The following is a 48,085-nucleotide window of genomic DNA, read 5'->3' as shown; positions in this document are numbered from 1 at the left end:
TCGTTTCGCGTTTCGCCTGTCGCGAGAACCCGAATGACAGAACGGATTTCGGCGTTCCGCCACAGTAGGGCTGACGATTTGAGCGGGGATGGTGCCTGGGGGCGGATTCGAACCACCGACACGCGGATTTTCAATCCGCTGCTCTACCAACTGAGCTACCCAGGCGCGCGAGGTCTCGCGGGAGGCGGGTCTATAGGCGAGGCTCCGGACCCTGTCCAGCACCCGCCGCGGCCGATCGGTCAATCCTCCGAGGGCGTGTCCCGAACAGCCGATTCATCGTCCGCGGCCGGGATGGCGTAGCGTCCGCTCAGCCAGCCCTGCAGATCCACATCGGCGCACCGTCGCGAGCAGAACGGGCGGTAGTCCGGCTCGGCCGGATGCTTGCGACAGACGGGACAGAGGGGGGCCTTGGCCATCAGGCGTGATCCAGACGAAACGCGCCCGGCCGCATCGCCGGGTCGGCGACCAGATGGGCCCTCGGTCCCAGCCGCGCCACCCAGGCCCCGGCCGTTTCGGCCTCCTCGGGGTGCGCCGTCGCCGTCCAGCGCGGCGCGGCCGTGTCGGTCAGCAGGGCCCGCCGCAGCGCCCGCACGACGGCCAGCGCCCGCGTTTCCAGCGTCGGCCGCCCGGCGCCTTCACGCAGAATCTCCTCGATCGGCGTCCGGCTCCACGGGATCGACAGCTGCAACAGACCGAATCGGCTGATCGGCCCCAGCGCCGGATCCGCCTCGTCCCGGAACGCCTGCCGCGCGGCGTCCGCCAGCTTGGGCCCGTCGTGGCCCGACCCCACCAGATCGATCACGACCAGCCCGCCCCAGGCCTTCAGCCGGATCAGCCGCGCCGCCTCGATCAGCGCCCGCCGATTCGCTTCGGTTTTGGCGCGCGCGCCGCCGCCCTGATGATCCACGTCGACCGCGACCAGGGCCCGCGTCCGCTCGACTGCGATGTCCAGGCCAGGACCCGGCAGCACCACGCCCGCCCCCAGCGCCTCCTCCTCGGCCTGCATCCCGGCCTGGATGGCCTCGGCGCCCTCCCCGGGTCTCACGCCCGGCGCCCAGCGCGCCAGCCAGTCGCGCACCGACGGCCCTTCGGTCACGAGGCGCGGCGGCCCCTCGGCCGGACCGATCAGCTTCAGCGCCGCCCCCTTGCCCGCGCGCGCCTCGGCGGTCACCTCCACCTCGACCGCCTGGCCTTCGGTCAGCCGCGCCCCGCCCTTCAGCGCAAGGAAAGCCTCGGCCCCCGCCGCCTGCATCTCCACGAAGGCCCCGCCCAGACCCGGCTCGAGGCGCGCCACGCGCCCGACCGACCGCGCCCCAAGCCTGCGGCCCGGCGCATCGCTCTCCCTATGAATAATGAGCCGCTCATACCGGCCGTCGCGCGCGACGATCCCGCGCGTCTCGCCCGGCGTCTCGTCGAGCCAGGCCTCGAACTTCACGGCCGCCAGCCCAGGCCGGTCAGCAGGTTCTTCGTCTCGAACAGCGGTAGGCCCACCACCCCGGTGAACGAACCGGAGATGAAGGCCACGTCCCCCCCCGCCAGTCCCTGGATGCGATAGGCGCCGGCCGCATCCGTCCAGTCGCCCGAGGCGATGTGCGCGTCGATGTCCGCCTCCGACAGCCGCCGGAACTTGATCCGTGTCTCCGACAGCCGCGCGCCCTGGCGCCCGTCCGGCGCGATCAGGGCCACGCCGGTCAGCACCTTGTGCGCCCGCCCCGACAGCAGGCCCAGCATGCGCCGCGCATCCGCCTCGTCCGTCGGTTTGCCCAGGATTCGCGTCCCCACCGCAACGATGGTGTCGGCCGCCAGTACGAAGACGTTCGGGTTCTGGGCGGCAACGGCCGCCGCCTTCTCGTCAGCCAGCCTCGCGACCAGCCGCCTCGGCGTCTCGTCCTTCAGGGACGTCTCGTCGATATCGGCCGCGACGATGCGGGCCGGCTCGACGCCGATCTGCCTCAGCAGCTCGCGCCGGCGCGGACTGGCCGAGGCCAGGATGAGTTCGGGCCGCTCCATGGGTGGAGCCCGCCCTTACTTGAAGCGGTAGGTGATGCGACCCTTGGTCAGGTCGTAGGGGGTCATCTCCACCAGGACCTTGTCCCCGGCCAGCACGCGGATGCGGTTCTTGCGCATCTTGCCGGCGGTGTGGGCGATGATCTCGTGATCGTTCTCGAGCTTCACGCGGAAGGTCGCGTTCGGCAGCAGTTCGCTCACCGTGCCGGGAAACTCGAGCAGTTCTTCCTTCGCCATGCGGCCTTCCTCGCTCGCGGAATCAGAAACCCGTCCGCGCCGAGCGATACGCGGGGCCGGGTGAAATCGGGCGGCTTAATGCACCAAAAGCGTGGGCGCGTCACCCTTTGACGTGGGAATCACCCCCGCCGCGACAGCGCGCAGACCAGGGTGAACAGCCGGCGGCTCGTTTCATGGTCCATCTCGACCTTGCCTTCGAGCCGCTCGCGCAGGATGCGGGCGCCCTCGTCGTGCAGGCCGCGCCGGCCCATATCGACGGCCTCGATCTGGACGCTGGAGGCCCCGCGCACCGCCTGCAGATAGCTCTCGCAGATCAGGTGGTAGTCCTTGATCACGCCCCTCAGCGGCGACAGCGACAGCACGTGCCCGCGGCGATAGTCGGGCCCGACCACCTCCATCTGAAGGCGGTTGTCGCGCAGGCCCAGCGTCAGGTCATAGGGCCCGCCGTCGGCCCCGGCGGGACGGAAGGCGTTCTCCTCGATCAGATCGTAGATGGCCACGCGCCGCTCGTGCTCGACCTCGGCGCTGGCGCCGGACAGGCCGTCCGGATCCAGGGCCACGGCCTTCAGCCGATGCGCGGCCGCCTCGCTCACGGGGCCTGCTCGTCCGCCGGATGGACCGGGGCCTTCTTGGCCTTCCACGAACTCGTCAGGTCGGCCAGCACCGCATCGACGCACTCGACATCGGCCCTCAGGTCCATGCCGCCGGCGAACACGAAGGTCAGCGAGCCGCCGGGCGGCTCGGCCGGCTGGAAGTCCAGCGCCAGCAGCTCCAGCATGATGTCGCGCTGGCGCGGCATGCCCCTCGCCTGGACATTGACCACGTCGCCCAGCTGCACCGCCGCCAGCACCCGCGCGCACTCCGCGTCCGCCTCCCAGCGGAACCGCGTCAGGGTCACGGTCAGCCGCCGCGCCTGCTTCTCCCAGGAGATGTCCTCGGCCCGCACCACCGCGTCCTGCAGCGCCGCCGAGATGATCATCAGGTCATCGGCGTCCTGCGCCAGCAGCCTCAGCGGGGGAATGTTGGCGCAAGGGTTGTCAGAGCTCATCCGGCTCCCCCTTGATCCGCCTGACCCGCGCCCCGCAGGCGCCCAGCTTCTCCTCCAGCCGCTCGAAGCCGCGGTCCAGGTGATAGACGCGGCTGACCACCGTCTCGCCCTCGGCCGCCAGGCCGGCGATGACCAGGCTGACCGAGGCCCTCAGGTCCGTCGCCATCACCTGGGCGCCGTGCAGCGCGTCCACGCCCCGCACCACCGCCTCGCCGCCCTGCACCGTGATGTCGGCGCCCAGCCGCGCCAGTTCCGGCACGTGCATGAAGCGGTTCTCGAAGATCGTCTCGCGGATGTGGCTCTCGCCGTCGGCCAGCGTCATCAGCGCCATGAATTGCGCCTGCAGGTCGGTGGCGAAGCCTGGGAAGACCTCGGTCTCGACGTCCACGGCCTTCAGCCGCGCGCCGTTCCTGCGCACGATGACGCCGTCATTGGTGTCCTCGACCTCGACGCCGGCCTCACGCAGCTTGTCCGACAGGGCGTCGATCAGACCCGGCCGCGCGCGCGTCAGCCGCACCTCGCCGCCCGCCATGGCCGCGGCCACCGCATAGGTGCCCATCTCGATCCGGTCCGGGATCACCGACCAGGTCGTCCCGTTCAGCTTCTTGACGCCCTCGATGCGCAGGGTGTCGGTCCCGATGCCCGAGACCTTAGCCCCCATGGCGTTCAGGCATTCGGCCAGGTCGCCGATCTCCGGCTCGCGCGCAGCGTTCTTAATGACGGTCTCGCCCGAGGCCAGCACGGCCGCCAGCAGCGCATGCTCGGTCGCGCCGACCGACACCACCGGAAACTCGATCTCCGCTCCGGTCAGACCGCGCGGCGCGGTCGCATAGACATAGCCCTCATGCAGCTCGATCCGCGCGCCCAGCGCCTCCAGCGCCTTGAGGTGCAGGTCCACCGGCCGCGCCCCGATGGTGCACCCGCCCGGCAGGCTCACCTTGGCGTGGCCCGTCCGCGCCAGCAGCGGCCCGAGCACATTGAAGGAGGCCCGCATCTGCCGGACCAGGTCATAGGGGGCGAACGAGCTGGCGATGTCCGCGGCGCACAGCTCGGTGATCTGCTCACCGTCCTCGTCGCGCTCTTCGACGGTCACGCCCAGCCGCTTCAGCAGCTTGCCCAGGAACCGCGTGTCCGCCAGCCGCGGCATGTTGGTCAGGGTCAGGCATTCGTCGGTCAGCAGGGCCGCGGCCATCAGCTTGATGGCCGAGTTCTTGGCGCCGCTGATCGGGATTTCGCCCTCCAGCCGGGCGCCGCCGACGATGGCGATACGGTCCATACGATCCTGTCCTGCGCCGGACGAAGAAGGCGTCCGGGGGCAGGCAGCTTCTACATCAGCCGCCCCCGTGCGCAAGGCGACCCTCAGTCGTCCTTCGCCTCGACGCTCTTCGGCGCCTTGCGCCTGCGCAGATTCGCCCGCAACGCCCTGGCCAGCGCCTCCTGGCGCGCGGTCTTCACATCCTTCGGCGGCGGCGGACCGCCCGGTTTGTCGCTCATCCCCAAGAGATAGCGCTTTTCGCTTGGCCCTTCGAACGCTTCTCGCTATAGGGCCGCTTCCTCAGATTTCGCCGCCGTAGCTCAGTGGTAGAGCGCATCCTTGGTAAGGCTGAGGTCGGCAGTTCAATCCTGCCCGGCGGCACCATCTATCCTACTGTTTCTCCTTGATTATGTAGCACCCCCTGTTGGGGGCGGGATTGGCGTTGACGCACATTGGACACACCAAGTGGGCAATGCTTTATAATCATTCAGCTGGCGGCCGTCACCACCGCCGACTCTGCCGACATCGCCAGGTCAGAATCTTTGCGAAGACCCGAATGGCACGCTGAGTGCTCATATGTCGGTCGAGCTTGCTGAGGCTAGATCGCTGGCGAGAAGCGCGGGGCTGCTGCCTCCAGCGCACCGTCGAAGCATGCCGCAACGACACGTACCAGCCGCCGGGCGCCTTCAGGCACCACCACCCGTCTTGCGAACACTTTGCATAATCCATTCTCACTGAGTCGGCGGGCAGCAGCCAATCCTTCGTCGAGCGTGCTTGGCGCAAGCCCGAACTTCAGCGCAGTCGCCCCGACATCGACATTTAAGCTACACATCAGTTGCTCGATCACGGCCGCGCGCAGGCGGTCCTGCAGGCCGATCTCAAGCCAGCTCTGGACCGGGAGATTTCCTTTCGAGACTGCCTCTCGCCAACGCCGGAGCGCTGGCGCGTTCTGCACCATGCCGGTGACCACCTGACCAATAGCCGACGGCCCCAATGGCAGCAGAGTCGATGCGCCGTCGTCGGTGTATCCTTGAAAATTGCGCCGAAGCGCCCCGGTGCTTGCGGCCACAGCTAAAGGATCATTCGGCCAGGCGTAGTGGTCCATCCCGATACGGACATAGCCGGCCGCAAACAGCGTTTCGTCGATAACCTCTGCCTGCGTCCACCGCGCGGCGGTATCGGGCAGCTCGTTCGACGCGATCATTCTCTGGTGCTTCTTCAACCACGGCACATGCGCGTAGCCGAATACCGCTATCCGATCAGGCCTCAGCTCAGCCGCCTGGCGCGCAGACTGCTCGACGCTTTCCTCACGCTGTCCGGGCAACCCGTACATGAGGTCGATGTTGACTCGCAAGACACCGGCACCTCGCAGCGACGCTATCGCGTTTTGGACTACTTCATACGGCTGCGGGCGGTTGATGCGGGCCTGAACCTCTGGATCGAACGTCTGCGCGCCCAGACTGGCGCGGGATACACCGGCGACGCCACAGGCTTCGGCGAAGCTCTCGGTGCAGTAGGTCGGGTCCAGCTCGATGGCCACCTCGGCCCCCTGGCCGATTCCGAGCGAGCAGCGCACGTGCTGTAGGAGCTTGCGAAAGTCTCCAGCGCTCAGCGAATTGGGACTCCCGCCGCCGAAGTGCAGGTGGGATAAGCCCCCGTGCTCACCGAGGCGTCCTGCCCACAAGTCAACTTCGCGCCGGAGCCAGCCGAGATAGCTTTCCACGCGATCGTAGTCGTGGAAGACGCTGGTGCTGCACCCACAGTACCAGCAGAGGCGTCGGCAGAAGGGGACGTGCACGTAGGCCGAAAGTCGCTCGTCCGGTCGCGGACGCTCGAGTTCCGCTTCCAGCGCTGCCAGGGCGGTGGGCTCAATAGCGCGAAAGCCGGTCGCGGGCGGATAGCTGGTGTAGCGCGGCAGACGACGCTCGGCATGAGCCGCCCAAGCTGGCGGCAACGCGCGGCGGGGTCTGGACGAACTTGGCTCCGGCATGGCCGCAATAGATGATCCTTCCCGCCGCCGCTCACATTGACAGGGCTCTGCGTGAGACTTGATCCATGACAAGGGGGGCGCCGATCGCGTCGGTTAGGTAGGGCGCATGTCGCTCAACACTCCCCTCCCTTCACCCGTCGAGATGTCGCGGGAGCACTCCGCCGAGGCGCTGACAGGCGCCTTCTTCCCGGGAGCGGACTCCCAGAATGGCGTGCGTCTGCGCGAGCAGATGTCAGCGATGCTGGATCACTGGTTCCAATGGCGGGATCATCGGTTTTCAGCGCCCGCCAGCGAGAACCACGAGCGTCTCACCTCCCAGCACGACTTGCGGCTGGTCGAGCGGCTCAACGCTCTCCAGGAGGCGCTGACCGAGGAAACGCCCACGTTCACGCCCCGGTATCTGGCCCACATGAAAGCGGATCTTTCGCTGCCGGCGATCCTGGGCTGGTTCGCGGCCATGCTGCACAATCCGAACACCACCTCGCCGGAAGCCAGCCGGGTGGGCAGCCGGATCGAACGTGAGGCGATCCGGCATCTTGGCGAGATGATGGGCTTCGGCGCGCAGGTCGAAGGTCACTTCACCTCAGGCGGCACGATCGCCAACTTTGAGGCGGTCTGGCGAGCCCGCTATCGGATGGATCGATGGCTGGCGCTGGCCCTGTGCATCAGCCAGCAGACCGGCGCCTCACTCGACTTCTTCGACGCGGCCCACATGGGCTGGCCCCGCTTCAGGGACCTGAGCGACAGATACGATATCAATGAGGAAGCGATAGACGCCGCCAGCGCGCTGGCCTCGAACCCTTGCGACATCATACGGCGGCTTTCGATCGCATCCGGACAGCCGTACCGCGGCCCCGTGCTGCTGGTTCCTGGCAATCGGCACTACTCTTGGGAAAAGGCGGCCGATGTCTTCGGGCTCGGGCGCGAGGCCGTCTGGAGCGTCGAACTCGATGAGGGGGGCAGGATGGACATCGACAAGTTCATCCAAACCATCCAGCGCGCCCATCGCGAGCGCAGGCCCATCCTGGCGGCGGTCGCGGTCGCGGGAACCACCGAGACCGGAGCCCTTGATCCGATCGACGCCATCTTTGACCATCTCGATGCCCTGACGGAAACGCGAGGCTGGTCGATCTGGCGGCACGTGGACGCCGCCTACGGCGGATTCTTCCGCACGCTCGTGCATAGGCCTGGCGACGAGGGCATCGGAGCCCGGGCCAGGTCTTCGCTCGAGGCCATAAAGCGGGCCGACTCGATCACGATCGATCCCCACAAGCTCAGTTACGTCCCTTACGCCTGTGGTGCGTTCCTGACAGCGGACGCGCAGCGCTACGCCGTCTCGTCCTTCGACGCGCCCTATCTGGATCGGCCCGAGTTGGGGCCCGGCAAGTGGGCCTCGACCCTCGAGGGGTCGCGATCGGCCGCCGGCGCGGCGGCCACCTGGTTGACCGCCGAGACCCTGGGATTCGATGAAAACGGCCTGGGAAGCCTTCTGAAAGGCGCGCTGGACGCCACCGCCTTCCTCAGGGCCCTGATCCTAAGGGTCGCGCCAGCAGCCCGGTTCGTACCCGCCGACTCGAACATCCTGTGTTTCTCCATCGCGCGCGAGGGCGACGCCCTGAGCGAGTCGAACCGCCTGACGGAAGCCGTTTTCCGGCATTTCCAGTCTTCCCCGGGATTTTCGGTGTCGAAGACGACCTTCGCCGCGGGCTGGGAAGCGCTGCGCACGGAACATGTCAAAGGCTACAAAGGACATCTGGATGCCGACGAGATGCTCGTCATACGGTGCGTCGTGATGAACCCCTATTGGTGTCAGCCGAGTGTTCGTGATCGTGTCGGGGGGCTATTTGCGGACGAGTTGCGGGCTGCGGTCGAAGGCGCCCTGAATGATGGATCGGGCTCACCCCAATGCTGAAAATCACCTTCTACGGCGAAATCGGAAGCCGGCTCGGGTCGGAGCGCCTGATGGAGCTGGCGTCGCCCGTGACCACCGTCGGTGACCTTCGCCAGGCGCTTGCTAACGATGACGAGGCGGCGGCGAGCCTGTTACGGCCGACCATCCGGGCCGCCGTCGACAACTGCGTCGTGCGCGATGACGCCGAGGTCAGGGACGGGCAGGAAGTCTGCTTCTTCTCGATTGTCTCGGGGGGCTGACCATTGCCCGTTGAAGCCCGGCTGGAGCTCGATCAGTTCACGCCAGCCAAGGAACTCGAGCGCTTTATCGCAGGACGCGTCGATGACGGCGCCGTCGTGTCGTTCGTCGGCCTCGCCCGAAATACGGATTCCCGCGGAGCCCCCGTCGATATGCTCGAGCTTCAATGGCATCCCGTCATGACGCAGCGATCCCTGGACGTCATCGCGGCGGAGGCGCTTTCACGCTTTGGCGTCAGCGATGTGGCCGTGGTTCACAGAGGGGGCAGAGTGACGCCGGGCGAGCCCATTGTCTTCGTCGCCTGCGCCGCGCCACGCCGCAGGGAAGCGTTCCTGGCCGCCGATTGCCTGATGGACCGCCTCAAGACCGAAGCGATGTTCTGGAAGCGCGAGATCGGCCCGGGGGGCGAGCGGTGGATCGAGCCCTCGCCTCGCGACCTGGCCGACGCGGCGCGGTGGAGTGACTAGCATGGCCGGCATTCAACAAGACCTTCCGTTCTACCCCCTCAATATCGCCGTACTGACGGTGTCGGATACGCGCGACGAGCGCACGGACACGTCGGGGGCCTTGCTGGCGCAGCGGCTTCAGACGGCCGGCCATGTCCTGGCGGCGCGAGCCATCGTCAAGGACGAGGTAACCGACATCCGGTCCCAGGTTTCGGCATGGGTCGACGATCCCGGCGTGGATGTGGTCCTCACGACGGGCGGCACCGGCTTTTCGCCACGCGACGTCACCCCGGAAGCCCTTAAGCCCCTCTTCCGCCGAGAGCTCGACGGGTTCTCGGTCGTGTTCCACATGGCGAGCCTGAAGACCGTCGGCGTGGCGACCCTTCAGTCGAGAGCTTTCGCCGGCCAGGCTGACGACACCTTCGTGTTCTGCGTTCCCGGCTCGACCGGTGCCTGCAGGGACGCCTGGGACATGGTGCTGGCCGAGGAACTCGACAGCCGGTTCAGGCCGTGCTCGCTCGTCGGCCAGATCCCGCGCTACCGAGGCATCTGTCCATGACCCTGACCCACCTGGATGACAAAGGCCGCGCGCGAATGGTCGATGTCGGCGGCAAGGCTCACTCCCCGCGGCGCGCCGTCGCTCAGGGCTTCGTTGCGTGCGCGTCCGAAACGCTCGAGGCCGTGCTGGCGGGAACCACGCCGAAAGGCGCGGTCATCTCCACCGCCGAACTCGCGGGCGTGATGGCGGCCAAACGGACAGCCGATCTTATTCCGCTTTGCCATCCGCTTCTGCTCGAGAAGGTGGCCGTGCAGGTAACGCCCCAGGCAGACGGCCCGGGATTTTCGGTTCGAGCCGAAGTCTCCCTCACCGGCGCGACGGGGGTCGAGATGGAGGCCCTCACGTCCGTATCGGTGGCCTGCCTGACCCTCTACGACATGCTCAAGGCGATCGACCGGGGGATGGTCATTCGAGACGTTCGGCTCGTTTCCAAAGAGGGCGGCAAGTCAGGTTCCTGGGGCCCCGGCGCTTAGTACGCCACGGCTGTGCCAGATTGCGTCTCGACCCAAAACTCGCCAAAGCGAGCGGCGACGGCCAATGGGATCCGAAACCGTCGCCGCCTCACCTCGGCAAGCGCTTGTTGAAGCGAGAGCCGGCGGGAACGCCAACCCGCGGGGTCGTTGATGTCGGCGCCCGGAAAAACCGTAGCAGCTCCCAGATCGTCTCCCAGTGTCAGTGGCCATGTCCGGACTTGATGAATGACAATCAGGCCGACATGCGCTGCCTATAAGGTTTTCCCTATGCAGCACGCAGGATTGATCAGCCTGGGCGAGGCCGTCAGCCGGATCACCGCGCAGGCGCAGCCGCTGGGTATCGAGACCATAGACGTTCAGAGCGCCTTTGGGAGGGTGCTCGGCCTTCCCCTTACGGCGGCCATCGACTCGCCCAGAACGGCCGTTTCGGCCATGGACGGGTTCGCGGTTCATGACGCGGATATCCAGCGTCCGAACGCACGCCTGGCTGTGAGCCAGGAGATCTTCGCGGGGGTATCGGAGACGCCGGCCGCCTTGGAGCGCGGAACATGCGCGAGAATCTTTACCGGGGCGCCGACGCCCGACGGCGCTGATCGCGTCGTGATTCAGGAAGACGTCGAGCGCATTGGCGATGAGGCCGTCTTCTCCGGACCGGCCGGCGCCAGGCGCAACATCCGCCCGGCGGGCGCCGATTTCCGGGCCGGCGCCCAGTTGCTGGACGCCGGACGCCTCCTGGATCATCGCTCCATCGTGACCGCCGCCGCGGCGGACCGGGCTACGATCGCCGTCTATCGGCGCCCCACAATTCTCGTTGTGAGCACAGGAGATGAACTGGTCGCGCCGGGTCGAGCCGCGGACCAGCCCGGCAAAATCCCCGAAAGCCTGTCGCTGGGCGTGGAGGCGCTCGCCGCTCAATGGGGCGGCGATGTCCTGGGCCGCCTGCGGCTGGCGGATGATCCGGACGCGCTTCGCCTCGCGGCCATGCGCTGCCTGGAACGCGCGGATCTCACGGTCGTGACGGGCGGCGCCTCGGTCGGAGACCGGGACTTCGCCAAGCAGATGTTTGAAGGCGCCGATGTGGAGATGCAGTTCTCCAAGGTGGCGATCAAGCCCGGCAAGCCCGTCTGGTTCGCGCGGGTGAACAACCGCCTCGTTCTCGGCCTGCCCGGCAATCCGACCTCGGCGATGGTAACCGCACGGCTTTTCCTGGCGCCTCTTGTAGCGGGACTTGCCGGCCGGTCCCCGCAGTCGGCACTTGCCTGGCGCGACATGGTCCTCGCCGCCGATCTTGATGCCAGCGGAGACCGAGAGACTCTTGAGAGAGGCAAGGTGGAAGCCGAAGGCGTGCGTTCGCTCTCAGACCAGGACTCCGCGAGTCAGCGCGCCTTGGCAATGGCCGATGTGTTGATCCGGCGTCCGCCCGGCGATGACGCCAGGCAAGCAGGCGCCCAGGTCTCGGTCCTAGATTTCTAGGCCGCCCTCTCTTGGGCGAAACGAGGGAACAGAAGCTCGTTTTCTATCTTCATGTGCAGGCTCAGATCGGCGTGGAGCTTCGCGCAGGCTTTGTACAAATGACGCCATTTGGAGCAGGCATCCACCGGAGCCTGAAAGGCTTGGGTCAGGTGGATCATCTCCGCCAGTTGAAGCTCGAGGTCATGATGATCCATCAACATGCGCTGGATCGGACCTGAAATCATCGGGTGTCCGCCTGCGAGCATCAGGGGGAACAGCACAACTTCTTCCTTCTGCTGATGATGTTCAAGTTCGTCTGCGATGAGGGCGAGCAGATCGAGCAGGCCGATCGGGCACGCTTCATGGGTGGTGTGCTGACGCTCAACTGCCTCGGCCAGCCTCTGCGCCTCGGGAAACTCCTGCCGGTGGACAGCGTGAAAGCGTTCCAGGACAAGCTCGATCAGCGCTGGCGTCTCACGCCAGCGTGCGTCTTCGAAGAGTTCCGCAGCGCTCATTCAACGCTCCCTTTCTCAGGACAGTACGCGGGCCAACGCCCCGTCCGCTTGACGCCGATCAACCCGCACCTTGACCAACGCTGAACCCTGCGACAGTCGCCACACCCTTCGGAATGTCGCAGGGAATCAGGGAGTCGTGCCGCCCTTCAAGGAGCACACTTATGGCGTTCGACAGCCCTCTGGCCGGCGAAATCTGGAATGGAAAATACCGCTACAAGCCGGTCTCCGGCGCTGGAGACGCCAGCGTCGAGGAAACTTGGGACCGCATTGCAGTCGCCCTTGCCCATGCTGAAGCGCCAAAGGATCGCGCCCGCTGGAGCGCCAGATTCCGTAAGGCCCTCGATGGGCATCGATTTCTGCCGGCGGGGCGGATCATCGCCGGCGCTGGCACTGATCGTAACGTCACCCTCTTCAATTGCTTCGTCATGGGCACTGTTCCCGACGATCTGAACGGCATTTTCGAGCATCTTCGGGAAGCCGCCGTCACCATGCAGCGCGGGGGCGGGGTCGGCATGGACTTCTCGACGGTCCGCCCAAGCGGCGCCCCTGTCCAGGGCGTTGGTGCGGAAGCCTCGGGACCGCTCAGCTTCATGGATGTCTGGGACGCCATGTGTCGGACAATCATGTCGGCCGGTCAGCGGCGAGGCGCCATGATGGGCTGCCTGCGGATAGATCATCCGGACATCGAGGCGTTCATCGACGCCAAGCGCGACCCAGGGCGGCTTCGCAACTTCAACATCTCGGTTCTGGTCACCGACGCCTTCATGAAGGCGCTGGACGCCGATGATGACTGGCCGCTTCTGTACGTGGGAAAGATCTATCGCACAGTGCGCGCCAAGGATCTGTGGGAGCGCCTGATGCGCGCCACCTACGACGCGGCCGAGCCTGGCGTGATCTTTGTCGATCGGGTCAACGCCAACAACAATCTTGCGCACTGCGAGGTCATCGCCGCGTCAAACCCGTGTGGCGAGCAGATGCTGCCGCCGTACGGCGCCTGCCTGCTTGGCTCGCTAAATCTCGCCCGTCTTGTTGAGCGGCCTTTTGAACCGGGCGCATCGCTGGAGGAGGCCGCGCTCGCGGAACTGACCGCCACGGCCGTGAGGATGCTCGATAACGTCATCGACGTTTCACGTTTTCCGCTCCCCGTTCAGGAGGCCGAAGCCAGGTCCAAGCGGCGGATCGGCCTGGGCGTGACCGGCCTCGCCGACGCGCTGATCTTCTGCGGGGCCCGGTACGGTTCGGACGAGGCGGTGAAACTCACCCAGCGCTGGCTCGGCGTCATCAAGCGGGAAGCCTACCGGGCCTCGGCGCGGCTGGCCCAGGAGAAGGGCCCGTGCGCGAGCTACGATCCGTGCATGCTCGATCGTCCCAATCTGCTGGACCTCGATGGAGAAACGCGCGCCTTGATCGAGAAGCACGGCCTGCGGAATGGATGCCTGACTTCGATAGCTCCGACCGGAACGACATCGCTGCTGGCGGGAAATGTGTCCTCCGGCATCGAGCCCGTGTTCGCCTTCGAGTATACCCGCAAGGTCTTGCAGCCCGACGGGTCGCGCAAGGAAGAGCGGGTCGAGGACTACGCCCTGTCGGTGTGGAGACGCGTCCACGGCGATGACGCCTCGCTTCAGGACGCCGGCGAGGCTTTCGTCAGCGCGCAGACCCTGGAGCCCGCTGACCATCTGAAGATGCAAGCCGCCGCCCAGGCCCTGGTCGACAGTTCGATCTCCAAGACCATCAACTGCCCGGAGGATATCTCCTTCGAGGCGTTCGCCGACGTCTACCGTGAAGGCTACCGGCTGGGCTGCAAGGGACTGACCACCTACAGGCCGAATGCGATCACAGGCTCGGTGCTCAGCGTCGCCCCTGACTCGAATGGGCTTCAATCCGGCGACAACGCCGTCCCGGAGCTGGTCCTCGAGCCGCGACCAGAGCGCCTCGAAGGCGCCACCTACAAGATCAAATGGCCGCTCGACGCCCACGCGGTCTACGTGACCATCAACGATGTCGATGATGCAGGGGTTGGAAACCGACCGTTCGAGATTTTCGTCAACTCGAAGAACATGGCGCATTACGCCTGGACCGTCGCGCTCACGAGAATGATCTCGGCGGTGTTCAGGCGCGGCGGCGACGTGAGTTTCGTCGCCGATGAGCTGCGCGCCGTCTTTGACCCTGCGGGAGGCGCCTGGGTCGACGGCAAATACACGCCTTCCCTGCCGGCAGCCATCGGCGGGATCATCGCCCGACACCTTCACGAGCCGGCGGTCGTCAAGGACGCCCCATCGGACGTCGCGACACAGGGCGGACCGAGCACGCCGAGAGGGGCGGCATGCCCACAATGCGGCCGCGCCACCCTGCTCCCTCGCGAGGGCTGCGACAGCTGCTCGGAATGCGGCTATTCGCGATGCGGATAAGGCGCGGGCTGGCCGAGGCCCGCCGGAATGGACGGGCGAGTTCAACGCTCTCCGAAATGCTCTACCAGACCCGCGGACCGGCCGAAGCGGTGTTGACCGCGTCCCTGCGGCGGCTCGCCCGCGCGAAGCCCGACGCCTTCGATCGGCTGGGCCCCGTGCGCAAGGGCGCCGTCCGGGTCGCTCCCACCGATCTGCCGATCGCGTTCGAGATCCTTCCCAACGGGACTGCCGGCTCCGTCCGGGTTGTCCGGCCCGCCGCGCCGGTTCCCGCCGACACGGCGCGCATATCGGGGCCGCTCAAGACCCTGCTGGCGATCTTCGATGGCGGCGGCGATGCCGACAGCGCCTTCTTTCAGCGTCAGATTCAGGTGGAAGGCGACACCGCCGCGGTCCTGGCTCTCCATAACGCGCTGGAAGCCTGCGAGGTCACCCTCGCGGACCTGATCGGCGTCCCGACGAGGCTTCGGCCGCTTGCTGAACGATTGGGGAAAATCTTCCTGCGAGGCGATCGGCCATGAGGACGACCATTCCCGAGCTTGTCTGCCCCGCCGGCTCGCCGGCGATGCTGCGAGCCGCGATCCTGGCCGGAGCCGACAGCGTCTATTGCGGCTTCAGGGACGAGACCAACGCCCGCAACTTTCCCGGCCTCAACTTCTCCGTTTCCGAACTGAAGGAGGCGGTCGCCTGGGCGCATGATCGAAACGCCAAGGTGCTCCTCGCGCTGAATACCTTCGCGCGCGCGGACGCCACCGATCTCTGGCGGGCGTCCGCCGATGCGGCGGCGACGACCGGCGTCGACGCCGTGATCGCGGCGGACCTGGCGGTTCTGGCGCACATGAAGGCCGCCCATCCAGACCTCCGGCTGCACCTTTCCGTCCAGGCCGCGGCGGGTACGCCCGAGGCCATCGCGTTCTACGCCCGAGAATACGGAGTCCAGCGGGTCGTTCTGCCCCGGGTGCTGAGCGTTGAAGAAATCGCCGCGCTCGTGCGGGAAATCTCTGTCGAGGTCGAGGCCTTCGTCTACGGCGGCCTGTGCGTGATGGCCGAAGGACGGTGCGCGCTCTCCTCCTACGTTTCCGGGCGGTCGCCTAATCTGTCAGGCGTCTGTTCGCCGCCGGAAGCGGTGTCATTTTCCGAGGACGCCGGCGAGCGGACGGTTCGCCTCGCCAGCCTCGCCGTGGACCGGCTGTCGCCGGACTCTCCGGGAGGCTATCCCACCTTGTGCAAGGGTCGCTTCAAGGCCGCCGCCGGACCGGCGGGATATCTGTTCGAGGACCCCGTCAGCCTGAACGCGATGACGCTTCTGGACGGCCTGGCCCGCGCCGGCGTGACGGCGGTGAAGGTCGAGGGCCGCCAGAGAGGGCGGGCGTACGTCGCGCGCGTCGCCGCCGCGTTCCGGTCAGCCATAAACGCCTTGGCCAAGGGCGAGTCGCCCGCGGCTTTCGAGGCGCTACTGGGTGATCTGGCCGAGGGCGCGCGCGAGACGACCGGGGCGTACAGGAAACAGTGGCGATGACGCCTTCCCCCATCAGCCTGTCGCTGGGCCCCCTGCTGTTCAACTGGCCCGCCGATCGGATACGCGACTTCTATCGGCGTATCGCTGATGAAGCGCCGATCAACGACGTCTATCTGGGAGAGGTCGTTTGCGGGAAGCGCCAACCCCTGCTCCAGGGGGCTCTCGCGGACGCCGCGGAACGGCTGGAGTCAGCCGGCCTGCGCATAATCTGGTCGACCTACGCCTTGCCCGCCACGCCGCGGGAGCGGCGTCTCACGGCCGAGCTGGCTCAAGGCGATGGCTTGCTCGAAGCCAACGACATGTCGGCCATCCTGGATCGCTCGCCGGCGCCCTTTGTCGCGGGGCCGTTGCTCAACATCTACAGCGGCCCGGCGGCCGCGGAACTGGTGGGCCGCGGTTGCGTCAGGATCTGTCCCAACATCGAATTGTCCCTCGCGGCGATCTCGTCGATCTCGAGGGACTGCCCAGGCGTCGAAATCGAACTCTTCGGATTTGGACGCGCTCCACTCGCGATCTCGGGCCGCTGCGCTCAGGCGAGGTTCGCGGGCCTGCACAAGGACTCGTGTCGATACGTCTGCGACCAGCACCCCGACGGGATGACGGTTTCGACCCTCGAAGAAGCCCCCTTCCTCGCGGTCAACGGCGTGCAGACCTTGTCCCATGGCGTCCAGACGATCGATGTTCCTGTCACGGCGTTGCGCGCGGCGGGCGTCACGAACGTGAGGCTTTCCCCGCACGCCATGGACATGGTCGCAGTATCGCGGGCCTTTCGCGACTATCTGGACGGCGTGATCGGCCACGATGAGCTCCAGCACCGTCTCCGCGTCGCCGGCCCGCCCGGCCCCCTGGTGAGCGGCTACCTTCACGGAGCGCCTGGGATGATGGTCGCCCTCGCATGAGCCGCTCCGATACGCCGCCCGGTCTTGCGGAGCTCAGGAGAAGGATCGATCGGATCGACCGGTCGATGATCCGGCTGCTGGCGGCTCGGCAGAGAAGCGTGCGCCGTATCGCGGAAGCCAAGCGCCGGCTCGACCACATCGTGGACCCGGCACGCGAGGCCGAGGTCATGGCCAACGTCGTCCGCAGCGCCATGGCGTTCGGCGCGGATCCCTCGGTCGCGTCGGCCGTTTGGCGCGTCCTGCTGGAGTGTTCGGTGAAACAGCAGATCCAGTCATTACGACCCCCAATTGACGAGCGGCAAGAGCCGACCGGCCGGACATCAACCTGAAAGGCGAACGCGCCCTGTATCTTGCGGCGCATCACCCATTGGAGGATTTCCGTGAGCACCGCTTCGGCCATGCGGGCCTACAAGGGCCACCCGTTCTTCAGCATCGGTTTGAGGCCGTTCTTTCTCCTCAGCGCCATCTGGGCTGGCGTGTCTGTGCCAATATGGCTGGCCGCCTTCAGTCACGGCGGCGCGATCGATCTCTCGTGGCACGTCCATGAGATGCTGTTCGGCTACACCGGCGGCGTCATCGTCGGCTTCCTGATGACCGCCGTGCCCAACTGGACGGGACGCATGCCCGTCGTCGGGGCGCCACTGGCGGCCATGACCGTTTTGTGGACCGTAGGTCGCCTGGCGATGCTGGCCGGCGCGGTGTCGCCCGACTTTACTCCCAGGATCTGGCTGTCCTCGATCGACATCCTTTTTCTGATGGCGATGGCGGCGATGGTCTGGCGGGAAGTCGTCGTCGGGCGAAACTGGCGCAACGTCCCGGTCGCGGTGATGGTGTCGGTCCTGGCGTTGTCGAATGTCGGCTTTCATCTCGAGGTGGGCCTCACCGGCCTGGCGCCTGTATCGACCCGGATCGCCTTGAGCGTTGTCGCCATGATGATCGCGCTGATCGGCGGACGCACCACGCCGAGCTTCACGCGGAACTGGCAGCTGAAACGCGGCGGCCCCCTGCCCGCCCTGCCTGATCGTCTCGACCAAGCCGTACTCGTCCTCACCCTCGTGGCGCTTGTGAGTTGGAACGTGTCGCCGGAGAGTTCCTGGGCCGGCTCGCTCCTGGCCGCCGCCGGTTTGTTCAATCTGCTGAGGCTCGCGCGCTGGAAGGGTTATGCGACCCTCGCCGAACCGCTCGTCCTGATCCTGCACATGGGCTATTTCTGGCTGGCCTGCGGATTGGGGCTGATCGGGCTCGCCGTGCTCGCGCCGTCCGTCATCCCCCAGTCGGCCGGCATCCACGCCCTTACCGCGGGTGGGATCGGCGTCATGACGCTGGCCGTCATGACGCGGGCGAGCCGCGGGCATACGGGACGGCCCCTGACTGCCGGCGCTGCGGGCGTGATCATCTATCTGATGATCAATGTCGCCGCGCTCCTGCGGGTAACAGGCGGAATCTGGCTGGATGCCCACATGCCCTTCCTCATCGCGTCGGGCACATGCTGGAGCGCCGCCTTCCTGGCGTTCGCCCTGGCTTACGGCGGGATGCTGATCGGGCCGCGTCCCGCCAGTCAGAGGTGACGGGCGGCCGCGGCCGCCTTGATGAGGGCGACCACGGATCGGCCTACCGTCAACCCGAGGTCGCGGCAGGCGATGGCGCTGATCAGGGCTTTCAGCCTTAGGCCCGGCCCCTCAAGGTCCAAGAGAACCCCGTCGGATCGCCGCTCGATGGTCGCGATGGAGACGGGCAACCGGTTCTGAAAGCTGACGTGTTCTGGGTCAGTCAGCGCGATCGCCACGTCGCGGGCGTCTATGACCACGCGAACGCGCCCCCCAGCGGGCACATGCAGCGGCGGGGTCTGGAAATGCGTCCCCCCGAGATCGATCGAGGTCGGCGGTCCGCCGCCCTCCCCGGCCAGTGCCAGTCCTTCCAGGATCGAGATCGGAGCATTGATGCCGGCGGCGGCGGCGGCTTCGGGCCGGGCGAGCGCATCGCTGGGGGCCCCGGCCCCGAAGACCTTGCCATCCACCACGAGCACGACCTCGTCGGCCAGGCGGGCCACGTCTTCGACGTCGTGCGTGACGAAGAGCAGCGGCAGGCCCGAAGCCGCGAGTCGATCGAGATACGGAAGGATGTCCTCGCGAAGGGCGCCGTCCAGGCCCGACAGCGGTTCGTCGAGGATAAGGAGGCGAGGATCGCTGAGAAGCGCACGCCCGATGGCGACCCGACGGGCTTCCCCGCCCGAGAGGCCTCCCACGGGCCTTTCGAGGAGCGGCGCCAGCCCCAGCAGATCGACAACCTCCGGGAACGGCGTAGACGCAGCCCGCCTAAAGCGCGCACCGTAGAGCAGATTGGCCGTGACCCCCAGATGGGGAAACAGTCGGGAGTCCTGAAAGACGTATCCGATGCGCCGTTCCCACGCCGGAACATGGATCCCTCGCTCCGTGTCCAGCAGGACGGTCTCACCGACCGCGACAAGGCCGCTTGAGGGCCTGATGAGCCCGGCGACAAGGTCCGCGACGGTCGACTTCCCCGCGCCGGAGCGGCCGAAGAGGGCGACGGCCTTGCCCCGAGAGACGAAATCCATCTCAAGGGCGAAGCCGCCCCGCTGGATCCTGGCTCGGACCTCAAGCATGGCGTTGGATGGACGCCGTGGCGCGCCTGACCATGATTTCCGAGATCACCAGCGCGGTGATCGAGACCGTCGCGGCGATGACGATGAGCCGCAGGGCTTCCCCCTCTCCGCCCGGGACCTGAGTGAGGCCATAGATGGCCAAGGGCAGGGTCTGGGTTTCACCAGGTATGTTCGACACGAAGGTGATGGTGGCTCCAAACTCCCCGAACGCCTTGGCGAAGGCGAGAACGGCGCCGGCGGCCACGCCCGGTAGGGCGAGCGGGAGGGACACGGTCGCGAACGTCGCCAGCGGCCGTGCGCCCAAGGTGGTCGCGGCCTGCTCAAGGCGCGGATCTCCCAGATCGAACGCGAGCTTCATGGACCGGACCATCAGCGGAAAGCCCATGATGGCCGAGGCCAGAACCGCACCCGTCCAGTCAAACGCGAAGACAATGCCCAACGGCTCCAGAATCTCGCCGATCGGTCCCTTGCGACCGAAGATCACAAGCAGGCCGTAGCCGGTGACGACCGGGGGAAGCACGAGCGGAAGGTGAACCGCGCCTGCCAGGAGCGACCGTCCCGGGAAGCAAACGCGAGAGAGCAGCCACGAGATCGCCACGCCGAGAGGCAAGCTCGCGGCGACGGCGCAGCCGGCCACCTTGAGGGACAAGCCGACAATCTGGAGTTCCGGGGCGCTCAACACTTAGGGCGCGCCCACGAAACCCGCCCCGGCGAACCACGCCTGGCCGGCCGGTCCCGCCAGATAGTCCACGAAGGCTTGGGTCTCGGGATGGACCACTCCGCCTGCGGCCACCGCGACAGCCGAGTAGAGGATCGGATCGTGGGATGTCGCGGGGAACTCATAGAGCACCTTCACGCGCTCCTCGACGGCCGCGTCCGTGGCGTAGACGACGCCAAGCGCGGCCTCCTCGCGGGCGACATAGGCCAGCGCCACACGAACATTTTCGGCCGGCGCGATACGGTCTTCGACCTCGGCCATCAGCCCGTGCGCGCCCAGCGTCTGCCGCGCATAGGCGCCCGCGGGAACCTCGGGTAACGCGAGCGCGATTCGGCCCTCCCGGTCCCTAGTCAGCATCTCGCGCAATCCTCCTTCGTTCAGCGCTAGAGCGGCTTCCTCCGCACCGACTGGCGCTATCAGGACCAGGCGGTTCGACGCAACGATGCGCTGGGAGCCTCGCAGGATCAGCCCTCGCTCGGCCAGCCAGTCCGTCCATTGGTCGTCGGCGGCCACGAACACGTGGGCTGGCGCGCCCTGTCCGATCTGACGCGCGAGCTGTGCGGTACCGGCGAAGACGCAGTTCGTTTCCAGACGCCGCAGTTGCTCGAACTCCTCTGCGGCGGCCTGCATGACCCGGGCGAGACTGGCGGCCGCGAAGATCGTGAGCGGTTCGGTCGACCGGCGCGCGCAGGCGGCCCCGGCGAAAAGGCCGGCCGCCGTAGCGGCCAGAACGGAACGTCGGCTGAGGCGGCGCGGCGAGGAATCAGATTGGGGCATGACAGGTCGAGGAGCTCAGCTTCGCTTCCTTATGAACACCCCGCGAACGGCCGTATTTGACATTCGTCAAGCGCGCCTCTCCGGGCGGTCAATGACCTTGCAGGGCCAGCGGCTAGATTGGGCTTCAACTCGCTCCGAGCTCGTTCGACCTAAAGCCTAAAGCCACGGTCGCCGAGCCGGGTCCAGGATGGACCAAGGGCTGGCGCGGAAACGCTCCAACCTCCCGTGCTTGGAAAGGAGCTTCCATGGCCTTTGACGGCGCCCGGCTGGCCGATGGTTTCGGCCGTCGATTCCGATATCTCAGACTGTCGGTCACCGAGGTCTGCAACTTCCGTTGCACCTACTGCCTGCCCGACGGGTGGAAGCGCGATGGCCCGCTCTCGTTCCTCACGGTCGAGGAGATCGGCCGTCTCGTGCGGGCGTTTTCCGCCATGGGCGTCGCCAAGGTGCGCCTGACGGGGGGCGAACCGACGGTCCGCAGGGACTTCGCCGATATCGTCGAGACGGTGTCCGGCACGCCCGGCGTCGACAAGGTCGCCGTGACGACGAACGGCTGGAATCTCTCGCGCTTCGTCAGCGACTGGCATGCGGCCGGCCTGACCCACCTCAACATAAGCCTGGATGCTCTGGACGCCGAAACCTTCCATCGCATCACGGGCAAGGACAAAATCCGTGAGGTGATGGCGGGCCTCGACGCCGCGCTCGCGACGCCCTTTCAGGCCGTCAAGGTCAACGCCGTGCTCCTGCGCGAGAGCGCCGAGGCCGGATTCGCGGACTGGGCGGAGTTCGTCCGGCGCCGGCCCTTGTCAGTGCGCTTCATCGAACTCATGCGCACCGCCGATAATGCTGACTATTTCGCCGACCACCACGTCGGAGGAGACGTCCTGAGAGCCTGGCTCGCGCGCGAGGGCTGGGCGCCCGTCGCCAGAACCGCCGACGGCGGTCCGGCGCAGGAATACCGTCATCCGGATTTCCTCGGCTCCATCGGCCTGATCGCCCCGTACGCCCCGGGCTTTTGCGATAGCTGCAATCGGCTGAGGGTGACCGCGCGAGGCAAGCTGCGCCTCTGTCTTTTTGGGGAAGGAGGCGTCGAACTCCGTCCGCTGCTGGGCCTTGACGACAATGGCGAGGAACTCGCGCACTGTATCGCCGCGGCCTTGAGCGGAAAACCGAGGGCTCATCAACTCGCGTCAAGCGACCCCGGCGATCTTGGCAACCTGTCCCAGTTGGGCGGCTAGGCGCCTAGGCGTAGGCGTAGGTGCGCTCGGGGGCTGTCCAGCGTTCCGCTTCCGCCTTGCCGACCAGCGTATCAGCCGCCGGCATGTGATTGTCGATGAGGGGCGTTGGACGAGCCAATCTCTCCAGGGCCTCTGGACGCCCGATGGTGACCAGCGGTCCTTTCACAACCACGCCGTAGGTCGAGAGGCTCGAGAAGGCGCGCGAGAGATTTTCGGGCGTCATGCCCAAGAGCGACGCCAGAACCCGCTTCTCGTGCGGCAGCTGGATGGTTTCCGGCTGTCCCTGACGCACGCGCTGGGTGATCAGGTAGTTGGCGAGCCGTTCGATGCCGCCGCGCAGCTTCTGGTTCTTCACGCCGCGCACGAGCCCTCGGTAGCAGCCCGATAGTTCCTGAGCGACGGCGAAACAGAAGTCGGGATCCTGTTTCATAGTGCGGCGCAGGGCTTCGCCGGACAGCATCAGGATTTCAGATCGCTCTAGCGTATGCGCTGACATCAATGCGTCAGCGTCAAGCACGACGGCGGCGAGTATGAAGGTCGAAACGGGCCGCAACACGGCCAAAGTCGTTTCCTTCTGTTTCCAGGAACCCTGCAACTCCACCGTGCCGTCGAGCAGGACATACAGGAAGTCTACGGTATCTCCTTCCAGGAGCAGCGTGGTTCCGCTTGGGAACCTCTGGAGAAAGGCACCTCCCGTGACATCCCGAAACGTCTCGGGGGTCGTGTTGCGGAAAAGCGGCAGGGCCTTCACCCGGTCTAGGTCGGATGCACGCATTGTCATGGGTCGGATTCCTGAGGTCGGCTTGACTTAGCTTGACTGATGTCAAGCCAAGCTCAGTGACCACGTCGGACGACCAGCGGCCTTGATTTTGATCAAATCAGTCACCGCTAACCCGCAACCGCCCGCTTGATGACTTTAAAGCATTGATATTAAATCGCTTTCAACAAACTGAGATACGTTCGCAATTGATATCAATCAAGGGGGTCTGACCGCTCTCCAACTACGTCTGGGCCGTGGCCTCCAGAGGGCGACGACGAGCAAAGACGATGGCTAACGGGGAACTCAGACAACCGGCTGCGCCAGGGGCAACCTCGGCACTTTGGTTCAGCACTTTTGGCTTCACGGCGTGCTTTGCGGTCTGGACCATTTTTTCGATCATCGGCGTCCAAATAAAGAGCGAGCTGGATCTGTCGGAGACCCAGTTCGGGCTGCTGGTCGGCACGCCCATCCTGACGGGATCGCTGATAAGGGTCGTTCTCGGCGTGTGGGCGGACCAACTGGGCGGTCGTCGCGTCAATCTGATCGTGATGCTGCTCGCGTCAGGCGCGACCTTCCTCCTTTCGTACGCCGAGACCTACCCCCAGTTCCTTGCGGCGGCCTTGGGCGTAGGGATCGCGGGGGGCGCATTCGCGGTCGGCGTCTCATACGTATCAAAATTCTTTCCGCGTGAGCGCCAGGGCACGGCTCTGGGCATCTTCGGGGCGGGCAATGTCGGCTCGGCCGTCACCAAATTCGCGGCTCCCTTCGTGATGATCGCCTATGGCTGGGAAGCTGTGGCTCAAGGCTGGGCCGTCGCGCTGGGCGTGATCGCACTTGTTGTGTTTTTCCTCACCCGTGACGACCCGGCCGTCATCGAACGTAGAAGGACCGGCCAGAAAGCCGAAGCGGCCTGGATGCAGCTCGCGCCCCTGCGAGACATTCGCGTTTGGCGCTTCGCGCTCTACTACTTCTTCGTCTTCGGCGCCTTTGTCGCCCTCGCCCTCTGGCTGCCCCGCTATCTGACCGGTGTTTACGGTCTGGGCATTGCAGCTGCAGGGATGATGGCAGCCGCCTACTCGATACCCGGCTCTCTTTTCCGAGTGTTTGGCGGGTGGCTGTCGGACAGGATCGGCGCTCGAAGGGTCATGTACCTGACCTTCGTCCTCAGCCTCATCTGCACGTTCCTGCTGTCCTATCCGGCGACGTCATATGTGGTCGAAGGCGTGCGTGGTCCGATCGAGTTTCGGCTCGAGATCGGCGTCGTGGGTTTCACGATACTCGTCTTCCTGCTCGGTTTCGCCATGAGCCTCGGCAAGGCCGCGGTCTACAAACACATCCCTGTCTACTACCCGTCGCACGTGGGCTCAGTCGGCGGTCTGGTCGGAATGATCGGAGGCTTGGGCGGTTTCGTGCTCCCGATCGTTTTCGGGATGCTCAATGACCTGACCGGCGTGTGGACCAGCTGCTTCATGCTGCTCTTCCTGCTGGTCGGCATCGCCTTGATCTGGATGCACCTGGCCGTGCGCCGGATGGAACTCTCTCGTCAGCCCGGTCTGGCCCAGCTCCCTCAATTCCCTGAACTCGCTGGACTGGAGCCCGTAGGCGACCGTCGGCCTCACCCGCAAAGCTAGGACCCTCTGATGTCCAAAATCCTCCATGACTGGCGTCCCGAAGACCGAGCTTTCTGGAATTCAGGCGGCCGAGCTGTGGCCAATCGTAATCTGGCGATCTCGGTTCCGAACCTCTTGCTGGCATTCTCAGTCTGGATGCTGTGGTCGACGCTCGCCACCCGGCTCAACTCGGTGGGCTTTGAGTTTTCCACCGCGCAGCTGTTCTGGTTGACGGCCCTGCCAGCATTGTCCGGCGCGACCCTCCGGATCTTCTACAGCTTCATGGTGCCCATTTTCGGAGGGCGGCGCTGGACCGCATTGTCCACCCTCTCCCTGCTGGCGCCCTCCATCGGTGTTGGTCTAGCGGTCCAAAACCCGCAGACCCCCTATAGCGTCTTCGTGGTGCTGGCCCTTGCGTGTGGTCTAGGCGGCGGCGCCTTCGCTTCATCAATGGCGAATATCGGCTTCTTCTTTCCCAAAGCGGAGAAGGGAAACGCGCTAGCCATCAATGCCGGCTTCGGAAATCTCGGGGTCAGCGCCCTGCAGTTCCTCGCCCCGGTTGTTACTGGCATCGCTGTCTTTGCGCCAATCGTAGGGGCGCCTCAAACGATCGCAACAGAAGCGGGCCAGGAGCAGGTTTGGCTGCAGAACGCCGGCTTCTTCTGGGCGCCCTTGATTGTCGTCGCGGCCGGCATGGCGTGGTTCGGCATGAACGACATTGCCTCGGCCCGCGCGTCCTTTCGCGAGCAGGCCGTGGTCTTCAAGCGCAAACACAACTGGCTGATGTGCTTTCTCTATATCGGCACCTTCGGCTCATTCATTGGGTTTTCAGCCGCCTTTCCGTTGCTCGGCCGGACGCTTTTTCCCGAGGTAAATATCCTCCAGATCGCATTTCTGGGACCGCTAGTGGGCGCCGCATCACGCGCCTTGACGGGCTGGGCGTCGGATCGCTGGGGCGGCCATAACATCACCCAGGGTGTCTTCATCGCCCTGATGGTCGGCGTGGCCTTCGTCCTTCACAGCATCGGGGCATTCGGCTCCTCCCCTAACTTCCCTCTCTTCTTTGCGAGCTTCATCTGGCTGTTTTTCTGGACGGGCGTCGGGAACGCTTCGACCTTTCAGATGATCCCGGCCCTTGTGCGCGCCGACATCCCCCGGCTGATGCCGGACGCAACGTCGGAGGAGCGGCTCAAGGCTGCCGAACTGGAGTCGGCCGCAATCGTCGGATTCTCGTCCGCCATCGGCGCCTACGGCGGCTTCTTCATTCCGCTGGCGTTCGCGAGCTCAATGGCGGCGACCGGCGACCCGGCTATCGCGCTGTACGTCTTCCTCGGCTTCTACCTGACCTGCGCTGCAGTGAACTGGGCCTTTTACGCCCGCAAACACTCGCTTCTGAACTCCACTCCTACCCGGGCGGCCTGACCATGAGCCATACTCTCGACCGTCTCGCATTCTTCACACGCAAGACCGAACTGTTCTCGGGTCGGCACGGCGTCATGAACGATGACGACCGAACCTGGGAGGAGGCCTATCGGTCGCGCTGGCAGCACGACAAGATCGTGCGCTCGACACATGGAGTGAACTGCACGGGCTCCTGCTCGTGGAAGATCTACGTCAAGGGCGGGATCGTCACTTGGGAAACCCAGCAGACCGATTACCCCCGCACGCGGCCTGAGCTGCCTAACCACGAACCGCGCGGCTGCGCCCGGGGCGCGAGCTACAGCTGGTACCTGTATTCGGCCAACCGGGTGAAATATCCGCTCATCCGGTCGCGGCTCCTGAAGCACTGGCGCGCAGCCCGTGCCACCATGAATCCCGTTGCCGCCTGGGCCTCCATCCAAGAGGATTCGGCTGCACGAGCCGACTATGTACAGATGCGCGGCCGGGGCGGCTTCGTGCGCGCGACTTGGGATGAGGTCAATGAGCTCATCGCCGCGGCTAACGCTTACACGGTCAAGAAATGGGGCCCGGATCGCGTCTTCGGCTTTTCGCCCATCCCCGCCATGTCCATGCTCTCCTACGCAGCTGGCGCACGTTACCTGCAGCTCATGGGTGGCGTCTGCGGGTCCTTCTACGACTGGTACTGCGACCTGCCTCCTGCCTCTCCTCAGACATGGGGCGAGCAGACGGACGTCTCGGAGTCTGCGGACTGGTACAACTCGGGCTTCCTGCTGCTCTGGGGATCCAACGTCCCCCAGACACGGACCCCTGACGCCCATTTCTATACCGAGGCGCGCTATCGGGGCGCCAAGTCGGCCGTGATCTGCCCGGACTATTCGGAAGCGTCGAAGTTCTCGGACATTTGGCTGGCGGTCAAACAAGGCACCGATGCGGCTCTCGGCATGGCCTTCGGACACGTCATCCTGAAGGAGTTCCACGTCGATCGCGAGGTCCCCTACTTCCGGGACTATCTGCGCCAGTACTCGGATCTGCCAATGCTGGTGCGGCTGGTCCCGCAGGACGGAGCTCTCGTGCCGGAGCGGATGCTGCGCGCGGCCGACTTCCCCCGCGCCCTCGGCGAGAAGAACAATCCCGACTGGAAGACCGTCGCCCTCGACGAGCGGTCGGACAAGGTCGTGGCGCCAAACGGCTCGGCCGGTTTCCGCTGGGGCGAGGACGGGAAGTGGAATCTGGAGGAGAAGGCGTCGGGTGAGGACGTCACGCTACGCCTCGGCCTCAAGGGCGCCCACGACGACGTAAAGGGCGTCCGCTTCCCGTATTTCGCCAACACGGCGGCCAATGGCTTCGCCTCGACGGATCACCCGAACGTCCTGGTGCGGAACGTCCCGGTCAAGCGGATGAAGCTGAAGGACGGCGAGGCGTGGGTGACCACCGCCTACGACCTGTTCCTGGCCAACTACGGGGTCGACCAAGGTTTCGGCGGGGACCACATGCCCGTCGATTTCGATGATCCCGAGCCCTATTCGCCGGCTTGGGCCGAGGCGATCACCTCGGTGCCGCGCGACCAGATCATCGCGGTGGCCCGCGGCTTCGCCGGCAATGCCGAAAAGACCAATGGGCGTTCGATGGTGATCATCGGCGCGGCCATGAACCATTGGTTCCACATGGACATGAACTACCGCGCTGTCATCAACATGCTGGTGATGTGCGGTTGCGTGGGCCAGTCCGGAGGCGGGTGGGCGCACTACGTGGGCCAGGAGAAGCTCCGACCGCAATCCGGGTGGGCCCCGGTGGCCTTCGGGCTCGACTGGAACCGCCCCCCGCGCCAGCAGAACTCGACATCCTTCTTTTACGCGCACACCGACCAGTGGCGCTACGAAACCGTGGCCATCTCCGAGATCTTATCGCCCACGGCGCCGAGCGGCGACTGGGGAGGCTCGATGATCGACTTCAACGCTCGAGCCGAACGCATGGGCTGGCTGCCTTCGGCCCCCGCGCTCAGGACTAATCCGCTGGAAGTGGCCCGCGCCGCCGAGGCGGCTGGCGTCGATCCGCGGGACTACACGGTCCAGCGGCTGAAGGACCGGTCGCTACAGATGTCCTGCATGGATCCGGACGATCCGGCCAACTGGCCCCGCAACATGTTTGTGTGGCGCTCCAACCTTCTGGGGTCCTCAGGCAAGGGGCACGAGTATTTCCTGAAGCATCTACTGGGCGCTTCGCACGGGGTCCAGGGCAAGGATCTCGGCGAGACCGGAGGCGTCCAGCCCCAGGAGGTCGCCTGGCGCGAGGTTGCGCCGGAAGGCAAGCTCGACCTGCTTGTCACCCTCGACTTCCGGATGTCCACGACGGCCGTCTACTCCGACATCGTGCTGCCGACGGCCACCTGGTACGAGAAGAACGACCTCAATACGTCAGACATGCACCCCTTCATCCACCCGCTGACCGCTGCGGTGGACCCGGCCTGGGAGTCGCGTAGCGACTGGGACATCTTCAGAGGCCTCGCCAAGACCTTTTCCGACGTCTGTCCGGAAGTCCTGGGCGTGGAGAAGGATGTCGTGCTGACGCCAATCCAGCACGACAGTCCGGCCGAACTCGCGCAGGCCTATGACGTCAAGGACTGGTGGAAGGGAGAATGCGATCCCATCCCCAACCGGACGATGCCGCAGATCACCGTGGTCGAGCGCGACTATCCGAACCTCTACAAGAAGTTCACCTCGCTCGGTCCGCTCATGACCAAGGTCGGCAATGGCGGCAAGGGCCTGAGCTGGAACACCGAGCACGAGGTCAAGCTTCTCGGCGCCCTCAACGGCAAGGTGCTCGACGAGGGCGTCTCGGAGGGCCTGCCGCGGATGGAGACCGCCGTCCAGGCGGCCGAGGCGGTGCTGATGCTGGCGCCGGAAACCAACGGCGAGGTCTCGGTCAGATCGTGGGCCGCCCTGTCCAAACACACCGGCCGCGACCACGGCCATCTGGCGGAGCCCAAGGAAGAGGAGAAGATCCGGTTCGCCGACATCGTGGCCCAGCCGCGCAAGATCATCTCGTCGCCGATCTGGTCGGGCCTGGAATCCGAACACGTCTGCTATGCGGCCAACTACACCAACGTCCACGAGCGCATACCCTGGCGGACCCTGTCTGGCCGGCAGGAGCTGTATCAGGATCATCCCTGGATGCGCGCCTTTGGTGAGGCCCTGTGCGTTTACCGCCCGCCGCTCGACCTGAAGACCCTCAGCATCAGGGGCCGCAAGCCCAACGGCGAGACGGAGATCGAGCTCAACTTCATCACGCCGCACCAGAAATGGGGGATCCACTCCACCTATTCCGACAACCTGATGATGCTGACGCTGAATCGCGGCGGCCCCGTCATCTGGATCTCGGAAACGGACGCCCAGCGGGCCGGCATCGTCGATAACGACTGGGTCGAGCTCTTCAACCTGAACGGTGCGATCGCGGCGCGGGCGGTGGTGTCTCAGCGGATCCGTGAGGGAACCACCTTCATGTATCACGCCCAGGAGAAGATCGTGAACACGCCGGGATCCGAGATCACCGGCCAGCGCGGCGGCATCCACAACTCGGTGACCCGCATCGTCCTCAAGCCGACCCACATGATCGGCGGCTACGTGCAGCTCGCCTACGGCTTCAACTATTACGGAACAGTCGGCTCGAACCGCGACGAGTTCGTGGTCGTGCGCAAGATGCGCGAGATCGACTGGCTGGACCAACCCCTCGAAAGCTCGGAGGCAGCCCAATGAAGGTCCGCGCCCAGATCGGCATGGTGCTGAACCTCGACAAGTGCATCGGGTGTCACACCTGCTCGGTCACCTGCAAGCACGTCTGGACCAATCGCGAGGGCGTCGAATACGCCTGGTTCAACAACGTCGAGACCAAGCCCGGCGTCGGCTATCCCAAGGACTGGGAGAACCAGAAGCGCTGGAATGGCGGCTGGCGCCGCAAGAAGAACGGCTCCATCGAGCCGCGGATCGGCGCCAAGTGGCGGATCCTGGCGAAGATTTTCGCCAACCCCGATCTGCCCGAGATCGACGACTACTATGAGCCGTTCGACTTCGACTACGCGCACCTCCAGACCGCGCCAGAGATGAAGCATTTCCCGACGGCCCGGCCGCGCTCGGCGATCACCGGCCAGCGCCTGGAGAAAATCGAATGGGGGCCGAACTGGGAGGAAATCCTCGGGGGCGAGTTCTCCAGGCGGTCGCAGGACTATAATTTCGAGGGCGTCCAGAAGGAGATCTACGGGGCCTTCGAAAACACCTTCATGATGTACCTGCCCAGGCTGTGCGAGCACTGCCTGAACCCGACCTGCGTCGCGGCCTGTCCTTCGGGCGCGATCTACAAGCGCGAGGAGGACGGCATCGTCCTCATCGATCAGGACAAGTGCCGGGGCTGGCGCATGTGCGTCTCGGCCTGTCCCTACAAGAAAATCTACTACAACTGGGAAAGCGGGAAGTCCGAGAAGTGCACCTTCTGCTATCCGCGCGTCGAGGCCGGGATGCCGACGGTGTGCTCCGAGACCTGCGTCGGGCGCATCCGCTATCTCGGCGTGCTCCTGTATGACGCGGACCGGATCGAGGCCGCCGCCTCCACGCCCGATGAGGCGGATCTCTATCAGGCCCAGCTGGACGTCTTCCTCGACCCCAACGACCCGGCGGTGATCGCCCAGGCGCGGGCCGACGGCGTTCCGGAGGCGTGGATCGAGGGCGCGCGCCGCAGTCCGATATGGAAGATGGCGATGGAGTGGAAGGTCGCCTTCCCGCTTCATCCGGAATACCGAACCCTGCCGATGGTCTGGTACGTGCCGCCGCTGTCGCCGATCCAGAACGCGGCCGCCGCCGGCGCGCTGGAAATGGACGGCGAGATGCCCGACGTCCGCTCACTTCGCATCCCGGTCAAGTACCTCGCCAACCTGCTGACCGCAGGCGTCGAGGAGCCCGTCGTCGAGGCGCTCGAGCGGATGATGGCCATGCGCGCCTACATGCGCGCCCGGTCCGTCGAGGGCCGCATCGATCACAAGATCGCCGAGAAGGTCGGCCTCACGGCAGCTCAGATCGACGAGATGTATCAGATTATGGCGATCGCGAATTTCGAGGATCGCTTCGTCATCCCGACCACCCACCGGGAAGCGGCTGAAGACGCCTACGACCTGCGCTCCAGCTGCGGCTTCACCTTCGGCAACGGCTGCTCGGGCGGCCGGACCGAGCTTGGGCTTTTTGGAAAGAACGAGCGCTCGCGCGCCAAACCCGTCGCAAAGGTCTCCTGATATGGCCCTGATCTACCGCGCCCTGGGCCTGATGCTGGCCTATCCCGATGAGCGTCAGCGCGCCCTGATGCCGTCGATCCTCGATGCGGTGAACTCGGAGCCCCGGCTTCCCGGCCCGGTGTCACGCGCGCTCGTCAGCCTTACAGAGCGGCTGGCGAACACCGACACCTACCTGCTGCAGGAAGACTATGTGCAGCTCTTCGACCGGACCCGCACCCTGTGTCTGAACCTCTATGAGCACGTCCACGGGGAAAGCCGCGACAGAGGTCAGGCGATGGCCGCACTGGTCGAACTCTATGCGCAACACGGCCTGGAACTGTCGGCTCGCGAGCTTCCCGACCATCTTCCCGTCTTCCTGGATTTTCTCTCGGTGCTCCCGGATGAGCACGCCGCTTCGCTGCTTGGAGAGGCGTCCCATGTGCTCGAGGCGTTGGCCGAGAGACTGCACAAGCGCTCCAGCCCCTATCGGGCCGTCTTTGGCGCGCTGGTCGCCCTGTCCGACGCGACCCCTGATTCCCAGGCCGTTCAGACGCTCATCCAGGAGCCCGAGGACGATCCGGATGATCTGTCCGCGCTCGACAGGGCCTGGGAGGAAACCGCGGTCACCTTCGGCCCCTCCGAGGATGACGGCTGCCCGAAAGCCGAAGCCATGCTGCGCGCGATGAACGGAGAGCCGCGTCCGGGCCGGGCCGGCGGCCAGGCCGCATAGAGGAGCCGAACGATGAACATCAACTTCCTGGCCTTCGGCGTCTATCCGTATATCGCCCTGGCCGTACTCGTCATCGGCTCGATCCTGCGGTTTGACCGGGAGCAATACACCTGGCGGACTGGCTCGTCGCAGCTGCTGCGCCGCCGTCAGTTGGTGACGGGCTCGATCCTGTTCCACCTCGGCATCCTGGCCATCTTCGGCGGCCATCTGGTCGGTCTGCTGACGCCTGTGGTCGTCTGGGACACGCTGGGGGTCAGTCATGGCTTCAAGCAGATGCTGGCCATCGTGGCCGGCGGGGTGGCCGGGATCTTCTGCCTGACCGGCGGCCTGCTGCTCCTGCATAGGCGTCTGTTCGACGCCCGCATCCGCGCCACCTCGAGCTTCGGGGACACCGCCATCCTGGCGATCCTCCTGCTTCAGCTCTGCCTGGGGCTGGCCACCATTCCCCTGTCGCTCGGGCACCGGGACGGCGAGGAAATGATCAAGTTCATGAACTGGGCGCAGGGCATCTTCACCTTCAATCCCGCCGCCTCGACCTACGTCGCCGAGGTCCACTGGATCTTCAAGGCGCACCTGACGCTGGGTCTGACGATCCTGCTGGTCTTCCCGTTCACCCGTCTGGTCCACATGCTCTCGGCTCCGATCTGGTACCTCAACCGGCGGGGGTGGCAGCTGGTTCGCAGCAAGCGATCGCTCCCCATCGATCGCCGCATTACGGGGGCCCGTCGATGACGGTCGCTCGGTCCCAGGTGATCAACGGCGTCCAGATTCCCGAACGCCTGATAGCGGAAGAAGCCCAGAACCACCCCGCGGGCGGGGCTGAAGAAGCGCGTCGCACCGCAGGCCATGCCCTGGCGATCCGGGCGCTTCTGCTGGACCGCGCCCATGGCCTCGGCCTCAAGCCGGAGGCCGAGATCGGCGATGACGGTCGCGAGGAGACGCCCGAGGAAGCCCTGATCCGGGCGGTTCTCGATGCGGAAGTCGCCGTGACGAGGCCGGACGAGTCCGAATGCCGACGCGTCTATGACACGCGGCGGGACGCCTTCCGCACGCCGACGCTCAGCGAAGCCGCGCATATCCTTTGTGCGCCAGAAGACGACAGCGAAGATGCTTGGGAGCAGGCGCGCCAGCGAGCGGCCTACCTGATCGAAGAACTTCTGGCCTCGCCAGGACGGTTCGTCCCCTTGGCCAAGGCGCACTCGGCCTGTTCATCGGCGACCGTCGGCGGCTCCCTCGGGCAGTTGAGCCCCGGAGACCTCGCCGGCCCGGTCGAGGCGGGACTTGGCCGGCTTCAGCCCGGCGAGATCGGGGCCGAGCCGGTCCGGTCGCGCTTTGGCTGGCATGTGATCAAGCTGGAACGCACGATCGACGGACGCGAACTGCCTTTCGAACACGTCCGGGATCAAATCGCCCTTCATCTGGAAAGCCGCGCCTGGATGGCCGCGGCGACGCGGTACGTCGCAAGCCTGGCGGCGGACGCCCGCGAACAAGGCGTGGGCCTCACGCTTTACGAAGACGGCCGTGTCGGCGAGGCGGGCCTCTCCCTCGGAGACCTGATCCAGGACAGGGAAGGGCTGGCTGAAAGGGTCGAGGCCTGGCTCGACGGAGCCGACCCGGATCTCGCCGCCCGAGTTCGGACCGCCGCCCAGGCCGAAGGGAGGACGTTCGCGGATCTTGTCCGCGGCGAACTCGCCGACTTCGTTTCAAAAGCGGACGACGAACGCTGGACCCAGATGATTTCCGTCGCCCAGGGCGCCGAGGATCCCGCGCTGAACTGTGTGCGGTCCATCCTCAAGGGCCGCCTCGAGCCGGCCGTCCGCTCCTACACGCTCATTCGGAGGGCCTGACATGCGCCTGTTCCTACTCGCCGCCGCCATCGCCATCGCCACGCCCGGCATGGCGGCCGCCCAAGCACCTTCGGCTCCCCCCACCCCTCCCGGCGCGGCCAGCACGGGCGGTGGTTCCGCGGCGATCCTCTTCGACAGTCGCGTCCGGTTCGAAGGCGTCAGCCAGGACGGGCTCGAAGACGCAAACGCGCTGACGGCGAGACTGCGTCTGGGGTGGCGCAGCCAAGCCGTCTCGGGGTTCACCTTCCTTGTGGAGGGGGAAGCGGTTCAGGCCCTCGCCGACGACTTCAACGACACGATCCACGGCCCGCCAACGCAGGCGGTTGTCGCGGACCCGGACGCCGCTGAACTGAACCGGCTGCAGGTGACCTGGACTGGATTACCTCGGACGGAGGTCACGCTGGGGCGCCAGCGGATCGTCCTGGGCAACGCCCGGTTCGTAGGCAATGTCGGCTTCCGCCAGAACGAACAGACCTTTGACGCGGCGCGCGTGACGACCACCGCTCTTGAACCCTTTACCCTGACCTACGCCTACATTGATCGGGTGCACCGGGTCTTCGGCGACGACAGTCCTGCGGGTGAGTGGCGATCGGACAGCCACATCCTCAATGTCGAGGCCCCCACGCCGGTCGGCCGGCTCACGCTCTACGGCTACCAGCTCGCGTTCGAAGATGCGCCCGCGCAATCGTCGACGACCTATGGCGCTCGCCTGGTCGGGGAGCGCGTCATCAGCGGTCCCTGGCGGGCGACGTGGACCGCCGAGCTCGCGCGCCAGACTGACAACCACGCGAGCAACGCGTCCTTCGACCTCGACTACAGTCTGGTTTCCGCGGGGCTGGCCCGCGGGCCGTTCACCATGGCCCTCGCCCGTGAGCGGCTCGATGGAAATGGCGCCCGCGCCTTCCAGACGCCGCTGGCGACGCTGCATGCCTTCCAGGGCTGGGCCGACGTCTTTCTCACGACCCCGGCGGCGGGGCTGACCGATGAATCGATCGCGGTCGGCTACACCTGGGCCGAGCCGCCCATCGGACAGGCGATCGCGATCCTGGGTTCCTGGCGCGATTTCTCGGACGCGCAGGACACGGTCTCCTATGGACAGGAGTTCGATGTCTCCGCCCGCCTGACCCTCGATGAGCGGTGGGCGTTCGAACTGAAGTCCGCTGTCTTTGATGGAGACGGCGGCTTCGCGGATCGCAGCAAGGTCTGGGCATCCCTTGAATACCGTTTCTGAAGGCGAAACGAGACGCGTCCTGGCGCCCGCCCCGCCCGGGCGCACCATCGAGGCGCTCCCCGCCGGACTGCTGGGGGAGCCCCTGACGTGGCTGTTCGCCGAGCACTATCGGCACCGGCAGCTGTGCTCGCTCGTGGAGCGGGTTGGAACCGCGACGGTCCTGCTCCGCGACGAGGTGGAGGAGGCGCTCAACTTCCTGCGGTTCGATCTGCCGCTGCACATCATCGACGAAGAGGACGATCTCTTTCCGCTCCTGAGACGTCGCTGCACGGCCGAGGACGAACTGGGCAAGGCGCTGGGGGCGCTGTCCGCCGACCATCGCGAGGACATAGAGGCCGCGGCCCGTCTGATCGATCTCATGGAACGGGCCTTGGAGAGCGGAGATCCGCCCGGCGGCAATCTCGCCGACCGGCGACACTTCAAGGAATTCGCCAGCCGGGAGCGTCGTCACATCGCTCTCGAGAACGCCGTCGTTTTGCCGATCGCGCGCCTGAGGCTGACGCCTGCCGACCTGCTGAATCTGGCCCGGCGTATGGCGGCCCGAAGAGGCTTTGCCGTCGCGCTTCCCGCCGTCCCACCGGGCAGAGAATGATTTCGAAGCTTCTGGACAACAACCTGAGTTGGGCGGCCGGCAAGACGCATGACGATCCCCACTACTTCCTGCGCCTGAGCGAGGGGCAGCGTCCGGAGTATTTGTGGATCGGATGCTCCGACAGCCGGGTGCCCGCTAACGAGGTGGTGGGCATGCAGCCCGGCGAGCTGTTCGTCCATCGCAACGTCGCCAATCTGGCCCCGATCGGCGATCTCAATCTGATGGCGGTGCTCCAGTTCGCGATCGAGTCCCTCGAGGTTCGGCATATCATCGTCTGTGGCCATTACGGTTGCGGAGGAATCCGCGCGGCGATGGACAACGCGCGCCACGGGGTTCTCGATCACTGGCTTCAGCGAGTGCAGCGGATCTGCGAGGATCACCGCGCTGAGTTGCAGGCAATCCACGACCCAGATATGCGCGCCAATCTGGTAGCGGAACTGAATGTCCTCGCGCAGGTGCGCTCGCTGGCACGCAACCCCTATGTGACCGACGCCTGGCGCCGAAGGCAACCGCTCGCGCTTCACGGGTGGGTTTACTCGATCCGTGATGGGCTGCTCCGGGATCTCGAAACGACAATCGGCGGCCGCTCCGACGCCGACGTGCTCTTCTCATCGGCCCAGCCTTCCCGGCGACGCCAACAGCCGAAATTCCCAGGATGATGCGCTTCGGCACTGCAATCCTTGCTGGTGGCCGAGGTGTGCGCATAGGGGGTGCAAAGCCATCGAGGATGCTCGGAGGGATGAGCCTGTTGGAGCGGGCGACGGAGCGAGCCTTGTTTTGGGGGGCGCCCACCGCCATCGTAGTGCGAACTGGAGACCAAGTGGTCAAAGGCGCCAGGCTGCTCAACGATCACCCGAATATCCCCGGCCCTCTCGCCGGCCTGCGGGCGGCGATCATCTGGGCAGCTGAGCTAGATCTCCAAGCTGTGCTCACGATACCTTGCGACATGCCGTTCTTGCCGGCCGATTTACCCTGGCGCTTGGGAGGGAGCCTGACTGAAGGCTTCGATGTGGCGACCGCCATCAGCGACGGCCGGCGTCACCCGATCTGCAGTCTATGGAGACCCGGGGTTTTGGGCGCTATCGACGCGATGGTCTCTAGATCGAAGTACTCACTTCACGGCGTTGCGGATAGTGTCGGAGCCGCCGAGGTATGTTGGCCGGTAAATGGCATCGACCCCTTCTTCAATATCAATTCGCAGGCAGACATGTACAGGGCTGCAAGAATAATTGCCATGGCGGAGAAATATTGAAGACATCAATCCACACCTCTCTTGAGTACAAGATCAGCACCTCTTTTCATCGTCGACCCCGCGGTCGAGGCGCGCCCTCGCTGCTCAGCGTTGTGGAGCCTTTCCTACATCCCAGTAGGAAAGCCCGAGGCCCTGTTCTGCGCACATTCTCTATCATCATCACCGGCCGCGGCCAGGGCCAAACCTCAAAGTGCAGCACCGTGTCTCCAAGAGCCACTGCACGAGCTTGTTGACCTCGTCTGCCTTCGGCGGAACCGGAAAGCCCAGCCGGCGCAGCTCCCACCTAGCGAGCCTCCAGCAATCCGCAGGATCGGTCCACCGTCCGCCGGTCATGGCCCAGAGCATCGCGCGGTCCTTGCGGATGACACGCGGAGCGCCAGGGCCGGTGGCCCACCGGCCGCGAGGCTCTAGCGGCGGGCGGAGCGGAGCGCGCTGGTACTCCCAGTCGTTGATCGCCATGCGCGACAGGTTGGGACGAAGGACCTCCGCCAACTCTGAAGCCAGCATGAGATCCCAGACTAGACCAGGCGTGGCCGCGTAGATCTCCCTTGCCAGTTGCGGGCGGAGCAAGTGCTTTGGAGAGGTGGGGCGGCGTAACGCCGCCCCTTCCTCGACGATCAGACCATTCACTTCAGTCACTATTTCGATCCGAAAAAAAACAGGAAGGGTGCTTAGAGAGACCTAGGCCGCCCTCTTGCCCTTCGATTGTGCGAGGTCCAAAACGACTGACTGACGTGAATAGTGATTGCGTAGCTCCGCAGCCGTGGCCTCCTTCCAGTGGTCGAGGTTGCGAACCGCCCAGACGCGGCGGTTCGGCGCGGTTGTATAGTTCGCAGGAAGCTGCCCCACGGACGCTGCGCGCAGCCTAGTCAGAGCCTTGCGTACCCGGGAGACATTAGTTGATGAGAACCCGGCGAGCCGCAGGAGGGGCACAAGCTCTTCCGGCCAGACCAAGTCGATGTCGAACGGCTCGGTCCTCTCTTGGATCGCCTGTTTCAGGTATTGCTCCATCTCAGGCTGCGAGAACTCGATCACCTTGGCTTTGGCCTCCGTCATGGGCGCCGGAGCCTTGGCATTGAAGTCCGCGATGTTGCGCGCCAGCAGCTCGGCCTTGAGAGCGGGGACCTCGGCGTCGAGAGCCTGGTAGAGCTCAGCGTAAAACTCTACCGGTTGCTTCCGCTCGCCATACTCGGGGATCCAGAACCGGCGATCGCCAGGTTCCAGGCGGAAGGGTAGCTGCTCGTTCGAGATGGCGAAAACCAAGTCCGGTGTGCGGGCCTGATAGAAGGGGATGCCCTTCTCCTCGACCTGGATGTGGCGGGCGGTCACCAACTCTTTGATCCGCGTCGCTACCTCTGAACGCTCTTCGTGTGAGGTCTCCTCGAAGACCAGAACCTGCGTGTTGGTCAGGTCGGCCCAGAAGCGACCGGCGAGGCTGCTGCCCTGCGCGACCCTGCAGTTGTGATCGCCCACCAGCGCTTTAACGATGTGCTCGATAGTCGACTTGCCCGAGCCCTGGATGCCGCGAATGACCGGCATGTGGTTCACTTTTTCGCCCGGGCGCTGGACGAGGAACGCCAACAGATCGAGCAGGTGGTCGCGATCCTTGGCCTCCGGAAGGAGCGTTTCGAGCAGGGTCTCGATGTGCGCCCACGATCCGGGGCGGGGATCAACTCCGCCCGGCCTCCAAAGGTTGAGCCGTTCGTCTTCAACCAGCTCGCCGGCCGGGACGTAGGTCGTGCCTTTCACCTTCAGCGCGCCGTACCACTGGCTCATGGCCTTGTGGGCAGACACGTCCAGTTTGTGGGCATAGAGCGTGCTCAGGGCTGAGGGGATGAAGGTCTCACGCCCGTCCAGGTCGATGTAACCTTTCCGGTTTGCGACAAAAGCGTACTGCCGCGCGACCTCTACCAAGCCCTCAACCTGGTAGCCCAGCGCGATCGGACTGTGGCAGGTCTGCGAGAAGGGGCAGCGCTGGCATCCCTCGAACTGCAGTTCCTCGCGGATGTTGTCGCACGTGCGCGCTTTGCCGAACCCAAGGCTGCGTTCGATCTTGGCTTGTGTCTCACTCTCGTCGTAGCCGGGATAGGGCCGCGACATGGCGTGCGCGTGCGCTACGCCATCCTCGCAGTGGACCACGATGTCCAGGGCTGCCTTCCACTCGGGCTCAGCCAGGACTTCGGCGTTGTCGAAGGCGTGCGCGATGAAGGCGCACCCCGCGCGGATCGACTCCACACTGGGCTTGTCGTCCCGCTCCTGCTCGTGGTCCCGCTTCTTCGACCTGGGCGCCGATGAGCTGGGCTTGACCGCCTTCGGCAGGGGTTCGCCGAACTTGCGCAGATCGGCAAGACTGAGCCGGGGCCCGTCCTCGCCCCACGCGCTGGTGGCGCGCGGAGGATCGTACTTGTGATTGAGGGTGTGGGGTAGGCGGGTCAGACGCGAGAGGTCGGATGTCGTGTCGAGATCCCAGCCGAACCGTTCCTTCGCAGCCTGCCTGAGGCGTAGCTGGAAGTTAAGGGCCGAGTCCTTCGCGTCCAACCGTTCCTCGGGAGAGGCGAACACGATCGGCTCTTCGAGGACCCAGAGCGCCAACAGGCCGCCGCCCGTCAGCAAGGCGCGCGTGTAAGGCGGATAACCGGAAGCCTCAATGAGGCGGTCCAGGTCCTCGGGCGTCTGCGGTAGCTTTTCGTCCGCTTTCTTGTGCTTGCCCCAGGCCCCATCGAAGTCCAGCGACAGGAAGCACAGGGCGGACGCATCCGCGTCCTGCGGCTTCTTGTTCATCGGCGTACGCACGACGCAGGAGTTCAGATAGACGTTCTCGGACTCGCGGAGCGACAAGACAAAGTGCGCCGCGTGATCGAGCGCGCCCAAATCGAACGACCGGCCCCCCATGCCGCGGCCGGCAGGCCAGCTAAGGACGATGTGCCCCTCAACGCCGGCATAGAGGAACTCAAGGTGCTCGCGGATCTCGCGAAGCGCCTGTTCGGGAGGGACGTCATTCAGTTGCGGGGGAGGAAGCTGCTCGATAGTCATCAGCGGGCCTCCTGCGTATTGGAGGCCTCACCGAAGATCGCTTCGAGATCGTGGCGGCTGTACAGGGTGCGCCGGCCGGATCCGACACAGCGGGGGCCTACTCCCTTGGCGCGGAGCTGGGCGAGTTTGTTGCGAGACAGTCCGAACTCACGCTCGATCTGGCTCTGATTAAGGTAGACGTTGGGGGTCACGTGCGTGTCCCTGAGGTTCAGCGGACCGCCTCAATAGGGCTTCTGCGTCGGCCTGCATCAACGGATGTCGAAGGTCTACTGGAAGAAACCTCTCGTCGAACGCAGATTTCTTGAATTGAGTAGCCGTCTACATGGACAGGCGGCTCGGCGGCCGGTCAGACCGCCGAGCCTCGGTCCTAGACGGCCCCGCGAGGCTTCTGGCCGGTGACGCGGCACAGGAACCAGACCAGGGCCTGGGGCCGCGGCGTCTGGAGCGCCAGGAGGTACTCCTCCGCCAGCTTGAGGAAGTAGAGGGACCCCGGGTCGGCCCGGGACATGTCCTCCGGCTCAACATGCATCTCGCAGCGGGCGGCCAGGTGCTCGGCCAGCCACCACACCAGGCGGGCTTCGGTTTGCAGCCAGAGCTCGGGCTCCTTGGCCCAGACAGTGCCTTCCAGCTTCTTGAAGGCGTCAAAGTCGATCATTCGTACTAACTCCAAAGTTTCAAAGCCGCGTCTATCGCGGCCTTGAGGTTATGGAGCATCCGGACCCCTGTATTCGGTCAGTCCGGGCGAAGGAGTACACCCTTTTTCGCACACCAAATCAGGCCACTTAGCCGGACTGTCCTAAAATCCCTCGGGGGCGATCTCGGATTTTGGGGTGCTATCATATTAGGCGCTTGGCGTGGGTCGCTTCACACTGGCCAGCCTGTCAGGCTGGATCTCGCCCCTGCTCGCGGCAGCCTCGTCCGCGCTGAGCAAACGTGCTGTCTCGATGCCGAGGAGTGAGGCGGCGGAAAGCAAGAGGTGCGCCCAGGTGCTGCGGCTAGCGAACAGCATGCCGAATGGGGCCAATGTTCCGCCTCTGTTGAGGTACCCGTGCGCGATCGGGCGGCCTGCGCCTTCGTCGATCCGGCGAAGAAGATCAACCAGCGGTTCGGCCCTCGTATGAACAGCCAGCACCCGCGATGGGCCGTGCGGGGACACGCCGGGGCACCCTCCCAGTGTCGTCAGGTCAATGTCTTCTTCCTGACGAGGGCAGACAAACGTCGCCGACACGTCATGCGACTGACTGGTCGCGCCGCCTGGAAAATGTCCGCCTCTGGACAAAAGAGAGGGACGAGAACAAGGGGATGTCAGAACCGGGGCTGTGGCTGGTGTCATGATGCGTCATGAGGCGATAGGCGCGCGCAAGCGCGGTCCTAAAACGGTCGCGGTCATCAGCCGGAAGGGCGGCTCGGGAAAGACCACCATCGCCACGAGCATCGCCATTGGCCTGAGCCGCCGGGGGCTAAGGACGCTTTTAGCGGATACCGACCCCCAAGGCACCGCCACTGAGGTCCTGAAGCATCGTTCAGCCGGCGCGCCGAGCTATCGGGTCTCTTCCGGCGCGAAGCTCTACACCCTGAAGCTGGAGCTGGAACGCGAAGGGTATGACGCCTTGGTGGTCGACACGCCGGGGGTGCTCCAGGATGAAGCCTCGCTCGCCATCAGCGGGTCGGACCTCACCCTGCTGGTGGTGCGTCCCAGCTACCTTGACCTTGCGGCGGCGGCCTACACCGCGCGCCTGATTACTCAGCTGCGTAAACCGGGCCTTGTCGTGCTCAATCAGGCTCCGCCGGCGCGTGGCGGCAGGGAAACATCCAAGGTCGAGCGCGCGCTCGAAGCGCTCAAGCTGCTGCAGCTTCCTATTTCTCCCGTGATCGTTCACTCACGCGCCGCCTTCCAGTCCTCCGCCGAGCGGGGACTGTCGGTAGAGGAGACGTGGCAAGACCTGATGGCGGCTGGAGAAATCGCTTCGCTCACGGAGCTTGTCCTCATCAACCTCCGGGATTATGCCTCGCCAGAGCTCAGGGGAGCCTAGGCTCAGGCCCAAGGCCGTGACCGCACCTCCGGAGGCACATGCTCGACGAAAGACTAGTTGTCCTTTTCTTGGACGACGACGAGATGGTGCGCACGGTCGTCGAGGCGATCCTCGACGATCGGGGACATATGGTTCGCAGCGCAAGCTCCGCCGGGGCCGCGCTTGAGATACTCGCAAGCGACACAGGTTCGGAGATTGATCTAGTTCTCTCGGATGAGATGATGCCGGAAATGCGCGGGTCTGAACTCCTTGGCGTCATTGCCGAGCGCTGGCCGGACCTGCCAGCAGCGATCATCAGCGGTTACTCAGAGCGCTTGGCCGAAAGAGGACTGCCGCGGCTGAGCAAGCCGTTTACGTCGGACGACGTGGGTAGAGTTGTTGGAGCTCCTGCTAGGGTCGCAATAGCCGACCAAGCGACGCAACAGCGCACGGGTGGGCATCCGAGTGCTGTTCGAGGAACCGCTTTTTTCTCCCGAAGCGGTCCCTTGCAAGACACTTGGCTTGCGAAACCTGGGATTTGATCGGCCTGGGTGAAGACAGGCCCCTGCGGTTGCTCCCATTTTCTGAAGCATGTGGACTGCAAAGTTCGCCATGGGACCGGTGAACGTCGTTCAACGTCACCGTTTTGCGAGCAGGCTATGACGAGCCAAGATGCGTCTCGACACGAACCATGAGGCGGCATGGCCCGCGACGCACTCTCTCAAGAGTTCTCTGCGGCGCAGCGCCAGCGTGAACGGGTGGCTGCGCTTCTCGCCATCGAACTTGCGGTGGCCGGAACTGCTGTTCATGAGGATATCCTAATCCCGCTAGTCCTGCATCGCCTGAGGAGAGCTTCGGCTGTCGCCGAACCTGTGCCGTCCCAACTATTCGTCGTGGAGACGCTGCGGTTATTTTCCAGCTCCGCAGCCGGAGCGGATGAAGCCCCGCTCTTTCGTCTTCAGGCCGGCCCGATACCGGGCATGTGGGATCTCCTTCCAGACTATCGCCCGCAATTGAGCCCGGGCGCTTAGCTCCGCTTCAGAGGAAAGCCCGAGGCGCTACCCGCCAGAGATTCGCTGAACGATGTTCAATCTGATTGCTGGCTCCGCCCCCGGTGACCGGATAGCAGACTGTGACGCAGTGGAGGGCAAGAGATGGGTGTGGTTTCAGAGTTCCGCGAGTTCGCTGCCCGTGGCAACATGGTCGACTTGGCCGTCGGTGTCATAATCGGCGCCGCGTTCGGCAAGATCGTCACCAGTCTCGTGGATGACGTTATCATGCCCCCGATCGGACTATTGATCGGCGGTGTCGACTTCTCTCAGCTCAAGTTTGTCCTGGAGGAAGCGAATGCGCTGACCGGTCAGGCGGAGGTCGCCATTGCCTACGGTGCGTTCCTGAACACTCTCTTCCAGTTTCTCATCGTCGCGGCAGTTGTTTTCGCGATGGTGAAGGGCCTCAATCGTCTTCGCCGACCGCCGGTCGAGCCGGCGGAACCGACTCTGACTCCCGATCAGGAACTGCTGACGGAAATCCGAGATCTTCTCCGCACGCGATAGTCAAGCCTGGTCGATTCACCACAACATCCCGAGCGCGGCGACAGCCGGGCGCATCGCGGGCAGGAGTGGGTCATGACGAATGCAGGCGGGCGTTGGCGCGCGACTATCACATGAATCCCGGCAGCCTCACCCTGCTCGCCTTCGCCTTCGCCACCAGCGACGTGCTTCTTGAGATTGATACGACCGGAGAGGTTACCACGGCCCTTGGCGCGGTCGCCCAGTTGGCGCCTGAGCCGCTCCCTGAGGAGTGGCTGGGAGTATTTCGTCGGGAAGATACACTCACGCTTCGCTCGGCGTTTCGAACGCTACGAGATGGCCAAAGGGCAGGGCCCTACGCCGTCGTGAGCGCATCGGGCAAATCCTGTTTGGTGTCCCTGTGTCGACTCCCATCCAACGGAGGGCGCGTCGCCTGCGTCATCGCCTTTGCTCCTCCCCCTGACCTTTCGGGAAGCGGGGAGTTCGGCCTACTGAACGCCGACGAGTTCCGCGTAGCTTTTGAGAAGTTGATGGCTTCTGGCGAGGTCCATCAGGGCCACACGGAAATCTCAGTCGTTCAAATTCCTGGCTTTGACAACCTTGCGGCCCAGCCTCAAGCGGAGATCAGCGCCGCCATCCGAGCCGAAGCGGTCTTCGGCGTCGGCGCTGCTCGGCTGGGCGCGGATACATTCGGCGTGATCCGGTCCCGCAATAATGGCGGAGAGACGCTAGAAGCACGCCTGAACAGCGAGCTAAAGACCTTCGGAACCCAGGCAAGGTCGCTCGGACAGGTTCGACGCGACGACAAAAGCTCATCGAGTTCTCATCAACTTAGAGCGCTACAACTGGCTCTCAGGGACATGGCTGCCGACGATGTTCCCACGGCTGGCTTTTTCGCGGTCCTGGAGACGCGGATGAAGACGACCGTGCAGGTCGCAGAGCGTCTCGCCGCCCGATTAAGGGAAGAACGGTTTTCACTTGAGTTCCAGCCTATCGTCGACCTCACCAGTCGCCGCATTCACCACTTCGAGGCGCTTCTCAGACTCTCCGGGGAAGACACTTTCGCCGCGGTGCGCGCAGCCGAGGCCATGGACATGGCGCCTGATCTGGACCTGGGCGTCGTGCGTTCGGTGATCAGGCGGCTCCGCCAGGAGCCGCCCAGCATCCTTGTGGCGGTAAACCTCTCCGCCGCCACCCTTGGCTCTGCTGGGGCCCACGACGCAATCCTCGGCGCTCTCGACGGGGCGAAGGACCTGTCCCAACGCCTGCTGATCGAGATAACAGAGAGCGAGACCCTGAAGGATTTAGATCAGGCCAACAGACGTATCCAGGATTTCCGTCAGCGCGGTCACTCGGTTTATCTGGATGACTTCGGCGCCGGGGCGGCATCGATCTCGTATTTGCAGATGCTGGAGGTCGATGGAGTGAAGATCGATGGCCGTTACATCAGGGACATCACAAAGTCGAACCGCGACAGGACTCTGGTCAAACACATCGTCAGGCTGTGTGCGGACTTCGGAACTCGTTGCGTCGCCGAGGTAGTCGAGACCGAGGAGGTCCACGCGGTTCTTGTCGAAGCCGGCGTGACTTACGGCCAAGGATGGCTTTACGGGCGCCCTTCTGCGGTGATGTTGTCCGCCGCGACCAATGCAGGATCAGTCCCCCGCCGACGTGGACTCCTTGACGAGTGGAGGTAGCCCCCATCCTATTCGCGATGAAGGGGGCCACAGTCCTCCCGGAACCATTCCGCGTTGCTGAGCAACGACATTCAAGGCCATGTACTCCATTGGGCTCGATCGCGCCTTTACGCGTGAACAATGTTCACCGGTAGTAATATCGCAACGGCGCACACCCGCGTCGATCTTTCTCGGTGTGCGATAGACCCCGCCTATCTCACGGGTTCGGTACGGGACCCTGACGAGGCCGCGCACTCGCGGCTAGAGGACATTCAACGTCGGATCGCGCTGGCCGAGGAGTGGGTCATTTCCCGGGGCGCGAAGGGGCGCACAGCGGTGCTGGACGATGAGGACTTACGGGTGCTCCCCAAAGGGCTCACTGGTCGTTCCTTGGCCGGCGCGAGCTTTCGGCGAATCTGCGGTGTGGGCATGGATTTTTCAGGCGCAGTCCTGGTCGGAGCTGTGTTTAACGAATCTGATCTGCGCGATGCCGACTTCAGCAGAAGCGACCTGCGCGGCGCTTCGTTCCAGGACTGCAGGCTGGACCACGCCCGCTTCGACCTATCGGATCTCCGCTCCATTGAGACAGCCAAGGGGCGCTGCGCCGTGTCATTCTTCGGCTCCAAGCTGGTTCAGACCCGTTTCGACGGCGCCAAGGTCGACATGGGTTCAGACCACACCCCTCCTTCGCCAACCTTCGGTGACTCAATGGCGCGAAGCCGACAAGAGAGGCTCCAAGGTGCAAAGGAAGAATGTCCTGACGGATATCGCACCATTCATCCGTAGGTCATTCGTACTGCAAACGCATTGAACCGCGAAATTACATCCGCGCGGTCAATTTGGCCTAGCGCGAGTCCTTTAACCAGCTGGCTATAGTAGCCGAGCATAGCGGGGAACAAGTCATCATAGGCGCCTAATTCGTCGGTTCTGGCAGCGACGACTATCCGTTCGACCAGAGTAAACAGTTTGCCTATTCCGGCGTTTCCCGCGGGCGGATTCACGTTCGCCCCCATCAAGTAAAGTTTGTAGCGCGGATAATCCATGTCCAGGTCGAGGGTCGCGAGCAAGGCGTCCCTGAGCCGGTCGGCCACGGTTCCCTGCGGCTTTCGGAGTTCCCTCAGCATGATCTCGACTCGCGTGGTCAAGTCCCGCTCGACGAGCGCGGACACGAGCTCATCTATAGTTCCGCAGATGTTGATCACGGTGCCAACACTGACGCCCACGCGACCTGCTACCGCCCTCACTGTAACGGCCTCAACCCCCCCGCCGCGCGCGAGGTCGCGGGCCGCGTCGATCATCCGTTCATGCAATTCGCGTTTGCAGCCCATCGCGGCTCCTCCCCCGAGCACGCTGACCGACCCAAGCTAATCTCACATTGACCTCCGTCAAAGGTCGCGTCGAGACGACCGGGGCTCGTCCGTGAAGAGGATTGGCGGAGCGCCGATGGGCGCCTTCGTTTCCTAGTCCGCAAAGATCGACTGCCGCCCGTTTCCTAGCGCCCCTGGCGCCGCAAGGGCATTGACCTCCTGGCGCCTAGCGGCGAGTCGCGGACCCGCTGCCTCCACGCCCGTGGCGTCAGACCTGACGGGAGGCGATGAGTGGTCCCGATATTCCAAGTGCGTGCCCCATCAAAGGTTCTCGGGTGCCTTCTAGAGGTTCGACCCCACCGGCCTGAAGGTCCATGCGGGTTCCGTACCGGCGGGTCTGTTGCGACTCCCCGCCGCTCACCGTCCGCGGGACAGACCGCCGAGAATGCCTCTGAAGATGGCCCGTCCGACCGAAGAGCCTACCGAGCGCGCGACTGATTTGGTGAAGGCCTCGGCGGTCGACTGCCGGGTGGAGCGGCGCGGAGCCGGCGCGCGCGGCTCGGCGCGGGGCCGAGAGGCCCGGGCGCGGGGCTGCTGTTCGTAGGCGTCGTCCAGGCGGTCCATGCGCGGGTCGCGCGCCGGCTTGTCCTTTTCCGCAGTCGCCTTTTCAGCCCGGCCCGCCAGCATTTCCTGGGCCGACTCCCTATCGACGGCGGTGTCATAGACCCCGCGCACAGGGCTGGCGCCCATCACCGCCTGGCGCTCGGCGTCCGTGGCGGGCCCGAGCCGCGAGGCCGGCGGCCGGATCAAGGTGCGGGCGACCACCGTCGGCGCGCCTTTTTCGTCCAGCAGCGAAACGAGCGCCTCGCCGACGCCGAGCTGCTGGATGGCCTCGGCGGTGTCGAAGGCCGGATTGGTGCGGAAGCTGTCCGAGGCGGCCTTAAGCCCGCGCTGCTCGGCCGGGGTGTAGGCCCGGAGCGCGTGCTGGATGCGGTTGCCGAGCTGGGACAGGACCGTGTCCGGGATGTCGGCCGGGTTCTGGGTGACGAAATAGACGCCGACGCCCTTGGAGCGGATCAGCCGCACCACCTGCTCGACCTTCTCGACCAGGGCGCGCGGCGTGTCTCGGAACAGCAGGTGCGCCTCGTCGAAGAAGAAGACCAGCCGCGGCTTCTCCGGGTCGCCGACCTCGGGCAGCTGCTCGAACAGCTCCGACAGCAGCCACAGCAGGAAGGTCGAATAAAGCCGGGGGCTCGAGATCAGCGTGGTGGCGTCCAGCACATTCACCTGGCCCTTGCCGTCCAGGCCCGTGCGGATCATGTCCTCGAGCTTCAGCGCCGGCTCCCCGAAGAAGGCCTGTCCTCCCTGGTCCTCGAGCTGCAGGATGGCCCGCTGGATGGCCGCGACCGAGGCCGGGGCGACATTGCCATAGGTGCGGCCGATTTCGTCGGCGTTCTGCGACACATGCGCCAGGATGGCCCGCACGTCGTCGAGGTCGAGCAGCAGCAGGCCCTCGTCGTCGGCCACCCGGAAGG

Annotated in this window: 49 protein-coding genes, 2 tRNA genes and 1 riboswitch; of the genes, 30 read left to right on the top strand and 21 right to left on the bottom strand. The window is 65.2% G+C overall.

The annotated features are described in order from the left end of the window. Positions 1-89: 89 nt before the first annotated feature. From Q0M60_RS11855 to Q0M60_RS11815, 9 genes are all read right to left on the bottom strand, one after another. Positions 90-165, bottom strand: a tRNA-Phe gene (locus Q0M60_RS11855). 74 nt (positions 166-239) lie between these two features. Further along, on the bottom strand, positions 240-416 hold the full coding sequence (gene yacG / locus Q0M60_RS11850) for a DNA gyrase inhibitor YacG (RefSeq protein ID WP_296819715.1): 177 nt from the start codon (positions 414-416) through the stop codon (positions 240-242). Beyond that, positions 416-1,435, bottom strand: coding sequence for a ribonuclease E/G (locus Q0M60_RS11845; protein WP_296819711.1), 1,020 nt, complete (start codon positions 1,433-1,435; stop codon positions 416-418). The genes yacG and Q0M60_RS11845 overlap by 1 nt, the downstream gene beginning before the upstream one ends. Continuing rightward, the gene (locus Q0M60_RS11840) at positions 1,432-2,010 is read right to left on the bottom strand and encodes a nucleoside triphosphate pyrophosphatase (protein WP_296819709.1); all 579 of its coding nucleotides are present in this window, start codon (positions 2,008-2,010) and stop codon (positions 1,432-1,434) included. The genes Q0M60_RS11845 and Q0M60_RS11840 overlap by 4 nt, the downstream gene beginning before the upstream one ends. A 15-nt stretch (positions 2,011-2,025) precedes the next feature. Then, complete coding sequence (gene infA, locus Q0M60_RS11835; RefSeq protein WP_004617696.1) at positions 2,026-2,244, bottom strand: translation initiation factor IF-1; 219 nt, start codon at positions 2,242-2,244, stop codon at positions 2,026-2,028. Positions 2,245-2,363: 119 nt separating this feature from the next. Next, a complete protein-coding gene (locus Q0M60_RS11830) occupies positions 2,364-2,837 on the bottom strand; it encodes a UPF0262 family protein (RefSeq protein ID WP_296819700.1) in 474 nt (157 codons plus the stop codon). After that, entirely contained in the window at positions 2,834-3,292 is a 459-nt protein-coding gene (locus Q0M60_RS11825) for a DUF2948 family protein (protein WP_296819697.1), read from the bottom strand. Before Q0M60_RS11825 ends, Q0M60_RS11830 begins: the two co-directional genes overlap by 4 nt. After that, the gene (murA, locus tag Q0M60_RS11820; RefSeq protein ID WP_296819693.1) at positions 3,282-4,568 is read right to left on the bottom strand and encodes a UDP-N-acetylglucosamine 1-carboxyvinyltransferase; all 1,287 of its coding nucleotides are present in this window, start codon (positions 4,566-4,568) and stop codon (positions 3,282-3,284) included. Before murA ends, Q0M60_RS11825 begins: the two co-directional genes overlap by 11 nt. Before the next feature lie 83 nt (positions 4,569-4,651). Then, positions 4,652-4,786 (bottom strand): hypothetical protein, encoded by a 135-nt coding sequence (locus Q0M60_RS11815; RefSeq protein ID WP_296819691.1) that lies wholly within the window; start codon positions 4,784-4,786, stop codon positions 4,652-4,654. A gap of 70 nt (positions 4,787-4,856) precedes the next feature. On the opposite strand from Q0M60_RS11815, the gene Q0M60_RS11810 reads away from it, so the two are divergent. Next, a tRNA-Thr gene (locus tag Q0M60_RS11810) sits at positions 4,857-4,931 on the top strand. A gap of 214 nt (positions 4,932-5,145) precedes the next feature. Here the strand turns inward: Q0M60_RS11810 and hemN are convergent. Beyond that, a complete protein-coding gene (gene hemN, locus Q0M60_RS11805) occupies positions 5,146-6,537 on the bottom strand; it encodes an oxygen-independent coproporphyrinogen III oxidase (protein WP_296819689.1) in 1,392 nt (463 codons plus the stop codon). 211 nt (positions 6,538-6,748) lie between these two features. Here hemN and Q0M60_RS11800 point away from each other — a divergent pair, with 211 nt between their 5' ends. The 6 genes from Q0M60_RS11800 to Q0M60_RS11775 all read left to right on the top strand — a co-directional run bounded on the left by Q0M60_RS11800 (position 6,749) and on the right by Q0M60_RS11775 (position 11,637). Further along, complete coding sequence (locus Q0M60_RS11800; protein ID WP_296819686.1) at positions 6,749-8,449, top strand: pyridoxal-dependent decarboxylase; 1,701 nt, start codon at positions 6,749-6,751, stop codon at positions 8,447-8,449. After that, on the top strand, positions 8,443-8,688 hold the full coding sequence (locus tag Q0M60_RS11795) for a MoaD/ThiS family protein (protein ID WP_296819684.1): 246 nt from the start codon (positions 8,443-8,445) through the stop codon (positions 8,686-8,688). Before Q0M60_RS11800 ends, Q0M60_RS11795 begins: the two co-directional genes overlap by 7 nt. 3 nt (positions 8,689-8,691) lie before the next feature. After that, on the top strand, positions 8,692-9,153 hold the full coding sequence (locus tag Q0M60_RS11790; protein ID WP_296819681.1) for a molybdenum cofactor biosynthesis protein MoaE: 462 nt from the start codon (positions 8,692-8,694) through the stop codon (positions 9,151-9,153). A gap of 1 nt (position 9,154) precedes the next feature. Continuing rightward, the gene (moaB, locus tag Q0M60_RS11785; protein ID WP_296819678.1) at positions 9,155-9,691 is read left to right on the top strand and encodes a molybdenum cofactor biosynthesis protein B; all 537 of its coding nucleotides are present in this window, start codon (positions 9,155-9,157) and stop codon (positions 9,689-9,691) included. Continuing rightward, on the top strand, positions 9,688-10,164 hold the full coding sequence (moaC, locus tag Q0M60_RS11780; RefSeq protein ID WP_296819675.1) for a cyclic pyranopterin monophosphate synthase MoaC: 477 nt from the start codon (positions 9,688-9,690) through the stop codon (positions 10,162-10,164). Before moaB ends, moaC begins: the two co-directional genes overlap by 4 nt. Positions 10,165-10,431: 267 nt before the next feature. Continuing rightward, positions 10,432-11,637, top strand: a complete 1,206-nt coding sequence (locus Q0M60_RS11775; RefSeq protein WP_296819672.1) for a molybdopterin molybdotransferase MoeA — start codon at positions 10,432-10,434, stop codon at positions 11,635-11,637. On the opposite strand, the gene Q0M60_RS11770 is transcribed toward Q0M60_RS11775, so the two are convergent. After that, positions 11,634-12,131 carry a hemerythrin domain-containing protein gene (locus Q0M60_RS11770; RefSeq protein ID WP_296819669.1) on the bottom strand — a complete coding sequence of 166 codons (498 nt, stop codon included), beginning with the start codon at positions 12,129-12,131 and terminating at the stop codon, positions 11,634-11,636. The two genes, Q0M60_RS11775 and Q0M60_RS11770, sit on opposite strands and share 4 nt — an antisense overlap. A gap of 113 nt (positions 12,132-12,244) precedes the next feature. On the opposite strand from Q0M60_RS11770, the gene Q0M60_RS11765 reads away from it, so the two are divergent. From Q0M60_RS11765 to Q0M60_RS11740, 6 genes are read left to right on the top strand one after another with little or no spacing between them, the layout of a single operon-like run. After that, positions 12,245-14,542 carry an adenosylcobalamin-dependent ribonucleoside-diphosphate reductase gene (locus Q0M60_RS11765; RefSeq protein WP_366855891.1) on the top strand — a complete coding sequence of 766 codons (2,298 nt, stop codon included), beginning with the start codon at positions 12,245-12,247 and terminating at the stop codon, positions 14,540-14,542. A gap of 56 nt (positions 14,543-14,598) precedes the next feature. Then, a complete protein-coding gene (locus Q0M60_RS11760) occupies positions 14,599-15,060 on the top strand; it encodes an SCP2 sterol-binding domain-containing protein (protein WP_296819664.1) in 462 nt (153 codons plus the stop codon). Next, positions 15,057-16,058, top strand: coding sequence for a peptidase U32 family protein (locus Q0M60_RS11755; RefSeq protein WP_296819661.1), 1,002 nt, complete (start codon positions 15,057-15,059; stop codon positions 16,056-16,058). Before Q0M60_RS11760 ends, Q0M60_RS11755 begins: the two co-directional genes overlap by 4 nt. Further along, the gene (locus Q0M60_RS11750) at positions 16,055-16,957 is read left to right on the top strand and encodes a U32 family peptidase (RefSeq protein ID WP_296819659.1); all 903 of its coding nucleotides are present in this window, start codon (positions 16,055-16,057) and stop codon (positions 16,955-16,957) included. The genes Q0M60_RS11755 and Q0M60_RS11750 overlap by 4 nt, the downstream gene beginning before the upstream one ends. Further along, entirely contained in the window at positions 16,954-17,286 is a 333-nt protein-coding gene (locus Q0M60_RS11745; protein WP_296819607.1) for a chorismate mutase, read from the top strand. The genes Q0M60_RS11750 and Q0M60_RS11745 overlap by 4 nt, the downstream gene beginning before the upstream one ends. A gap of 21 nt (positions 17,287-17,307) precedes the next feature. Continuing rightward, positions 17,308-18,525 carry an NnrS family protein gene (locus Q0M60_RS11740; protein WP_296819604.1) on the top strand — a complete coding sequence of 406 codons (1,218 nt, stop codon included), beginning with the start codon at positions 17,308-17,310 and terminating at the stop codon, positions 18,523-18,525. Here Q0M60_RS11740 and modC read toward each other — a convergent pair. Genes modC through modA form a run of 3 tightly spaced genes read right to left on the bottom strand, consistent with a single transcriptional unit; the run spans position 18,516 to position 21,075 of the window. Beyond that, positions 18,516-19,580 (bottom strand): molybdenum ABC transporter ATP-binding protein, encoded by a 1,065-nt coding sequence (modC, locus tag Q0M60_RS11735; RefSeq protein ID WP_296819601.1) that lies wholly within the window; start codon positions 19,578-19,580, stop codon positions 18,516-18,518. The two genes, Q0M60_RS11740 and modC, sit on opposite strands and share 10 nt — an antisense overlap. Further along, positions 19,573-20,262: a molybdate ABC transporter permease subunit gene (modB, locus tag Q0M60_RS11730; protein WP_296819599.1), complete on the bottom strand. Its 690-nt coding sequence runs from the start codon at positions 20,260-20,262 to the stop codon at positions 19,573-19,575. The genes modC and modB overlap by 8 nt, the downstream gene beginning before the upstream one ends. Further along, positions 20,263-21,075, bottom strand: coding sequence for a molybdate ABC transporter substrate-binding protein (gene modA / locus Q0M60_RS11725; protein ID WP_296819597.1), 813 nt, complete (start codon positions 21,073-21,075; stop codon positions 20,263-20,265). A gap of 120 nt (positions 21,076-21,195) precedes the next feature. After that, positions 21,196-21,331: riboswitch (molybdenum cofactor riboswitch) on the top strand. Between modA and moaA the strand changes: the two genes are divergently transcribed. Next, positions 21,321-22,313 (top strand): GTP 3',8-cyclase MoaA, encoded by a 993-nt coding sequence (gene moaA, locus Q0M60_RS11720; protein WP_296819595.1) that lies wholly within the window; start codon positions 21,321-21,323, stop codon positions 22,311-22,313. It overlaps the preceding riboswitch by 11 nt. 4 nt (positions 22,314-22,317) lie before the next feature. Here the strand turns inward: moaA and Q0M60_RS11715 are convergent, their stop codons facing one another. Beyond that, positions 22,318-23,088 (bottom strand): cyclic nucleotide-binding domain-containing protein, encoded by a 771-nt coding sequence (locus Q0M60_RS11715; RefSeq protein WP_296819719.1) that lies wholly within the window; start codon positions 23,086-23,088, stop codon positions 22,318-22,320. 272 nt (positions 23,089-23,360) lie between these two features. Between Q0M60_RS11715 and Q0M60_RS11710 the strand changes: the two genes are divergently transcribed. The 11 genes from Q0M60_RS11710 to Q0M60_RS11660 are packed head-to-tail and all read left to right on the top strand — an operon-like array spanning position 23,361 to position 36,990. Continuing rightward, entirely contained in the window at positions 23,361-24,704 is a 1,344-nt protein-coding gene (locus Q0M60_RS11710; RefSeq protein WP_296819592.1) for a nitrate/nitrite transporter, read from the top strand. 9 nt (positions 24,705-24,713) lie between these two features. Then, on the top strand, positions 24,714-26,105 hold the full coding sequence (locus tag Q0M60_RS11705; RefSeq protein WP_296819589.1) for an MFS transporter: 1,392 nt from the start codon (positions 24,714-24,716) through the stop codon (positions 26,103-26,105). A gap of 2 nt (positions 26,106-26,107) precedes the next feature. Further along, on the top strand, positions 26,108-29,836 hold the full coding sequence (locus tag Q0M60_RS11700) for a nitrate reductase subunit alpha (protein ID WP_296819587.1): 3,729 nt from the start codon (positions 26,108-26,110) through the stop codon (positions 29,834-29,836). After that, positions 29,833-31,359 carry a nitrate reductase subunit beta gene (gene narH, locus Q0M60_RS11695; RefSeq protein WP_296819584.1) on the top strand — a complete coding sequence of 509 codons (1,527 nt, stop codon included), beginning with the start codon at positions 29,833-29,835 and terminating at the stop codon, positions 31,357-31,359. The genes Q0M60_RS11700 and narH overlap by 4 nt, the downstream gene beginning before the upstream one ends. Before the next feature lies 1 nt (position 31,360). After that, entirely contained in the window at positions 31,361-32,068 is a 708-nt protein-coding gene (narJ, locus tag Q0M60_RS11690) for a nitrate reductase molybdenum cofactor assembly chaperone (RefSeq protein WP_296819581.1), read from the top strand. A gap of 12 nt (positions 32,069-32,080) precedes the next feature. Further along, positions 32,081-32,800, top strand: a complete 720-nt coding sequence (narI, locus tag Q0M60_RS11685) for a respiratory nitrate reductase subunit gamma (RefSeq protein ID WP_296819578.1) — start codon at positions 32,081-32,083, stop codon at positions 32,798-32,800. Beyond that, positions 32,797-33,915, top strand: coding sequence for a peptidylprolyl isomerase (locus Q0M60_RS11680; RefSeq protein ID WP_296819575.1), 1,119 nt, complete (start codon positions 32,797-32,799; stop codon positions 33,913-33,915). The genes narI and Q0M60_RS11680 overlap by 4 nt, the downstream gene beginning before the upstream one ends. Before the next feature lie 49 nt (positions 33,916-33,964). Continuing rightward, positions 33,965-35,146, top strand: coding sequence for a hypothetical protein (locus tag Q0M60_RS11675; RefSeq protein ID WP_296819573.1), 1,182 nt, complete (start codon positions 33,965-33,967; stop codon positions 35,144-35,146). Further along, complete coding sequence (locus Q0M60_RS11670; protein WP_296819571.1) at positions 35,085-35,738, top strand: hemerythrin domain-containing protein; 654 nt, start codon at positions 35,085-35,087, stop codon at positions 35,736-35,738. Before Q0M60_RS11675 ends, Q0M60_RS11670 begins: the two co-directional genes overlap by 62 nt. Next, on the top strand, positions 35,735-36,397 hold the full coding sequence (locus Q0M60_RS11665) for a carbonic anhydrase (protein WP_296819568.1): 663 nt from the start codon (positions 35,735-35,737) through the stop codon (positions 36,395-36,397). The genes Q0M60_RS11670 and Q0M60_RS11665 overlap by 4 nt, the downstream gene beginning before the upstream one ends. Beyond that, complete coding sequence (locus Q0M60_RS11660) at positions 36,394-36,990, top strand: molybdenum cofactor guanylyltransferase (protein ID WP_366855884.1); 597 nt, start codon at positions 36,394-36,396, stop codon at positions 36,988-36,990. Before Q0M60_RS11665 ends, Q0M60_RS11660 begins: the two co-directional genes overlap by 4 nt. 681 nt (positions 36,991-37,671) lie before the next feature. Here the strand turns inward: Q0M60_RS11660 and Q0M60_RS11655 are convergent. The 3 genes from Q0M60_RS11655 to Q0M60_RS11645 all read right to left on the bottom strand — a co-directional run bounded on the left by Q0M60_RS11655 (position 37,672) and on the right by Q0M60_RS11645 (position 40,678). Further along, a complete protein-coding gene (locus Q0M60_RS11655; protein WP_296819566.1) occupies positions 37,672-40,023 on the bottom strand; it encodes a DUF5906 domain-containing protein in 2,352 nt (783 codons plus the stop codon). Beyond that, positions 40,023-40,214 (bottom strand): hypothetical protein, encoded by a 192-nt coding sequence (locus tag Q0M60_RS11650; RefSeq protein WP_296819564.1) that lies wholly within the window; start codon positions 40,212-40,214, stop codon positions 40,023-40,025. The genes Q0M60_RS11655 and Q0M60_RS11650 overlap by 1 nt, the downstream gene beginning before the upstream one ends. Positions 40,215-40,390: 176 nt before the next feature. After that, positions 40,391-40,678, bottom strand: a complete 288-nt coding sequence (locus tag Q0M60_RS11645) for a hypothetical protein (protein WP_296819562.1) — start codon at positions 40,676-40,678, stop codon at positions 40,391-40,393. A gap of 676 nt (positions 40,679-41,354) precedes the next feature. Here Q0M60_RS11645 and Q0M60_RS11640 point away from each other — a divergent pair. Further along, positions 41,355-42,056: an AAA family ATPase gene (locus Q0M60_RS11640; protein WP_296819561.1), complete on the top strand. Its 702-nt coding sequence runs from the start codon at positions 41,355-41,357 to the stop codon at positions 42,054-42,056. A gap of 38 nt (positions 42,057-42,094) precedes the next feature. Further along, a complete protein-coding gene (locus tag Q0M60_RS11635) occupies positions 42,095-42,577 on the top strand; it encodes a response regulator (RefSeq protein WP_296819559.1) in 483 nt (160 codons plus the stop codon). 96 nt (positions 42,578-42,673) lie between these two features. Here the strand turns inward: Q0M60_RS11635 and Q0M60_RS11630 are convergent, their stop codons facing one another. After that, a complete protein-coding gene (locus Q0M60_RS11630; protein ID WP_296819557.1) occupies positions 42,674-42,844 on the bottom strand; it encodes a hypothetical protein in 171 nt (56 codons plus the stop codon). Between the two features lie 345 nt (positions 42,845-43,189). Between Q0M60_RS11630 and mscL the strand changes: the two genes are divergently transcribed. From mscL to Q0M60_RS11615, 3 genes are all read left to right on the top strand, one after another. Beyond that, positions 43,190-43,591, top strand: coding sequence for a large-conductance mechanosensitive channel protein MscL (gene mscL, locus Q0M60_RS11625; RefSeq protein WP_296819555.1), 402 nt, complete (start codon positions 43,190-43,192; stop codon positions 43,589-43,591). 92 nt (positions 43,592-43,683) lie between these two features. Next, the gene (locus tag Q0M60_RS11620) at positions 43,684-45,264 is read left to right on the top strand and encodes an EAL domain-containing protein (protein ID WP_296819553.1); all 1,581 of its coding nucleotides are present in this window, start codon (positions 43,684-43,686) and stop codon (positions 45,262-45,264) included. Positions 45,265-45,384: 120 nt separating this feature from the next. Further along, the gene (locus tag Q0M60_RS11615) at positions 45,385-46,029 is read left to right on the top strand and encodes a pentapeptide repeat-containing protein (RefSeq protein WP_296819551.1); all 645 of its coding nucleotides are present in this window, start codon (positions 45,385-45,387) and stop codon (positions 46,027-46,029) included. Here the strand turns inward: Q0M60_RS11615 and Q0M60_RS11610 are convergent. Together Q0M60_RS11610 and Q0M60_RS11605 are read right to left on the bottom strand one after the other, a co-directional pair. Further along, on the bottom strand, positions 46,020-46,541 hold the full coding sequence (locus Q0M60_RS11610; protein WP_296819548.1) for a TetR/AcrR family transcriptional regulator: 522 nt from the start codon (positions 46,539-46,541) through the stop codon (positions 46,020-46,022). The genes Q0M60_RS11615 and Q0M60_RS11610 overlap by 10 nt on opposite strands. Before the next feature lie 426 nt (positions 46,542-46,967). Further along, positions 46,968-48,085: helicase HerA-like domain-containing protein (locus Q0M60_RS11605; protein ID WP_296819546.1), on the bottom strand; the 1,118-nt coding region annotated here is incomplete at its 5' end.

The sequence above is a fragment of the Brevundimonas sp. genome (assembly GCF_024711105.1).
GTDB lineage: Bacteria > Pseudomonadota > Alphaproteobacteria > Caulobacterales > Caulobacteraceae > Brevundimonas.
The sequence above is the reverse complement of the archived record's forward strand: the minus strand, read 5'-3'. Positions and strand labels throughout refer to the sequence as shown.

What these genes read in the sequence shown, in the direction of transcription:
- yacG (WP_296819715.1), bottom strand. Translation starts at nt 416, where the DNA reads ATGGCCAAGGCCCCCCTCTGTCCCGTCTGTCGCAAGCATCCGGCCGAG.
- Q0M60_RS11840 (WP_296819709.1), bottom strand. Translation starts at nt 2,010, where the DNA reads ATGGAGCGGCCCGAACTCATCCTGGCCTCGGCCAGTCCGCGCCGGCGC.
- infA (WP_004617696.1), bottom strand. Translation starts at nt 2,244, where the DNA reads ATGGCGAAGGAAGAACTGCTCGAGTTTCCCGGCACGGTGAGCGAACTG.
- Q0M60_RS11825 (WP_296819697.1), bottom strand. Translation starts at nt 3,292, where the DNA reads ATGAGCTCTGACAACCCTTGCGCCAACATTCCCCCGCTGAGGCTGCTG.
- murA (WP_296819693.1), bottom strand. Translation starts at nt 4,568, where the DNA reads ATGGACCGTATCGCCATCGTCGGCGGCGCCCGGCTGGAGGGCGAAATC.
- Q0M60_RS11815 (WP_296819691.1), bottom strand. Translation starts at nt 4,786, where the DNA reads ATGAGCGACAAACCGGGCGGTCCGCCGCCGCCGAAGGATGTGAAGACC.
- hemN (WP_296819689.1), bottom strand. Translation starts at nt 6,537, where the DNA reads ATGCCGGAGCCAAGTTCGTCCAGACCCCGCCGCGCGTTGCCGCCAGCT.
- Q0M60_RS11795 (WP_296819684.1), top strand. Translation starts at nt 8,443, where the DNA reads ATGCTGAAAATCACCTTCTACGGCGAAATCGGAAGCCGGCTCGGGTCG.
- moaB (WP_296819678.1), top strand. Translation starts at nt 9,155, where the DNA reads ATGGCCGGCATTCAACAAGACCTTCCGTTCTACCCCCTCAATATCGCC.
- moaC (WP_296819675.1), top strand. Translation starts at nt 9,688, where the DNA reads ATGACCCTGACCCACCTGGATGACAAAGGCCGCGCGCGAATGGTCGAT.
- Q0M60_RS11775 (WP_296819672.1), top strand. Translation starts at nt 10,432, where the DNA reads ATGCAGCACGCAGGATTGATCAGCCTGGGCGAGGCCGTCAGCCGGATC.
- Q0M60_RS11770 (WP_296819669.1), bottom strand. Translation starts at nt 12,131, where the DNA reads ATGAGCGCTGCGGAACTCTTCGAAGACGCACGCTGGCGTGAGACGCCA.
- Q0M60_RS11765 (WP_366855891.1), top strand. Translation starts at nt 12,245, where the DNA reads ATGTCGCAGGGAATCAGGGAGTCGTGCCGCCCTTCAAGGAGCACACTT.
- Q0M60_RS11760 (WP_296819664.1), top strand. Translation starts at nt 14,599, where the DNA reads ATGCTCTACCAGACCCGCGGACCGGCCGAAGCGGTGTTGACCGCGTCC.
- Q0M60_RS11755 (WP_296819661.1), top strand. Translation starts at nt 15,057, where the DNA reads ATGAGGACGACCATTCCCGAGCTTGTCTGCCCCGCCGGCTCGCCGGCG.
- Q0M60_RS11750 (WP_296819659.1), top strand. Translation starts at nt 16,055, where the DNA reads ATGACGCCTTCCCCCATCAGCCTGTCGCTGGGCCCCCTGCTGTTCAAC.
- Q0M60_RS11745 (WP_296819607.1), top strand. Translation starts at nt 16,954, where the DNA reads ATGAGCCGCTCCGATACGCCGCCCGGTCTTGCGGAGCTCAGGAGAAGG.
- modC (WP_296819601.1), bottom strand. Translation starts at nt 19,580, where the DNA reads ATGCTTGAGGTCCGAGCCAGGATCCAGCGGGGCGGCTTCGCCCTTGAG.
- modA (WP_296819597.1), bottom strand. Translation starts at nt 21,075, where the DNA reads ATGCCCCAATCTGATTCCTCGCCGCGCCGCCTCAGCCGACGTTCCGTT.
- moaA (WP_296819595.1), top strand. Translation starts at nt 21,321, where the DNA reads ATGGCCTTTGACGGCGCCCGGCTGGCCGATGGTTTCGGCCGTCGATTC.
- Q0M60_RS11715 (WP_296819719.1), bottom strand. Translation starts at nt 23,088, where the DNA reads ATGCGTGCATCCGACCTAGACCGGGTGAAGGCCCTGCCGCTTTTCCGC.
- Q0M60_RS11710 (WP_296819592.1), top strand. Translation starts at nt 23,361, where the DNA reads ATGGCTAACGGGGAACTCAGACAACCGGCTGCGCCAGGGGCAACCTCG.
- Q0M60_RS11705 (WP_296819589.1), top strand. Translation starts at nt 24,714, where the DNA reads ATGTCCAAAATCCTCCATGACTGGCGTCCCGAAGACCGAGCTTTCTGG.
- Q0M60_RS11700 (WP_296819587.1), top strand. Translation starts at nt 26,108, where the DNA reads ATGAGCCATACTCTCGACCGTCTCGCATTCTTCACACGCAAGACCGAA.
- narH (WP_296819584.1), top strand. Translation starts at nt 29,833, where the DNA reads ATGAAGGTCCGCGCCCAGATCGGCATGGTGCTGAACCTCGACAAGTGC.
- narJ (WP_296819581.1), top strand. Translation starts at nt 31,361, where the DNA reads ATGGCCCTGATCTACCGCGCCCTGGGCCTGATGCTGGCCTATCCCGAT.
- narI (WP_296819578.1), top strand. Translation starts at nt 32,081, where the DNA reads ATGAACATCAACTTCCTGGCCTTCGGCGTCTATCCGTATATCGCCCTG.
- Q0M60_RS11680 (WP_296819575.1), top strand. Translation starts at nt 32,797, where the DNA reads ATGACGGTCGCTCGGTCCCAGGTGATCAACGGCGTCCAGATTCCCGAA.
- Q0M60_RS11675 (WP_296819573.1), top strand. Translation starts at nt 33,965, where the DNA reads ATGGCGGCCGCCCAAGCACCTTCGGCTCCCCCCACCCCTCCCGGCGCG.
- Q0M60_RS11670 (WP_296819571.1), top strand. Translation starts at nt 35,085, where the DNA reads ATGGAGACGGCGGCTTCGCGGATCGCAGCAAGGTCTGGGCATCCCTTG.
- Q0M60_RS11665 (WP_296819568.1), top strand. Translation starts at nt 35,735, where the DNA reads ATGATTTCGAAGCTTCTGGACAACAACCTGAGTTGGGCGGCCGGCAAG.
- Q0M60_RS11660 (WP_366855884.1), top strand. Translation starts at nt 36,394, where the DNA reads ATGATGCGCTTCGGCACTGCAATCCTTGCTGGTGGCCGAGGTGTGCGC.
- Q0M60_RS11655 (WP_296819566.1), bottom strand. Translation starts at nt 40,023, where the DNA reads ATGACTATCGAGCAGCTTCCTCCCCCGCAACTGAATGACGTCCCTCCC.
- Q0M60_RS11645 (WP_296819562.1), bottom strand. Translation starts at nt 40,678, where the DNA reads ATGATCGACTTTGACGCCTTCAAGAAGCTGGAAGGCACTGTCTGGGCC.
- Q0M60_RS11640 (WP_296819561.1), top strand. Translation starts at nt 41,355, where the DNA reads ATGATGCGTCATGAGGCGATAGGCGCGCGCAAGCGCGGTCCTAAAACG.
- Q0M60_RS11635 (WP_296819559.1), top strand. Translation starts at nt 42,095, where the DNA reads ATGCTCGACGAAAGACTAGTTGTCCTTTTCTTGGACGACGACGAGATG.
- Q0M60_RS11630 (WP_296819557.1), bottom strand. Translation starts at nt 42,844, where the DNA reads ATGAACAGCAGTTCCGGCCACCGCAAGTTCGATGGCGAGAAGCGCAGC.
- mscL (WP_296819555.1), top strand. Translation starts at nt 43,190, where the DNA reads ATGGGTGTGGTTTCAGAGTTCCGCGAGTTCGCTGCCCGTGGCAACATG.
- Q0M60_RS11615 (WP_296819551.1), top strand. Translation starts at nt 45,385, where the DNA reads ATGTTCACCGGTAGTAATATCGCAACGGCGCACACCCGCGTCGATCTT.
- Q0M60_RS11610 (WP_296819548.1), bottom strand. Translation starts at nt 46,541, where the DNA reads ATGATCGACGCGGCCCGCGACCTCGCGCGCGGCGGGGGGGTTGAGGCC.